Origin of the sequence: Mesorhizobium sp. 113-3-3 (genome assembly GCF_016756495.1) — a bacterium.
GTDB lineage: Bacteria > Pseudomonadota > Alphaproteobacteria > Rhizobiales > Rhizobiaceae > Mesorhizobium.
Genome location: NZ_AP023243.1, coordinates 743568 through 801238 on the forward strand (window position 1 = coordinate 743568; position 57671 = coordinate 801238).

General features: G+C 64.7%; 47 protein-coding genes and 1 pseudogene (2 of these 48 cut by a window edge). 24 read left to right on the top strand and 24 right to left on the bottom strand.

Annotated features, from left to right (window positions below):
* Positions 1 to 341, bottom strand: partial view of a helix-turn-helix domain-containing protein gene (locus JG746_RS03470; RefSeq protein ID WP_202356901.1) — the 5' portion only. Its footprint begins 529 nt before the window's first position; the window shows 341 of its 870 coding nt (coding positions 1–341); its start codon is at positions 339 to 341; its stop codon lies beyond the left edge, outside the window.
* A gap of 93 nt (positions 342 to 434) precedes the next feature.
* On the opposite strand from JG746_RS03470, the gene JG746_RS03475 reads away from it, so the two are divergent.
* Both JG746_RS03475 and JG746_RS03480 read left to right on the top strand, forming a co-directional pair.
* Complete coding sequence (locus JG746_RS03475) at positions 435 to 1979, top strand: 4-hydroxyphenylacetate 3-hydroxylase N-terminal domain-containing protein (protein WP_202356902.1); 1545 nt, start codon at positions 435 to 437, stop codon at positions 1977 to 1979.
* Positions 1980 to 1985: 6 nt separating this feature from the next.
* Positions 1986 to 2495: a flavin reductase gene (locus JG746_RS03480; protein WP_027040919.1), complete on the top strand. Its 510-nt coding sequence runs from the start codon at positions 1986 to 1988 to the stop codon at positions 2493 to 2495.
* Between the two features lie 4 nt (positions 2496 to 2499).
* Here the strand turns inward: JG746_RS03480 and hpaR are convergent, their stop codons facing one another.
* Positions 2500 to 2928 (bottom strand): homoprotocatechuate degradation operon regulator HpaR, encoded by a 429-nt coding sequence (gene hpaR, locus JG746_RS03485; protein WP_446721158.1) that lies wholly within the window; start codon positions 2926 to 2928, stop codon positions 2500 to 2502.
* Between the two features lie 184 nt (positions 2929 to 3112).
* Between hpaR and JG746_RS03490 the strand changes: the two genes are divergently transcribed.
* From JG746_RS03490 to hpaH, 5 genes are read left to right on the top strand one after another with little or no spacing between them, the layout of a single operon-like run.
* Positions 3113 to 3499 (top strand): 5-carboxymethyl-2-hydroxymuconate Delta-isomerase, encoded by a 387-nt coding sequence (locus JG746_RS03490; RefSeq protein ID WP_202356904.1) that lies wholly within the window; start codon positions 3113 to 3115, stop codon positions 3497 to 3499.
* A gap of 12 nt (positions 3500 to 3511) precedes the next feature.
* The gene (gene hpaE / locus JG746_RS03495) at positions 3512 to 5029 is read left to right on the top strand and encodes a 5-carboxymethyl-2-hydroxymuconate semialdehyde dehydrogenase (RefSeq protein WP_202356905.1); all 1518 of its coding nucleotides are present in this window, start codon (positions 3512 to 3514) and stop codon (positions 5027 to 5029) included.
* A gap of 15 nt (positions 5030 to 5044) precedes the next feature.
* Positions 5045 to 6025, top strand: coding sequence for a 3,4-dihydroxyphenylacetate 2,3-dioxygenase (gene hpaD / locus JG746_RS03500; RefSeq protein WP_202356906.1), 981 nt, complete (start codon positions 5045 to 5047; stop codon positions 6023 to 6025).
* An 8-nt stretch (positions 6026 to 6033) separates the two neighbouring features.
* Positions 6034 to 6900, top strand: coding sequence for a fumarylacetoacetate hydrolase family protein (locus tag JG746_RS03505; protein WP_202356907.1), 867 nt, complete (start codon positions 6034 to 6036; stop codon positions 6898 to 6900).
* Positions 6897 to 7703: a 2-oxo-hept-4-ene-1,7-dioate hydratase gene (gene hpaH, locus JG746_RS03510; protein WP_202356908.1), complete on the top strand. Its 807-nt coding sequence runs from the start codon at positions 6897 to 6899 to the stop codon at positions 7701 to 7703. Before JG746_RS03505 ends, hpaH begins: the two co-directional genes overlap by 4 nt.
* A gap of 30 nt (positions 7704 to 7733) precedes the next feature.
* Here hpaH and JG746_RS03515 read toward each other — a convergent pair whose 3' ends face one another.
* The 6 genes from JG746_RS03515 to JG746_RS03540 are packed head-to-tail and all read right to left on the bottom strand — an operon-like array spanning position 7734 to position 14190.
* A complete protein-coding gene (locus tag JG746_RS03515; protein WP_202356909.1) occupies positions 7734 to 8756 on the bottom strand; it encodes a phosphotransferase enzyme family protein in 1023 nt (340 codons plus the stop codon).
* Positions 8753 to 10075: an aminotransferase class III-fold pyridoxal phosphate-dependent enzyme gene (locus tag JG746_RS03520; protein WP_202356910.1), complete on the bottom strand. Its 1323-nt coding sequence runs from the start codon at positions 10073 to 10075 to the stop codon at positions 8753 to 8755. The genes JG746_RS03515 and JG746_RS03520 overlap by 4 nt, the downstream gene beginning before the upstream one ends.
* A gap of 35 nt (positions 10076 to 10110) precedes the next feature.
* On the bottom strand, positions 10111 to 11460 hold the full coding sequence (locus JG746_RS03525; RefSeq protein WP_202356911.1) for an aminotransferase class III-fold pyridoxal phosphate-dependent enzyme: 1350 nt from the start codon (positions 11458 to 11460) through the stop codon (positions 10111 to 10113).
* Positions 11461 to 11480: 20 nt separating this feature from the next.
* Positions 11481 to 12143, bottom strand: a complete 663-nt coding sequence (locus JG746_RS03530) for an HAD family hydrolase (RefSeq protein WP_202356912.1) — start codon at positions 12141 to 12143, stop codon at positions 11481 to 11483.
* A complete protein-coding gene (locus tag JG746_RS03535; RefSeq protein ID WP_202356913.1) occupies positions 12140 to 13420 on the bottom strand; it encodes a Tm-1-like ATP-binding domain-containing protein in 1281 nt (426 codons plus the stop codon). The genes JG746_RS03530 and JG746_RS03535 overlap by 4 nt, the downstream gene beginning before the upstream one ends.
* Complete coding sequence (locus JG746_RS03540; protein WP_202356914.1) at positions 13420 to 14190, bottom strand: IclR family transcriptional regulator; 771 nt, start codon at positions 14188 to 14190, stop codon at positions 13420 to 13422. Before JG746_RS03540 ends, JG746_RS03535 begins: the two co-directional genes overlap by 1 nt.
* 173 nt (positions 14191 to 14363) lie before the next feature.
* Between JG746_RS03540 and JG746_RS03545 the strand changes: the two genes are divergently transcribed.
* The 5 genes from JG746_RS03545 (at position 14364) to JG746_RS03565 (ending at position 20298) form a co-directional block, all read left to right on the top strand.
* Positions 14364 to 15812, top strand: a complete 1449-nt coding sequence (locus JG746_RS03545) for an APC family permease (protein WP_202356915.1) — start codon at positions 14364 to 14366, stop codon at positions 15810 to 15812.
* A gap of 78 nt (positions 15813 to 15890) precedes the next feature.
* The gene (locus JG746_RS03550) at positions 15891 to 17378 is read left to right on the top strand and encodes an aldehyde dehydrogenase (RefSeq protein WP_202356916.1); all 1488 of its coding nucleotides are present in this window, start codon (positions 15891 to 15893) and stop codon (positions 17376 to 17378) included.
* 254 nt (positions 17379 to 17632) lie between these two features.
* On the top strand, positions 17633 to 18487 hold the full coding sequence (locus JG746_RS03555) for a MetQ/NlpA family lipoprotein (protein ID WP_202356917.1): 855 nt from the start codon (positions 17633 to 17635) through the stop codon (positions 18485 to 18487).
* Positions 18488 to 18572: 85 nt separating this feature from the next.
* Positions 18573 to 19661: a methionine ABC transporter ATP-binding protein gene (locus JG746_RS03560; RefSeq protein WP_202356918.1), complete on the top strand. Its 1089-nt coding sequence runs from the start codon at positions 18573 to 18575 to the stop codon at positions 19659 to 19661.
* Positions 19642 to 20298: a methionine ABC transporter permease gene (locus tag JG746_RS03565; RefSeq protein WP_202356919.1), complete on the top strand. Its 657-nt coding sequence runs from the start codon at positions 19642 to 19644 to the stop codon at positions 20296 to 20298. Before JG746_RS03560 ends, JG746_RS03565 begins: the two co-directional genes overlap by 20 nt.
* A 52-nt stretch (positions 20299 to 20350) precedes the next feature.
* Here JG746_RS03565 and JG746_RS03570 read toward each other — a convergent pair whose 3' ends face one another.
* A complete protein-coding gene (locus tag JG746_RS03570) occupies positions 20351 to 20557 on the bottom strand; it encodes a hypothetical protein (protein ID WP_202356920.1) in 207 nt (68 codons plus the stop codon).
* A 119-nt stretch (positions 20558 to 20676) separates the two neighbouring features.
* Here JG746_RS03570 and JG746_RS03575 point away from each other — a divergent pair, with 119 nt between their 5' ends.
* Entirely contained in the window at positions 20677 to 22581 is a 1905-nt protein-coding gene (locus tag JG746_RS03575) for a BTAD domain-containing putative transcriptional regulator (protein ID WP_202356921.1), read from the top strand.
* 17 nt (positions 22582 to 22598) lie between these two features.
* Here JG746_RS03575 and JG746_RS03580 read toward each other — a convergent pair whose 3' ends face one another.
* The 4 genes from JG746_RS03580 to JG746_RS03595 form a co-directional block, all read right to left on the bottom strand.
* Positions 22599 to 23714, bottom strand: coding sequence for an aminomethyltransferase family protein (locus tag JG746_RS03580; protein WP_244730659.1), 1116 nt, complete (start codon positions 23712 to 23714; stop codon positions 22599 to 22601).
* Between the two features lie 67 nt (positions 23715 to 23781).
* Complete coding sequence (locus tag JG746_RS03585) at positions 23782 to 24555, bottom strand: ABC transporter substrate-binding protein (protein ID WP_202356923.1); 774 nt, start codon at positions 24553 to 24555, stop codon at positions 23782 to 23784.
* Positions 24556 to 24666: 111 nt separating this feature from the next.
* Entirely contained in the window at positions 24667 to 26409 is a 1743-nt protein-coding gene (locus JG746_RS03590; protein ID WP_202359251.1) for a hydantoinase B/oxoprolinase family protein, read from the bottom strand.
* A 17-nt stretch (positions 26410 to 26426) separates the two neighbouring features.
* Positions 26427 to 28511: a hydantoinase/oxoprolinase family protein gene (locus JG746_RS03595; protein WP_202356924.1), complete on the bottom strand. Its 2085-nt coding sequence runs from the start codon at positions 28509 to 28511 to the stop codon at positions 26427 to 26429.
* Between the two features lie 220 nt (positions 28512 to 28731).
* On the opposite strand from JG746_RS03595, the gene JG746_RS03600 reads away from it, so the two are divergent.
* The 5 genes from JG746_RS03600 to JG746_RS03620 all read left to right on the top strand — a co-directional run bounded on the left by JG746_RS03600 (position 28732) and on the right by JG746_RS03620 (position 35209).
* Complete coding sequence (locus JG746_RS03600; RefSeq protein ID WP_202356925.1) at positions 28732 to 29559, top strand: ferredoxin--NADP reductase; 828 nt, start codon at positions 28732 to 28734, stop codon at positions 29557 to 29559.
* A gap of 189 nt (positions 29560 to 29748) precedes the next feature.
* The gene (gene deoC, locus JG746_RS03605; RefSeq protein ID WP_202356926.1) at positions 29749 to 30795 is read left to right on the top strand and encodes a deoxyribose-phosphate aldolase; all 1047 of its coding nucleotides are present in this window, start codon (positions 29749 to 29751) and stop codon (positions 30793 to 30795) included.
* A 76-nt stretch (positions 30796 to 30871) separates the two neighbouring features.
* Positions 30872 to 33244 (top strand): aldehyde dehydrogenase family protein, encoded by a 2373-nt coding sequence (locus tag JG746_RS03610; protein WP_202356927.1) that lies wholly within the window; start codon positions 30872 to 30874, stop codon positions 33242 to 33244.
* Between the two features lie 182 nt (positions 33245 to 33426).
* Positions 33427 to 34158 (top strand): SDR family oxidoreductase, encoded by a 732-nt coding sequence (locus JG746_RS03615; protein WP_202356928.1) that lies wholly within the window; start codon positions 33427 to 33429, stop codon positions 34156 to 34158.
* A 205-nt stretch (positions 34159 to 34363) separates the two neighbouring features.
* The gene (locus tag JG746_RS03620; protein ID WP_202356929.1) at positions 34364 to 35209 is read left to right on the top strand and encodes a fumarylacetoacetate hydrolase family protein; all 846 of its coding nucleotides are present in this window, start codon (positions 34364 to 34366) and stop codon (positions 35207 to 35209) included.
* Between the two features lie 172 nt (positions 35210 to 35381).
* Here the strand turns inward: JG746_RS03620 and JG746_RS03625 are convergent, their stop codons facing one another.
* The 6 genes from JG746_RS03625 to JG746_RS03650 form a co-directional block, all read right to left on the bottom strand.
* Positions 35382 to 36380 (bottom strand): ABC transporter ATP-binding protein, encoded by a 999-nt coding sequence (locus tag JG746_RS03625; RefSeq protein WP_140890099.1) that lies wholly within the window; start codon positions 36378 to 36380, stop codon positions 35382 to 35384.
* Positions 36381 to 36396: 16 nt separating this feature from the next.
* Positions 36397 to 37458 (bottom strand): Gfo/Idh/MocA family protein, encoded by a 1062-nt coding sequence (locus JG746_RS03630; RefSeq protein ID WP_202356930.1) that lies wholly within the window; start codon positions 37456 to 37458, stop codon positions 36397 to 36399.
* A gap of 73 nt (positions 37459 to 37531) precedes the next feature.
* On the bottom strand, positions 37532 to 38371 hold the full coding sequence (locus JG746_RS03635; protein WP_096452266.1) for a carbohydrate ABC transporter permease: 840 nt from the start codon (positions 38369 to 38371) through the stop codon (positions 37532 to 37534).
* 10 nt (positions 38372 to 38381) lie between these two features.
* Complete coding sequence (locus JG746_RS03640) at positions 38382 to 39311, bottom strand: carbohydrate ABC transporter permease (protein WP_202356931.1); 930 nt, start codon at positions 39309 to 39311, stop codon at positions 38382 to 38384.
* A gap of 254 nt (positions 39312 to 39565) precedes the next feature.
* A complete protein-coding gene (locus tag JG746_RS03645) occupies positions 39566 to 40825 on the bottom strand; it encodes an ABC transporter substrate-binding protein (protein WP_202356932.1) in 1260 nt (419 codons plus the stop codon).
* Between the two features lie 118 nt (positions 40826 to 40943).
* Positions 40944 to 41873 (bottom strand): N-acetylmuramic acid 6-phosphate etherase, encoded by a 930-nt coding sequence (locus JG746_RS03650; protein WP_202356933.1) that lies wholly within the window; start codon positions 41871 to 41873, stop codon positions 40944 to 40946.
* 198 nt (positions 41874 to 42071) lie between these two features.
* On the opposite strand from JG746_RS03650, the gene JG746_RS03655 reads away from it, so the two are divergent.
* From JG746_RS03655 to JG746_RS03675, 6 genes and pseudogenes are all read left to right on the top strand, one after another.
* A complete protein-coding gene (locus JG746_RS03655) occupies positions 42072 to 42953 on the top strand; it encodes an N-acetylglucosamine kinase (RefSeq protein ID WP_202356934.1) in 882 nt (293 codons plus the stop codon).
* Complete coding sequence (locus JG746_RS03660; RefSeq protein WP_095202943.1) at positions 42950 to 43732, top strand: GntR family transcriptional regulator; 783 nt, start codon at positions 42950 to 42952, stop codon at positions 43730 to 43732. The genes JG746_RS03655 and JG746_RS03660 overlap by 4 nt, the downstream gene beginning before the upstream one ends.
* Positions 43729 to 44757 (top strand): SIS domain-containing protein, encoded by a 1029-nt coding sequence (locus JG746_RS03665; RefSeq protein ID WP_202356935.1) that lies wholly within the window; start codon positions 43729 to 43731, stop codon positions 44755 to 44757. The genes JG746_RS03660 and JG746_RS03665 overlap by 4 nt, the downstream gene beginning before the upstream one ends.
* The gene (gene nagA, locus JG746_RS03670) at positions 44754 to 45926 is read left to right on the top strand and encodes an N-acetylglucosamine-6-phosphate deacetylase (protein ID WP_202356936.1); all 1173 of its coding nucleotides are present in this window, start codon (positions 44754 to 44756) and stop codon (positions 45924 to 45926) included. The genes JG746_RS03665 and nagA overlap by 4 nt, the downstream gene beginning before the upstream one ends.
* A gap of 10 nt (positions 45927 to 45936) precedes the next feature.
* Positions 45937 to 46881 (top strand): annotated as a pseudogene (locus JG746_RS37070) (NAD(P)/FAD-dependent oxidoreductase); the annotation flags it as partial.
* Positions 46858 to 48924, top strand: coding sequence for an ABC transporter ATP-binding protein/permease (locus JG746_RS03675; protein ID WP_244730864.1), 2067 nt, complete (start codon positions 46858 to 46860; stop codon positions 48922 to 48924). The pseudogene JG746_RS37070 and the gene JG746_RS03675, both read left to right, overlap by 24 nt.
* Here the strand turns inward: JG746_RS03675 and JG746_RS03680 are convergent, their stop codons facing one another.
* The 5 genes from JG746_RS03680 to JG746_RS03700 form a co-directional block, all read right to left on the bottom strand.
* Positions 48925 to 50439: a malonate--CoA ligase gene (locus JG746_RS03680; protein WP_202356938.1), complete on the bottom strand. Its 1515-nt coding sequence runs from the start codon at positions 50437 to 50439 to the stop codon at positions 48925 to 48927.
* Positions 50440 to 50873: 434 nt separating this feature from the next.
* Positions 50874 to 51617 (bottom strand): GntR family transcriptional regulator, encoded by a 744-nt coding sequence (locus tag JG746_RS03685; RefSeq protein WP_202356939.1) that lies wholly within the window; start codon positions 51615 to 51617, stop codon positions 50874 to 50876.
* A 395-nt stretch (positions 51618 to 52012) separates the two neighbouring features.
* Positions 52013 to 52690 carry a ribulose-phosphate 3-epimerase gene (gene rpe / locus JG746_RS03690; RefSeq protein ID WP_202356940.1) on the bottom strand — a complete coding sequence of 226 codons (678 nt, stop codon included), beginning with the start codon at positions 52688 to 52690 and terminating at the stop codon, positions 52013 to 52015.
* A gap of 206 nt (positions 52691 to 52896) precedes the next feature.
* Entirely contained in the window at positions 52897 to 56748 is a 3852-nt protein-coding gene (locus tag JG746_RS03695; RefSeq protein WP_202356941.1) for a DUF7929 domain-containing protein, read from the bottom strand.
* A 10-nt stretch (positions 56749 to 56758) separates the two neighbouring features.
* A protein-coding gene (locus JG746_RS03700) for a hypothetical protein (RefSeq protein WP_202356942.1) crosses the window boundary here: on the bottom strand, positions 56759 to 57671 show its final stretch. 1325 nt of this gene lie beyond the right edge of the window; only the last 913 of its 2238 coding nucleotides appear in the window; the start codon falls outside the window, past its right edge; the stop codon is at positions 56759 to 56761.

The window sequence follows — 57671 nt, forward strand, 5'->3', positions numbered from 1 at the left end:
GGCAGCAGGCTGTGGCCGGCAATCGCGGCCAGCGCATCATCGGCGACCGAGACGACGATGGCGTCGGTGCGGGGGCCGATCGAGAAGCCGTGCACGACATTGCTCGGCACGAAGCTGACGGCCGGCGCCGAAAAGTCCCAGGACCGGTCCTCGATGCGGTAGGTGCCGGAGCCGCTGGTCCAGTAGCTGATCTGGCCCATCTGCGGATGCTTGTGCGCCGCGACCTGACCGAGGTGGATATTGCTGCGCGCCAGCACTGTCTCGACATGCAGGAAGCCGACATCAAGCGGCCGCACCGGCTCGCCATAGACGAAGAAATCGGGAATCGCGTTCTGGCTCATGGCGCCGGAAAAAGTCCAATCGGTTTTGCCGTTCCGTCCATAACCGATCCTCAGGCGCGGCGCTAGGATCGTCGCTATCAGTGGAGGAACAACATGCGGTCAGAAGATTTTCGTGCCGACAAAGCGCGCCCGTTCACCGGGGCCGAATATCTGGAGAGCCTGCGCGACGGCCGCGAGGTCTATATCAACGGCGAACGCGTCGCCGACGTCACCACGCACCCGGCAATGCGCAATTCCGTGCGGTCGCTGGCGCGGCTCTACGATGCGCTGCATGATCCGAAGCGGCGCGACGCGCTGACCTCGGCCACCGACACCGGTTCGGGCGGCTACACCCACAAATATTTCCGCGTCGCCAGATCCTCGGGCGAACTCGCCGCGCAGCAGACGGCGATCGCCGAATGGTCGCGCATGTCCTATGGCTGGATGGGGCGCACGCCCGACTACAAGGCGGCGCTGATGAACACGCTCGGCGCCAATGCGCAGTGGTACGGGCCGTTCAAGGACAATGCGCTTGCCTGGCACAGCAGAGCGCAGGAAGCCGTGCTGTTCATGAACCATGCCATCGTCAACCCGCCGATCGACCGCCACAAGCCGGCCGAACAGGTGAAGGACGTGTTCGTCCACATCACCAAGGAAACGGATGCCGGCATCTATGTCTCGGGCGCCAAGGTGGTGGCGACGTCGTCGGCGCTGACGCACTACAATTTCCTGGCGCAGGGCTCGGCGACGGTCACCGAGGATCCGTCGCTGTCGGTGATGTTCATCGTGCCGATGAACGCGCCGGGGATAAAGATGTTCTGCCGCGTCTCCTACGAGCAGACGGCCAATACGGTTGCGGCGCCCTTCGACTATCCCTTGTCGTCGCGCTTCGACGAGAACGACGCGATCCTGGTGCTCGACAATGTCTTCATCCCCTGGGAGGACGTGCTGGTGCTGCGCGACGCGCAAAAGATCCTGTCGTTCCATCCGGCGTCGGGCTTCATGCACGGCTATTGCTTCCAGGGTTGCACGCGGTTTGCCGTCAAGCTCGACTTCCTTGCCGGTCTGCTGGCCAAGGCGCTGCGGGCCACCGGCGGCGACGCCTTCCGGGGCAACCAGGCTGCACTTGGCGAGGTGATCGCGCTCAGGCACATGTTCTGGAGCTTTTCCAATGCCATGGCCTACAATCCGATCCCGTGGGCGAATGGCGCGGTGCTGCCCAATCTCGACGCCGCACTCGCCTACCGCACCTTCATGTCGGAAGCCTATCCGCGCGTCATCGACACAGTGCGCCGGGTGATCGCCTCGGGGCTGATCTACCTGCCGTCCTCGGTGCGCGACTTCAACAATCCCGAGATCGACAAATATCTGGCGCAATATGTGCGCGGCTCCAACGATATGGGCCATGTCGAGCGCATCAAGATCATGAAGCTTTTGTGGGACGCGACCGGCACCGAGTTCGGCGGCCGCCACGCGCTCTATGAACTGAACTATGCCGGCGCGCCGGAAGAAGTGCGGCTGCAAGTATTGAAGGGCGCCGAACGCGGCGGCCGGCTGAAGGCGATGGAGGAGCTGGTCGACACCTGCATGGCCGATTATGACGAGAATGGCTGGACCGGCGATACCTGGCTGCCGCCGCTGACCTCGACGGCGGGGTGACCTCTCATGGCCACGCAGATTTCGAAGACCGATTTCCGCGACGCCATGGCAAGGGTCTGCGCGCCGGTCAACATTGTCACGACCGACGGCCCGGCGGGGCGCGGCGGCTTCACCGCCACCGCCATGTGCAGCGTTTCCGACGAGCCGCCGACGCTCCTGGTGTGCATGAACGGCCGCTCGACGCAGGCCGCCATGTTCCTCGCCAACCGGCGCTTCTGCGTCAATGTGCTGACGCATGACCATATGCATCTGGCGGGAAAGTTTGCCGGCGCGACCAGGGACATGGAGGCCCGCTATTCGGCGGCGCGCTGGCAGACGCTGACCTCGGGCACGCCGGCACTGTCGGACGCGATCGTCAATTTCGACTGCGAGATCGAGGACGTGCATATCGTCGGCACGCACAATGTCATGATCGGCCGCGTCATCGATGTCCGGCACGGCAGCGGCGGCTCGGCGCTGCTCTATGTCGACCGCAACTATACGCAGCCGACACGGCTGGGGAGCTTCGGTGGGTGAAGCCTCAGCTTTCGCCGTCGATCAGCGTCTCCAGCAGATCGAGCAGCTGCTCCAGCCGCTCATGGCCGAAGCGGCGCTCGATGTCGTCGTAGATGACGCGGCGCTCGGGCGACAGGGCGTCGATCAGGGCGGAGCCGGCCGGCGCGATGGTCAGCACGACGCGGCGGCCGTCGCCTTCCGCCTTGTTGCGGGTGATGAATCTTCGGCCCTCGAGCGCCTTGATGATGCGGGTCAGGCTGGGCGGCAGCACCGAGGCGCGATCGGCAAGCTCGGTCGCCTCGACGGGGCCGGCTTCGCTCAGCACGCGCAACACGCGCCATTGCTGTTCGGTCACGTCATGCGCGGCGAGCATCGGGCGAAACCGCGCCATCACCACTTCGCGGGCATGAAGCAGCGCCATTGGCAAGGAGCGGCGGGTGTTCTCGGGCAGCAAGTGAATTTTTCTCCAGCGCAGGCTTGCGGCCGGCGGCGAGGGCTTTGCCAAGCGCTTGCCCTAAAGCCGGTCACCGTCATCCCGTATCGTCGCCTCAGGCCGGATGCAAGGCTTGACTTCGGCGATATCGCATGTAATTAACGCGTTAATTACAACAAAGCAATGTTCCAGGGAACGAGACGCGGTGCCTCACTTCTCCATCGAGTATTCAGCCAATCTCGATGCCAAGGTCGACATGGGCGAATTGTGCGCGCTGGTGGCGCGCACCGTGCTCGACACCGGGCTGTTCGAGATCGGCGCGGTGCGGGTGCGGGCCTTTCGTGCCGAGGCCTACGCCGTTGCCGACAGAATGCCGGAAAATGCCTTTCTCGACATGTCCTTTCGCATTGGGACGGGCCGCAGTGTCGAGGACAAGAAGCGAACCGGCGAGGCCATCTTCGCGGCGGTGAGCAAATATCTGGCCACGCTGTTCGAGACCCCGCATTTCGCCTTGTCGCTGGAGATCAGGGAAATCGATCCGGTGCTGAGCTGGAAGAAGAATGCAATCCACCCGCGGCTGCGTGGCAAGTGACGGAAGACTGACATGTCCGATCTCGAAAGCAATCTAAAAAAGGCCGAGGCGTATCTCACCCGTTTCAAGAAAGACGGCGTGCTGAACCAGATCGGCGGCGAGGCGGTGCCGGCCGCCGACGGCTCGACCTTCGAGACGCTGTCGCCTACCGACTTGAAGCCGCTGGCCAGGGTCGCGCGCGGCAGCGCCGCCGACATCGACCGCGCCGCCAAGGCGGCGAAGGCGGCATTCCCGGCCTGGGCCGCGATGCCTGGCGAAGCACGCAAGAAGCTGCTGCACAAAATCGCCGACGTGATCGAAGCGCGCGCCGAGGAGATCGCCTTCGTCGAATGCATGGACACCGGCCAGGCGCTGAAATTCATGGCCAAGGCGGCATTGCGCGGTGCGGAGAATTTCCGTTTCTTCGCCGACCGCGCGCCGGAAGCGCGTGACGGCGAGACGCTGCGGACGACAGGCCAGATCAATATGACCACGCGGGTGCCGATCGGCCCGATCGGCATCATCACGCCCTGGAACACGCCGTTCATGCTGTCGACCTGGAAGATCGCGCCGGCGCTGGCTGCAGGCTGTACGGTGGTTCATAAGCCGGCTGAATTCTCGCCGCTGACGGCGCGCCTGCTGGTCGAGATCGCCGAGGAGGCCGGCCTGCCGAAAGGCGTGTGGAACCTGGTCAACGGGCTCGGCGAGCACGCCGGCAAGGCGCTGACCGAGCACCCCGACATCAAGGCGATCGGCTTTGTCGGCGAGAGCCGCACCGGTTCGATGATCATGAAGCAGGGCGCCGACACGCTGAAGCGCGTGCATTTCGAGCTTGGCGGCAAGAACCCGGTGATCGTCTTTGCCGATGCCGACCTCGAACGCGCGGCCGATGCGGCGGTGTTCATGATCTACTCGCTCAACGGCGAGCGCTGCACCTCGTCGTCGCGCCTTCTGGTCGAGGCCTCGGTCTACGACCAATTCACCGATCTGGTGGCGGAGAAGGCAAAGCGCATCAAGATAGGCCATCCGCTCGACCCCAAGACGGTGGTCGGGCCGCTGATCCATCCGGTGCACGAGGAAAAGGTGCTGTCCTATATCGAGATCGGCAGATCGGAGGGCGCGGTGGTCGCCGCCGGCGGCGGCAAGTTCGCCGGCCCGGGCGGCGGCTGCTATGTCAGCCCGACGCTGTTCACCGGCGCCACCAACCGGATGCGCATAGCCCAGGAAGAGATTTTCGGGCCTGTGCTGACGGCAATCGCCTTCAAGGACGAGGCGGAAGCGCTGGCGCTGGCCAACGACACGCAATACGGCCTGACCGGCTATCTCTGGACATCCGAGGTGACCCGGGCCTTCCGCTTCACCGATGCGCTCGATGCCGGCATGATCTGGGTCAACTCCGAGAATGTGCGGCATCTGCCGACGCCGTTCGGCGGCGTCAAGAATTCCGGTATCGGCCGGGACGGCGGCGACCATTCCTTCGACTTCTACATGGAGACGAAGAACATCGCCTTCGCCACGTCGACGCACGCGATCCAGAAACTCGGCGGCTGACCGGAGGAGATCAGAATGCCCTTGCCCAAGCCCAACCTCTATCCGGCCTTCAACATCGTGCGCCTCAGCCATGTCGAGCTGGCGGTGACCGACCTTGCCAAGTCGCGCGCCTTCTATGTCGACACGCTCGGCCTGCAGGTCACCGACGAGACGTCGGGCGCCATCTACCTCAGGGCCATGGAGGAACGTGGCCATCATTGCATCGTGCTGCGCAAGGCATCGACACCGGAAGCGCGCGACCTCGGCTTCAAGGTGTTTTCGGACGAGGACCTCGACAAGGCCGCGCACTTCTTCAAGGGCAAGGGCCTGCCAGTGGACTGGGTCGAGCGACCCTATCAGTCGCGCACCTTCCGCACACGCGATCCGCACGGCATTCCGCTCGAATTCTATGCGCAGATGGAAAGGCTGCCGCCGATCCACCAGAAATACGCGCTCTACAGGGGCGTGAAACCGCTGCGCATCGACCACTTCAACTGCTTCTCGCCCAATGTCGACGAATCCGTCGCCTTCTACAACGAGCTCGGTTTTCGCGTGACCGAATACACCGAGGATGCCTCGAGCGGAAACCTGTGGGCGGCCTGGACGCACCGCAAGGGCGGGGTCCACGACATCGCCTTCACCAACGGCATCGGCCCGCGCCTGCACCACGTCGCCTTCTGGGTGCCGACACCGCTCAACATCATCGACCTGCTCGACCTGATGGCAACGACCGGCTATCTGCCGAACATCGAGCGCGGCCCCGGCCGGCACGGCATTTCCAACGCTTTCTTCCTCTATATCAGAGACCCGGACAACCATCGCATCGAGATCTATTGTTCGGACTACCAGACAGTCGATCCGGACCTCGAGCCGATCAAATGGGACCTCAAGGACCCGCAGCGGCAGACGCTGTGGGGCGCGCCGGCGCCGAAAAGCTGGTTCGAGGAGGGCAGCAGCTTTGCGGGCGCGACCGCGCGGCAACCGGACATGACGGCGTCGCCAATTGTGGCGCCGTGAGCGGCACCATGAACCGGATCGCCACCTTCACCATCAAAGGCAAGTCCCGCTATGGCGCGGTCACTGACAAGGGCCTCGTCGACCTGTCGGCCCGCCATAGCCAATGGCCGACATTGCGCGAGGTGATCGAGGCCGGCGCCTTGCGGCGGCTGGCGGAGGAAGCCGAGGCGTTTGCCGCCGATTTCCCGCTCGATGGCATCGTCTACGACATTCCCGTCCCGTCGCCGGAAAAGATCATCTGCGTCGGGGTCAACTACCCGGACCGCAACGAGGAGTACAAGGACGGGCAGGCCGCGCCTTCAAATCTGTCGCTGTTCATCCGCTTCCCCCGCTCCTTCGTTGGCCATAACGTGCCGCTGGTGCGTCCGCCGGAATCACCGCAGCTCGATTATGAGGGCGAGATCGTCATCATCATCGGCAAGGGTGGTCGGCGCATCGCCGAGACCGAAGCGCTCGGCCATATCGCCGCGCTATCGCTGTGCAATGAGGGCACCATCCGCGACTGGGTGCGGCATGCCAAGTTCAACGTCACGCAAGGCAAGAATTTCGACCGTACCGGCTCGATCGGCCCATGGCTGGTGCCGTTCATGGACGAGGCGCAGATCGCCGACATCGCTCTCTCCACCCGCGTCAATGGCGAGCTGCGCCAGCAGGACCGCACCAGCCGGATGATCTTTTCCTTCCGCAAGATCATCAACTATGTCTCGACCTTCACCACGCTGGTGCCAGGCGATATCATCGTCACCGGCACGCCGACCGGCGCCGGCGCCCGCTTCGACCCACCGGTCTGGCTGAAGCCGGGCGATGTGATCGAGGTAGAGGCCGACGGCATCGGCGTGCTCAGGAACGGCGTCGTCGACGAGGCAGCTTCATGACACCGGAGCAAGTGGAGGATGCCGCCAACCGGCTGTTCGAGGCCGAGCGCTCGCGCCGCCAGATCCGACTGCTCAGCCTCGACTACCCGCAAGCGACCATGGAGGATGCCTATCGCGTCCAGGCGGCGCTGGTGAAACGCAAGACCGATGCCGGGCTGAAGCCGAAGGGCTGGAAGATCGGCCTGACCTCCAAGGCGATGCAGTACGCGCTGGCCATCGACACGCCGGATTCCGGCGTGCTGTTCGACGACATGTTCTTCAACGACGGTGCGACGGTTCCGGCCGGCCGCTTCATCCAGCCACGCGTCGAGGCCGAAATCGCCTTCGTCATGAAGGCGCCGCTCAAGGGTCCAGGCGTGACCCTCTTCGACGTGCTCAACGCCACGGACTACATCACGCCGGCGCTGGAAATCCTCGACACGCGCATCGAGCGCGTCAATGCCGAGACCAAGCAGGCGCGCAGCTTCTTCGACACGATCTCCGACAATGCCGCCAATGCCGGCATCGTCATCGGCGGCCGGCCGCAGCGGCCCGACGAAGCCGACATGCGCTGGATCGGTGCCATCGTCTCGCGCAATGCCGAAGTCGAGGAGACCGGGCTCGGCGCCGGCGTGCTCAACCATCCGGCGATGGGCATTGTCTGGCTGGCCGACCGGCTCGCGCGCTACGGCATGTCGATCGCCGCCGGCGAAGTGGTGCTGTCGGGCTCGTTCGTGCGCCCGGTCGAAGCGCGGCCCGGCGACACGATCGTCGCCGATTTCGGCAGTTCGGGAACGGTCAGCATTCATTTCGCCAAGGGCTGACGGCTCCGCCGCCCGCCCCTGTCGGTCGCCCTATGAGCCTTGCGAATAGGCAATCACCACATCGGCCGCGATGTTGGACATGCGCAGGCCGACCTCCCTGGTGATGTCGCCCTCGACGCGGCTCTGCACCCAGCCGAGGAAGGCGAAGGCGCGCAATGCGGCGAACAGCGGCAGTGCGGCGATGTCGTGCGGCGTCAAATCCCGCTCCTGCCGGTAGCCGTCGAGCAAGGCGGCTTCGATCAGCGGATAGATCGCCTCCTCGCGATTCTGGTACAGAGCAACGGCGAGGTCGTACATGTGCCAGCCGAAGCCGCAATCGTCGAAGTCGATGATGCGCACCGCGTCGTCATGGATGAGCACGTTCTCGCGCACCAGATCGGCATGGATGATGCCGAAATTGCGGGTGCTGCGTTCATGCGCCGAGAGCGCCTTCACGGCCTTGTCACGTGCCCGCAGAACGAGCTCGCGGCGCCGGCCATCGAGAAAGGGAGAGGTCTCGAAACGGCCCCAGGTCGGGTTCGCGCCGAAGAAGCCTTCGAAATCCCAGGCATGACGGGCAAAGCCGGCGGGCGGCGTCCAGCTGGCGCTGATATTGTGCATCTGCGCGATGGTTCGGCCGATGGTCGTGAAGACCTGCCTCGCCTGGTCAGCAGTGTAGGCCAGGGATACGCCGCGCGCGCCGACGGCGCGGCCTTCGAGCCAGCTCAGACAATCGGCCTGGCGGGGCTGCCCTGAAGCAGCCGTGCCGACAAGCACGAACAGATCGCCGGCCGGTGTCGGCACCGGCGACGGCGTGGCGATACCGGCGGATTGCAGAAAACCCATCCATTGCAGTTCCGAGCGCAGCGCGGCGTCGGTGTGATAACCGAGCCGATGGATGCGCATGGCCGCTGGCCGGCCATCCGGCAGCCGAACGCGGAAGACGGCGTTCTCGCGGTATTTCAGCAGCTCCGGTTCGCCGTCGCGGACACCCCAATAAGCGAGCGCACGGCGCGCAAGCGCGGTGACATCCGCCGCCGTCTCAGGCTCGGATCGGCCGGAAACCGCGTTCACGCCGACACTCCAGCGACGTCGCCAAGCACTTCGTCGAGGGTGGCGATCAGCAAATCGGCATGGGCGCGGGAGAACGGCATGGGCGGACGGATCTTCAGCACATTGCCATGGATGCCGGTCTTGCCCATCAGCACGCCTCGGTCACGCATCGCGTTGATGACGCGCCCGGCAATCTCGGGCGCGGGCGCGCGCGTCTCGCGGTCATGGACCAGCTCGGCGCCGAAGAACAGGCCGGCGCCCCTGACCTCGCCGATACAGCCATGCCGGTCGGCCAGCGGCCGCAGCAGGCCGAGCGCATAGGCGCCGACATCGCGCGCATTGGCGACGAGATTTTCGTCTTCCAGAACATCGAGGACGGCATTGGCGACCGCACAGGAGACCGGATTGCCGCCGAAGGTGTTGAAGTAGCGGAAGGCATTGCGGAATGTCGCCAGGATTTCCGAGGTGGTGACGACGGCGGCGACCGGGTGGCCATTGCCCATCGGCTTGCCCATGGTGACGATGTCGGGGGTGAAGCCGGCGCGCTGGTGGCCCCAGAAATGGCTGCCGGTGCGGCCGAAACCGGGCTGCACCTCGTCGGCGATAACGAGACCGCCCGCCTCGCGCACGGCCGCCACGGCGTCGTCGAAAAAGCCGCTGGGCAGCGTCGGAAAGCCTTCATTGGCAAGCAGCGGACAGAGGATCATGCCGGACAGGCCGATGCCGTCCTTTGCCAGCGAAGCAATGGCTTGGCGCACGGCGTCGCCAAACGCCTTGCCGTCGGCCATCGCGTCGGGATGGCGAAAACTGTCGGGCGCCGGCACCAGCCGGACATGGGGCGCACGGCCGCCGACGGGCGGCATGCGGGTCGAGAGCTGCGAGACCGCCGTGGTGTTGCCGTGATAGGTGGCGTCGGTGGCGATGATGCCCATCTGGCCTGATGTCGCCTGCGCCATGCGCAGCGCGATGTCGTTGGCCTCGCTGCCGGTGCAGGTGAGGATGGCGGTGGAGAGGCTGGGATCGAAAGTCGCGGTCAGCCGCTCGACATAATCGAGGATGGCGGTGTGGAGGTAGCGCGTGTGGGTGTTGAGCAGGCTCGCCTGCCGGCACAGCGCCTCGACCACATGCGGATGACAATGACCGACATGGGCGACATTGTTGTAGGCGTCGAGATATTGGCGGCCGTCGGCATCGTGGAGCCAGACGCCTTCGCCGCGCACCAGATGCACGGGCTCGTCATAGAACAATTGCGATTTGGCGCCGAGCAGGCGGCCTCGCCGGCTGACCAGCGTCTCCTCGGCCTGCGTTCCATGCGGCGGATTCTTCTGCGGATGTGGCATGTCTGTATCGAAACTCCGTTGCGTCGGTCGACCCGTCAGACCTTCGACAGGCCGGCATCCAGCGCTTCGCCGATCTTCGCCACGTCGGCGGCGCTGATGATGAGGGGCGGCGACAGGATGATGTTGTTGCCGGAGACGCGCAGCATGACGCCGGCCTCATAGGCCGCCTCGGAAACCACGGCCATGGTCTTCTTGTCGGTCGGCTTCTTGGTGGCGCGGTCCGAGACCAGCTCCAGCGCCGCCATCAGGCCCTTGTACCTGACATCGCCGACGATCGAGTGCCTGGCTTTCAGCCCTTCCAGCACCGCCGCTAGCTCGACGCCGCGCGCGGCGGCGTTCTCGTTCAGGCGAAGCCGTTTGGTCTCGGCAAGTGCTGCCAGCCCCGCGGCGCAACCGACCGGGTGGCCGGAATAGGTGTAGCCATGGCCGATGGACCCAAAGCTGGTCTTGTCGGCCTCGAAGACATCGGCGACCTTGGCGCCGATCAAGGTCGCGCCGAGGGGGAAATAACCCGAGGTGATCGCCTTGGCGATGGTCATGAAATCCGGCTTCACGTTCGTTAGTCTGGAGCCGGACCAGGCGCCGGTGCGGCCGAAACCGGTAACCACCTCGTCGGCGATCAGCAGGATTTCGTGGCGGTCGCAGATCTCGCGCACCAGCGGCATGAAGCTTTCATGCGGAACGATGACGCCGCCGGCGCCCAGCACCGGCTCCATGATGAAAGCGGCGATGGTGTCGCCACCCTGGAAGGCGATCTCGTCTTCCAGCGCCTTGGCGCAGAGTTTAGCCAACCGCGCCGGATCCGTCTCGTCGAACGGGTTGCGGAAGGTCCAGGGCGCCGGGATGTGGAAGACGCCAGGCAATAGCGGCTCGTAGTTGCGGCGGAAATTGGCGTTGCCATTGACCGACGCGCCGCCGAAATGCGTGCCGTGGTAGCCTTTCTTCAGCGCCAGGAATTTGGTGCGGTCGCCCTGGCCGCGGATCTTCCAGTATTGCCTCGCCAGCCGCAGGGCGGTCTCGACCGAATCCGAGCCGCCCGAGGTGAAGAAGGTCCGCACCATGCCTTCCGGCGCGAACCATTCGGCGAGTTCGTAGGCGAGCTCGATCGACGGCCCGGTCGAGGTGCCGCGGAAGCCGGAATAGTAGGGCAGCGCGCCGAGCTGGTCGGCGATCGCCTTCTTGATCGGGTCGCAGCTGTAGCCGAGATTGACGTTCCACAGGCCGCCGACGGCGTCGAGCACGCTCTTGCCATCGATGTCGGTGACGCTGACGCCCTCGCCCTTCATGATCACTTTGGGCGGATTGGCCCGCATCTCGGCCGGATGCGCCATCGGATGCCAGATCGGCTTGGCATTGGTCTCGGTGAGGAAATTGATGTCGCGCATCGGAAGGCTCCGCAGATGTCTCAGGGGACGAGGTCGAAATGGGCAAGGGCTTCGGCATAGGAAAGCGCTGGCCGGGCAACGTCGAAATGCACCGTGCGCATGCCGGCGGCACGGCCACCATCGACATTGCGCTGCTGGTCGTCGACGAAGACGCAGGCTTCGGCGGGCAGGCCGAGCGCTTCGGTGACGAATTGATAGGCGCGCGGGTCAGGTTTCAAGATGCCGGTATAGGTGGCGTCGACGATCACGTCGAACAGGCCGAGCAGCGGCAACCGCCGGCGGAAGTCGGCGCCATAGAACAGGTCGAGTTCGTTGGACAGGATCGCCAGACGGAACCCGGCGGCATGGACGGCGCGGATGGCATGGTCGGCTTCGGGCCGCACCACCTTTTCCGGCTCGGCGCCGCGCGCGCGCTGGACGAAGGTTTCCATCGCCTGCCAGTCCTCGCCGACGAGCCGACCGACCTCGCTGGTCCGGGTGCGCCAATAGTCGCGCTCGCTGATCTCGTCGGCCTGCATGGCGCGCCACAGCGGGTCGCTGTCCGGATCGAACGGTCCGCGCCATTGCAGCGTTCCGGGCTTCAGGCCGAGCGCCTGTTCGGTCAGGGCATGGGTCTCGAACAGCGTGCGGGTGACGACGCCGCCGAAATCGAGGACGAGCGCCTGGGCGGCAATAGCGCTCACGCGGCCACCCCATTGGCCGGCATGCCGCGCGGAATGATGCCTTCCTCGACCCAGCGGTCGAAGATTTCGAGAGCCTTGGTGACGAAGCCGTCGCTGTTGATATGCGCGTCGATCTCGTGGAATTCGACGCCGGCGGGAATGGTTTTGCGCATTTCATCGACGAAGGCGGCAAGCGCTTCCGGCTCGTAGAGCGGCTCACCCTGCATGTCCCATTCCTGGATGCCGCCCGCCGGCAGGATGAAGGCGGAGCGGCCTTTCGATACGGCGAGCTTGCCGGCGATGGTCCTGGCGACCTCACGCCGATCGTCGGCATCGACGGTGATCGAGGCGATCAGCCTGTTGTGGGCGTGGAACGGGCGCTCGGAAAATTTAGCCGGCAAATCCTGCCAGGTCGGCAGATCGACCATGTCCACCGCGCCGGGGGCTGCGATCTGCGGAATGCCGCGGGCGCCGGCATTTTCCAGCCGGTCGCTGCCGGAGGAGACGACGGAACCCGCGAGATGGTTGGTGATTTCCTGCAGGCTGAAGTCGAAGACGGCGCAGAAATGGTCCTGGCCGGCGATCGATTCGAAGGCGCGGCCGCCCATGCCGGTGGTGTGGAAGACGGCGACATCATAGCCGCGCCGTTCGAGCGCCGGCTTCAGCGTCTTCATGTAGCGCAGGCAGGAGCTGCCGAGCGAGGTCATGCCGATGGTCGGGCCGATCGCCGGCGCCGAGGCGCGGCTCTCCAGCACGATCCTGGCCGCGCCGACGACCGCGCCGCAGGCCTGCGACAGGACCAGCTTGCAGATCGAGTTGAGGCCGTAGAGCCCGCCGGCCCAGAGGATCATCATCAGGTCCGGCGCGACGCGCTCGGGCGGGATCAGGTGCGAATAGGCGATGGTGGAGACGACGAATTTCGGCACGCCGAGCGGCAGGGAAAGCGCCACATCGAGCGCGAGATCGGTGCCCATCGAGCCGCCTATGGCGATAAAGGCGTCGATCTCGCCATTCCGGTGCAGCCGGCGCACCAGTTGCACGGCGCCGCCCGCCATCAGCGTCATGGCGGTGTTTTCGTCACCGCTGGCGACGATCTCTTCGATGGTGACGTCGACGGCACGGGCCACGGCATGTTTGTCGTGATCGGGGCTGTAGGGCGGATTGCCGAGAACGCTGACATCCATCATCACGGCGCTGCCGCCTGACGCCTCGATGCAGGCTTTCATGAACAGCAGTTCGTCGGCCTTGGTGTCGCCAGTGCCGATGACCAGGATGCGGGGCGCGATCTGTGCGGGCATCAGGCCTGCCTCCTCAAGGTTTGCAGATTGTCGCCGTTGAGGCGCATCGAAATCTCCCGTGCCGCTGCCATGACCGCAAGTCCCCGTTGCGTGATGTCGGCGTTTGTCGTCCTCGCCTTGGGCGCCGCCACCGCGATGGTGCCGAGCGCGAAGCCGTCCGCCGCCAGGATTGCAGACGCAACGGAAACAACGCCCTCTTCCAGGCCCTGATCGCAGATCGAGTAGCCGCGCTCGCGCGCCTCGGCCATGGAACGGGAGATGGCCGCCGGCTCGATCAGCGTATGCGCCGTGAAAGCTTCGAGCGGTGCCGCAAGGCAGGCCTTGATGGCTTCTTCCCTGGCGAAAGCCAGATAGGCGATGCCCGACGCGGTCGAATGCAGGGGCAGGAGCTGGCCGATGTCGATGTTGACGCGATTCGCCCAGCTGGGATGTTCGACATGGACGGTGACCAGCCTGTCGATGCCGAATTCCGACAGATGCACGGTCTCGGACGTGGCACTTGCAAGATCCCGCACCAGCGGCACCGCGGTCTGCAGGAAAGGGAAGCGGGCCTCGCGGATGCGCGCCAGCCGCGACAGGCCGGCGCCGAGCCGATAGTGCCGCGTGGCGGCGTCCTGCTCGACGAAGCCATGGTTGGTCAGCGCCACCAGCAGCCGCCGCGTCGTCGCCTTGTCGAAGCTCGACCGGCGCGCCAGATCGGTCAGCCCGAGTTCGGGCTCAGCCACGGTGAAAAGCTCCAGAAGTGAAATCGCCTTGCCGACCGTACCCACATTTGCCTCCAAGCACGGGCCAATCAATTAACGTGTGAATTAACTTGACAGGAAGCCGCTTTGTTTGCAAGTCTATATTCAAAATAAGGGTTCACATAATGAACCGACATCCAGAGCCTATGGGACAGGCCAAGCGGCCGGCGGACAACGGTGTTCGCGAACAGGAGGGACCAATGACAGCAGTTTCGGAACAGGCGCCGGCCAACAGGCTGCGCAAGAACAGTCTTGGTGTCGGCGCCATCACCTTCATGGTGATCTCGGCGGCCGCACCCCTCACGGCGGTAGCCGGCGGCACGCCGCTCGGCATGCTGATGGGCAATGGCGCGGGCTTTGCCGGTACCTACCTGATCGTGACGGTGCTGCTGCTCCTCTTCGCGGTCGGCTATGTCGCCATGTCGCGCCATGTCGGCAATGCCGGCGCCTTCTATGCCTATGCCGCGCGCGGCCTCGGCGGTCTCGCCGGCGGCGCCACGGCGCTGATCGCCATCCTTTCCTACAATGCCATGCAGATCGGCGTCATGGGCCTGCTCGGTGCCGCCACCGCCGGGCTGTTCGCCGGCTGGGGCATCAACCTGCCCTGGTGGGTGTGGAGCTTCATCGCCATCGCCATCGTTGCCGTGCTCGGCTATCGCCAGGTCGACCTGTCGGCCAAGATCCTGACGGTTCTGGTTCTCTGCGAATACGCCGTGGTTCTGATCCTCGATCTGACCATCCTCAAGACTGGCGGTGACAGCGGCCTGTCGGCCGCGCCGTTCAGCTGGAGCCAGATCACCTCGGGCGCGCCGGCCATCGCCATCCTGTTCTGCTTCGCCGCCTTCATCGGCTTCGAGGCGACGACGATCTATGCCGAGGAGGCCCGCGACCCGAAGATTACCATTCCGCGCGCCACCTATTTCTCGGTGCTTTTGATCGGCGTCTTCTACATGGTCACCGCGTGGCTGATGGCGGTGGGCGCCGGCGTCGACAAATTGCTGCCGGCGCTGCAGGGCCTGCAGGATCCGACGACCTTCCTGTTCGGCCTGTCCGACCGCTACGCCGGAACGTTGCTGACCCACGCCATGAGCATCCTGTTCGTGTCGAGCCTGTTCGCCGGCGTGCTTGCCTTCCACAATGCGGTTGCCCGCTACATCTATGTCTCGGGCCGCGAGAAGCTGTTGCCGCAGTCGATCGGCGTGACGCATTCGGCGCACCAGAGCCCGCATGTCGCCTCGGTCATCCAGAGCGTTCTGGCGGCGGTTGTCGTCGGCCTGTTCGCCGTGCTCGGCCTAGACCCGGTGCTGGCGCTGTTTTCCTGGCTGACCAATGTCGCGACGCTCGGCGTCATCGTCATGATGGCGGTCGCCTCGCTCGCCGTGGTGATGTACTTCCGTGCCAACCCGTCGGCGCAGGAGAACGCGGTGAAGACCACCATCCTGCCCGGGCTGACCTTCATCGCCTTCGTCGTCATCATCTACCTGATCGTCATCAATTTCGGCAGCCTGTCGGGGGCCGGCGGCTTCCTCGGCGTGCTCCTGCCGGGGCTGGTGCTGATCGCCGCGGTGGTCGGCCTGCTGCTGGCCGGCGCCTTGCGCGGCCGCGACCCGGTCGCTTTCGAGAGCCTCGGCCTGCCGCTGAAGGATTGAGCGAAACATCGTATCGAGACCGACGCAGGGCGGCGCAACACGCTGCCCTGCAATCCATTTACCTCAGGCGAGACAATTATGATCAGCCAGAATGCCATCAACACCCTGCGCAACATAGAAATCGGCGCGCGCGGCCTGTTCATCGATGGCGCGCAGTCCCAGGGAATAACCGGCGCGACGCTGCCCGTCATTTCGCCGATCGACGGCCGGACCTTCGCCAGCATCGCCGACGGCAATGCCAGTGATGTCGACCGCGCGGTGACATCGGCACGCAAGGCGTTCGACAAGGGTTCGTGGTCGCGCGCCGCGCCCGCCTACCGCAAGAAGGTGCTGACAAAACTCGCCGAGCTGATCGAGAAGCATGTCGACGAACTGGCCGTGCTTGGCGTGCGCGACAACGGCACCGAGATCGGCATGGCCTACAAGGCCGAGCCGCTGTCGGCCGCCGGCACCATCCGCTACTACGCCGAGGCGATCGACAAGGTCTATGGCGAGATCGCGCCCACCGCCGAGAACGTGCTGGGCCTGATCCACAAGGAGCCGCTCGGCGTCGTCGGCGTCATCGTACCGTGGAATTTCCCGCTGATGATCGGCGCCTGGAAGGTCGCGCCCGCCCTTGCCGCCGGCAATTGCGTGGTGGTCAAGCCGCCGGAGATCGCCTCGCTGACGCTGTTGCGGCTGGCTGAGCTGGCGGCCGAAGCCGGCCTGCCCGCCGGCGTGCTCAACGTCGTCACCGGCCGGGGCGCCCTCACCGGCGAGGCGCTTGGCCTGCATATGGATGTCGACGCCATCGCCTTCACCGGTTCGGGGCCGGTCGGCCGGCGGCTGCTCGACTATTCCGCCCGTTCAAATCTGAAGCGCGTCTTCCTCGAACTCGGCGGCAAGTCGCCCAACATCGTCTTTGCCGACGCGCCGGACCTGAAGAAGGCCGCGGTCGTCTCGGCCAACGGCATTTTCCGCAATTCCGGCCAGGTCTGCGTCGCCGGCTCGCGCCTGCTTGTGCAATCCTCGGTCTATGACCGCTTCATGGAGGAACTGCTCTCGGCAACGACGCGGCTGAAGGTCGGCGATCCGCTCGACCTCACCAGCGATATCGGCGCGGTGTCGAGCGCGGAACAGCTGCACAAGAACCTCGGTTTCGTCGCCAAGGCTGCCGAAGAAGGTGCACGGCTCGTCACCGGCGGCGAGCGGATTCTGGCCGAGACCGGCGGCAGCTACATGGCGCCGACGATCTTCGAGAATGTCACGCAGGATATGCAGCTTGCCCGCGAGGAGGTGTTCGGGCCGGTGCTTGGCGTCATGCGCTTCGACACCGAGGAAGAGGCCGTGCGGCTCGCCAATTCGACCGTCTACGGGCTGGCCTCGGCGGTGTGGACATCAAACCTGTCCACGGCGCACCGCATGGTGCGCGCCATCCATGCCGGCGTCGTCCACGTCAACACCTATGGCGGCGCCGACATCACCGTGCCGCTCGGCGGCGTCAAGCAATCCGGCTTCGGCCGCGACAAGTCGCTGCACGCTCTGGAGAAATATCTGGAGCTCAAGACGGCCTGGATCGCGCTTTGAGGACCGTGGCGGTATCGGGATCGCGCCGAAACTGATCTTGCCGTCCAAGGTGTATGGGATCGCAGCGCGGCGCCGCCGTGGTCGGTCCGGCGCCGTCTTGTGCTCCCGCTCCTGAAATTTTTGAGAGAATATTCCCGGCTTTAACGAGAATGGCGAAACGCGTTCTTTGATAAAATCGATAGAATTTCTGACGATGTGGTCAAGCCTAGGCAATCCGCCTTGCTGCCATGACTTCACAACCGCAGAGATCAATCATGTCCGACGTCAAGAACACTTTGTCCTCTTCCCTTTGGTCAACCATCAACCGGCGCGGCGGCCTTGCTCTGCTGTTCGCATCGGCCGTCGCGGTCGGCAGCCTGATGGCGCCGCATGCGTCCTTCGCCGAGGACAAGAAGGCGATCAAGGTCGGCATCATCAGCGGCGAGGACGAGGATGTCTGGCGCGTCGTTGTCGCCCAGGCCGCCGAAAAAGGCCTGACCATCGAGACCGTGGTGTTCAACGATTACACCCAGCCCAACGAGGCGCTCGAGCGCGGCGAGATCGACGCCAACGCCTTCCAGCACCAGCCCTATCTCGACAACCAGATCAAGACGCAGGGCTATCACATCGTGCGCGTCGGCTATACCGGCGTCTGGCCGATCGGCCTCTACTCCAAGAAGTTCAAGAAGGTCGCCGACCTGCCGGAAGGCGCGGTCATCGGCGTGCCCAACGACCCGTCCAATGAGGGCCGGGCGCTGCGCGTGCTGCAGAATGAGGGCGTGATCAAGCTCAGGGATGGCACCGGCATCCTGGCCACCACCGCCGACATCGCGGAGAACCCCAAGAAGGTCGAGATCAAGGAGCTCGATGCCGGCATCGTCGGCCGCTCGGTCGAGGATCTCGACGCCGCCGTGGTCAACACCGACTGGGCGCTGAAAAGCGGACTGACCCCGGAAAACCGCATCGCACAGGAGCCTATCGCCGACAATCCGTACCGCAACTTCATCGCGGTCAAGGCCGGCAATGAGAGCGAAGCCTGGGTGAAGACGCTGGTGGCGTCCTACCAGAACGACGCGGTGAAGGCCGAGTTCGACAAGGTCTACAAGGGCACCGGCCTCAGCGCCTATTGAGACCATCCGGCATTGATATGCCTGTTTTGATCGGGAAGGCGGTCCGCGCAATGCGCGGGCCGCAATCGTATTTCGGGATCCGCGTATGAACCAGCATTTCACCGTAGCCGCCGAGGCCGCCGACAAGGCCGGCGCACCACCACAGGACGTGGTGCGCCTTGTCGATTTGAAGCGCCGCTTTGGCGCCACGCCGGCGATCGACGGCATCTCGCTGACGGTGCGCAAGGGCGAGATCCTCGGCATTATCGGCCGCAGCGGCGCCGGCAAATCGACGCTGATCCGCTGCCTGAACGGGCTCGAGCGGCCGGATTCCGGCGAGGTGTTCATCGAGGGCCGCGAGATCAGCCGGCTCGGCGAGCGCGACCTGCAGCCGTTGCGGCGGCGCATCGGCATGATCTTCCAGCACTTCAACCTGCTGTCGGCCAAGACCGTCGAGGACAATGTGGCGCTGCCGCTGAAGATCGAGGGCAGGCCGAAGGCCGAACGGCTGGCGCGGGCGGCCGAACTGCTCGAGCTGGTCGGCCTGTCGGAAAAGGCCAAGGCCTATCCGGCATCGCTATCCGGTGGCCAGAAGCAACGCGTCGGCATCGCCCGTGCGCTGGCCGCGCGACCGGCGCTGCTGTTGTCGGACGAAGCGACCTCGGCGCTCGACCCGGAGACGACACGCTCCATTCTGACGCTGCTCAGGGATATCAACCGGCAGCTTGGCCTGACCATCCTTTTGATCACGCATGAGATGGAGGTGATCCGCTCGATCGCCGACCGCGTGGCGGTGATCGATGCCGGGCGCATCGTCGAGCAAGGGCCGGTCTGGTCGGTGTTCGCCGATCCGCAGTCGGACATCACCAAAAGCCTGCTCGGCGCCATCCGGCCGCAGCTGCCGACCGAACTGGCGGCGCGCCTGCTGCCTGCTCCCGGCGCCGAGACGATCCTGCGCGTGGACGTGGCGGGCGAAGCGGCAAGCGGCCCGCTGCTGTCCGATCTGGCGATTTCGGTTCCGGGCGCCTTCCGCCTCGTCCATGGCGGCATCGACCATATCCAGCAGCAGCCCGTCGGCACGCTGTTCCTGTCCGTTCCCGGCAGCGATGCAAGCCACCTCGCTTCCGTCATCACATTCCTGAAGGCCCGGCAGGCGCGGGTGGAGGTGCTTGGCCATGTCGCCAATCCTGTTTGAGCTTCTGCTGCGGTCGATCTGGGAGACGGTGCTGATGACGGCCGCCTCCGGCCTGATCTCGCTGGTCTTCGGCCTGCCGCTCGGGCTGGCCCTGATATCGACCGAACGCGGCGGCATCGCCGAGAGCCTGTGGGTGAACCGCGTGCTCGGCGCCGTCATCAACGGCTTCCGATCGGTGCCGTTCATCATCCTGCTGGTGGCGCTGATCCCGCTGACGCGGCTGATCGTCGGCACCTCGATCGGCACCTGGGCGGCCATCGTGCCGCTGTCGATCGCCGCCACGCCCTATTATGCGCGCATCGCCGAAGTGTCGCTGCGCGAGGTCGACCACGGCCTGATCGAAGCGGCACGCGCCATGGGCGGCAACCGCTGGACGATCATCCGCGAAGTGCTTGTGCCCGAGGCGCTCCCCGGCATTGTCGCCGGTTTCACGGTAACGCTGGTGACACTGATCGGCGCCTCGGCCATGGCTGGCGCCATCGGTGCCGGCGGCCTCGGCGACCTCGCCATCCGTTATGGCTACCAGCGCTTCGAGACGTCGGTGATGATCGCCGTCGTCATCGTGCTGATCATCCTGGTCTGCGGCATCCAGTGGGCGGGGGACCGTCTGGTCGCACGGCTGGATCGACGGGGGTGACGTACAAGCCAACGGACGTGACGCCTGCGTCGCCGCGTTCGGGCGAAGACGTTCAGTACTTGTCGCAGCCCTCATCGGAGCGCCGCCCGGGACTATTCTCATCGAGACCGGTCGCCGCGCTATAGGCCTTCCAAGTCGCCGAGGCGTATGCCTCGGTTATGCTGCACAAGAAGCGACCCAGACGGAATTTCGGCCACTTCAACAGCCTCTTCTTGAGAGTCCCGCCCGCCTTTCCCAGAACCTCTGTGACGACCGACATTGGTGTTTCCTCTCAGATGTTGTTTAGTTGCGAAAGGCAGCATCGAATTCGGGGCGTGAGACGGCTGTGAAAAGCCTCGTGAAAATCGCGGAAAACGCTGAAATTCAGGGTAAATCGCGATGAGCTTGGCGCGGCTCGATCTCCTGGGTGGTTTTCGCCTGACATCGCATGACGGGGAAACCCTGGAGGTGCGCGCCAAGAAGAACCGGGCGCTTCTGGGCGTCCTCGCCGTAGCGCCGAACCAGGAGGCGACGCGTCACAAGCTGGCTGCTCTTCTATGGAGCGATCGAGGTGAGGAGCAGGCAAGGGACAGTCTGCGGCAGGCCCTGGCCGCTATCCGCAAGGACTTTACCGGGTTGGGAGCGGATGCCTTGGCCCTGGTCGGGGATCGTGTCGCGCTCAATCCGAAGCTCTTCACCATCGACGTGACTGAATTCGAGGCTGCATCCGCGAGCCGTGACATCGCTGAGCTGCGGCGGGCCGCCGCCCTATATGCCGGCCCTTTTCTCGATGGGTTGAGCACGTTTGACAACGCTTTCGAGGACTGGCTTCGCGAAGTCCGTGCCGACCTGTCCCTGCGGGCAATCGATGCGTTCCAGCTTCTGGCGGAATCGGAGAGCGGCATCGAGCGCGTTGCTATTTGCGAACGGCTGGTTGCTCTTGATCCGCTGCGGGAGCCGTCGCATGTCGCGTTGATGCGGGCGCATATCGCCCTGGGTCAGGCCGCGCTCGCCATCAAGCAGTATGAGACCTGCAAGTTGTTGCTGAAGCGCGAACTGGACCTGGAGCCAGGCGAGGAGCTTCGGCTGTTGCGCAGGAGCATGGACGAGACCCCCAGACCGCAGACCGGTGGCGCTTCAAGCCGCGGGCCAGCCGTTGCTGTTCTTGCATTCGAGAATATGAGCAGCGACCCCAACCAGGAGTATTTCAGCGATGGCGTCACCGAGGACATCATCACCGAACTGGGGCGATTCGGCGAACTTCATCTCATAGCCCGCAATTCCTCCTTTGTGTTCAAGGGAAAGATTGTCGATGCCGTCACGATCGCGAAGCAACTGTCCGTCGACTACCTGCTTCGGGGTAGCATTCGCCGCGCCGGCGACAGGGTCAGGATCTCATCGCAACTCATAGAGGCCAGATCCGGCAATCAAATCTGGGCCGATCGATTCGATCGGGAGCTGATCGATATTTTTGAGCTCCAGGAAGAGATCGCCAGAAGTGTCGCCATCACCGTCATCGGCACAATCCGAACCTCGGGTGTGGAGAAGATACGGCGCCTTCCGATCACCCAGCTCGATGCCTACGATCTGTATCTTCAGGCTCGCGTCCTGATGGTTCGCTATGACACCACCCTGGAAGCAGAGCCCTACCTTGCCAGGGCGATCGAGCTCGACCCGAATGTCGCCACCATCCATGCAATGATGGCGACTGTGCTCACAAGCAAATGGCTGCTCGAGGGGGACGGGAACACGCTCAAGATCGCTCTTAGCCACGGTCTGCGTGCTCTAAAACTTGAGCCGAAACAGGCATGGAGCCATACAGCGGTCGGTCACACGCTTATCTTCATGGGACAATTGGAGGAGGCGTTGCTGCATCTCGAGCAGGGTGTGAACCTCAATCCGAACGAAACCCGGGCGAGAGCGATACGGGGCTTGTGCTGGAGCTATCTCGGTCGGCATGAGGAAGCTTTGTTCGACCTGGACGTCTGTATCGCGCGTGATCCCCTGAACTACGATTGGTTCTGGGATCTGCGCGGACAGGTTCTCCTGGTTCTCGGACGCTATCCCGAGGCGATAGCCTCCTACCGGAACCTCCATTCCTTCGCATTCTGGGCACATGCGTTTCTGGCGGTCTGCCATTGGAGAATGGGCGACGAGCAACTCGCCGCTCAAGCAGCCGAACAGTGCCTGGCGGCAAGGCCCGACGCGACCGTAAGCGCCATCTTGATCGATCCGTATCGTGACCCAAAGATCCTTGAGGATCTTCGCAGAGACCTGCTTGCCGTCGGCATACCCGATGGATGAGCGACAATCCTCCGGCACTAGCCTCTCAGCCTAACCCCTTCCGGGTCGAAGAACGGCATCGGCGCCACGACCGCGCGGGTCGGCTTGCCGTCGATATCGATGCTGAGTTCGGTGCCGACAGCCGTGAAGGGCAACCGCAGATGCGCAGTCGCCAGCACCTTGCCTAGCGAATAGCCGTGGTCGCTGTAGGTGACGACGCCAGCATCCTCGCCATCGGCAAGCACACGCGCATCCGTCGCGGCCGGTTTGTCGCCGTCGAGGATCAGGCCGGTCCAGCGCTCATCAAGGCCTTTGTCGCGGATCTTGAGCAGCGCTTCTCGGCCGATGAAATCGCCCTTGTCGAACTTGATCCAGCGGTCGAGGCCGACATGGAACGGCGTGCGGCTCTCGTCCATGTCGATGCCATGCGCCGGATAGGCCTTTTCCAGGCCGAGCGTGAACATCGCCAGCACGCCATAGGGTTTCAGGCCGAAGTTCCGACCAGTCCGCATCAGCGCCTCCCAGACCGAGGCCGCCTCGTCGGCCGGCACGAAGAGTTCGAAACCGAGTTCGCCCGTCACGCCGGTGCGCGAGATCAGGACGCGCGTGCCGTTGACATGGCCTGACGTGAATGCCCAGCGCTTCAGGCCGTCGAGATCGGCATCCGAGATCAGCGCCTTCAACAATTCGCGCGAGCGCGGGCCCTGGATGGTCGGGAAGGCGATCGCCGCGGTGATGTCGGTGACATAGGCCTTGCGGCCCTGGGCATGATGCTGCAGCCAGGGCAGCATCTTCAGCCGGTTGACCGAGCCGGTGACCAGCATGAAATGCTCCGGTCCCAGCCGGAACACGGTGAGGTCGTCCATGATGCCGCCATCCTCGCGGCAGACCGTGGAATAACGGACCTGGCCCGGCTTCATCGCCGCGGCGTCGTTGACGATGACATGGTTGACTAGCGCCTCGGCCTCCGGCCCTTTGATGTCCATCTTGCCCATGGTGCTGAGATCCTGGACGCCGACATTCGCGCGGGTGTTCAGGTGCTCGTCGGCGATGCCGGAATAGTATTTGGCCGAGATGAAATCGCCGCCGACCCGACCCATGGTCGCGTCCAATCCGACGATGCTGCTGTAGAAAGGGGAACGCCGCTCAGCCAAGAAGGTCTCCATGATCACGAAAAACGGCGGCGCTGACCGACACCGCCGAAGGCCTTTGTTTTCGGTCTCAGTTGCCGTAGACGTCGAAGGCAAAATATTTGTCGTTGATTTCCTTGTATTTTCCGCTGGCGCGCAGCGCGTCGATGGCGGCATTGAACTTGTCGGCCAGTTCCTTGTTGCCCTTCTGCAGGGCGATGCCGACGCCGGGGCCGTGAATGGCCGGATCGGCCGTCAGCGTGCCGAGCAGCTTGCAGCAGGCGCCGTCGGGTTTCTTCAGCCATTCGGTCAGGATGATCGAGCCGTCCATCATCGCGTCGAGGCGGCCATTGGCCATGTCGGTGCGGGCGTCGTCGCCCGTGGGATAGGCCTTGACGGTCGAACCCGCATATTTCTGCTCGGCGAATTTCTGGTGGATGGTGGCGGTCTGCACGCCGAGTGCCTTGCCCTTCAGATCGTCCGGCGAGGTGCCTGCAATGGTCGAATCCTTCGGCACGGCGATGGCCGGCGGCGTCTGGTAATATTTGTGGGTGAACTCGACCTTCTCGGCCCGCTCCGGCGTGATGGTGATGTTGATGATGGCATCGAACTTGCCGGCCTGCAGCGCGGGAATCGAGCCGTCGAAATCCTGGACGGTGAATTCACACTCGACCTTCATTTCGGCGCACAGCGCCTTGCCGAGGTCGATGTCGAAGCCGCCCAGCGTGCCGTCGGCACTGGCATAGTTGAAGGGCGGATAGGCGCCCTCGGTGCCGATCCTGAGCTTGTCCTGGCCGCTGGCGGCGCCGGTGGCGAGGGTGAGAGCGACGGAAGCGGCAAGCACGAAACGACCGAAAAGACGCATGTTCCAGATCTCCGTTGACTGGCGAAGTCTACGGGCTTTCATGCGCGCGGCGGAGACGGAAGCGACATGTGCTGCGGCGATCACGGCGCTGTGAGCGCCATGGCGAGTGTGTTAGCCGGCGCGGTGCTTGGCCGTCGCCTCCCGGTCAACGGCGAGATCGCCTGCCGACAGGACCACGCCGAATTTTTGGCTGGCTTCCTCCGAGGTGTAGTACCCCAGCGCCACATCGCGCTGCACCTGATCGGCGTCCCGCTCGCGCGGATCGCCGTAACCGCCGCCGCCCGGCGTGCCGACGCGCACCCGGTCGCCGGCCTTGAGCGGGATGTCCTGCTCCTTGGACAGATGCGGCGGCACATGCGCCACGCCGCCACGGAAGACGGTCACGCTGTTGGGCTCGCCGTCGCTGCCGCCAAGCGCGCCTTGCGGGCCGAAACGGCCGTGATCCATGACGAAGGAGGCGCGCGCGTCGCCGCGCAGGATCTCGACCTCATAGGCGAGGCCGAAGCCGCCGCGATGCTTGCCGGCGCCGCCCGAGCCTTCGCGCAAGGCATAGTGGCGGTAGAGCACGGGAAAGGCCTGCTCCATGATCTCGACCGGCGGCGATTTGGAGATGCCGATGGTCGAGCAGCCGTTGGTCAGGCCGTCATGGCTCGAATTGCCGCCATAGCCGCCGCCGGAGATCTGGTACATGACGTAATCGCGGCCGCGCACGGGATCGTTGCCGCCCAGCGCGAAATTGCCGCTGGAACCGGCGGGCGCCGCCGTCACCTTGTCCGGCAGCGCCTGCACCATGGCCGCGAATACCGCCTCGGCGATGCGCTGCGAGACTTCCGCCGCACAGCCGGACACCGGCCGTGGATACTTCGCGTCGAGGAAGGTGCCTTCCGGCCGCTTGACGATCAAGGGTTCGAAGGCCCCGGCGCTGATCGGCACGTCCGGGAAAATGTGGCGCATGGCGAGATAGACCGAGGACAGGGTCGTCGCCAGCACGCTGTTCATCGGCCCGGCACAGGGTTTCGACGAACCGGAAAAATCGAAGGTCAGCGTGTCGCCCTGTTTCCCCACCGCAAGCGCGATGGTCAGCGGTTCGTTGACCACACCGTCGGAATCGACAAAGGCCTTCGAATGATAGGTGCCGTCGGGAATGGCCGCGATGTTGGCGCGCATCTGCTCGGCGGCGCGGCGGCGCAGTTCGGCGATCGCCTCGACAACCGTTTCGTTACCGTAACGATCCAGGATTCCATTGAGCCGGTCCTGGCCGATAAGCAGCGCGGCAGCCTGCGCCCTGATATCGCCGATGCGCTGGTCGGCGACGCGGATGTTCGAGCAGATGATGGCGTAGATCTCGGGATCGAGCACGCCCTTCTTGAACAATTTCACGGGCGGCAGCCGCAGGCCTTCCTGTTCGACCGCGGTCGCGGACGCGGAAAAGCCGCCGGGCACCGAACCGCCAATGTCGGGCCAGTGGCCGGTGTTGGACAGCCAGCAGAAAATCTTGCCGTCGCGGTAGACCGGCATGGCGAAGCGCACATCCATCAGATGCGTGCCGCCGAGATAAGGGTCGTTGACGATGTAGATGTCGCCGGGCTCCGGCGGCAGGCAACGGCCGTCGGCGATCATCTCGATCACCGTTTTCGTAGAATACTGCATGACGCCGACAAACACCGGCAGGCCCTGCGACCCTTGCGCGATCAGCGAGCCGTCGACGGCCGAATAGATGCCGTCGGAGCGGTCATTGGCTTCGGCAATGACCGGCGAGAAAGCGGCACGTGAGAATGTCAGGTCCATCTCGTCGCAGACCTGCTGCAACGCGGCCTGGAGGACCGAAAGCGTGATGGCGTCGAGCTTTGCCATATCAATGTCAGGCATTCTCAGGCCTCGCCAATGTCGATGATGATGTTGCCGTCGGCGTCCGAGCGGGCGCGGTCGCCGGGTTCAAGCACGGTGGTGGCGTCCATCTGTTCGAGGATCGCCGGGCCTACGATGACGGCATCGAGCGGTAGTTTTTCGCGCGCATACACCGGCGTGTCGTGCCACCGGCCCGCATACCAGACCGGCCGGATCTCGCGCCGCGCTTCTTCGATTGTCTTGGCACGTCCCGCCGGATCGATCAGGCGCGACAGGTCGATCGCGGGCCGCACGCCGGTCACCGAAGTGTTGAGGTTGACGAGGTTGGCGCGGATTTCCGGCAGTTCGACCTTGAAGCGGGCGAAATAGGCCTTTTCGAACAGCGCCTGCAGCTCGTTGCGACTGATTGTTGAGGACGGCAGAGGCACGTTGATGATGTGGGTCTGGCCGACGAACTGCATGTCGGCGGAATGGGTGACGCGGATCGTCTCCGGCTTCACCGCCTCCTTGCCAATCAGCTCCTCGCCTTCGTTTCGGTGCCGTTCCAATACCTGATGAAGCTGGGTTTCATCAAGCACGGCGACGGGCTGATTGATGGTGTTGACGAAGTCATGGCGCAGATCGGCGACGACGCAGCCGAGCGCGTTGGTGATGCCCGGACGCGCCGGCACCAGCACGCGGGGCAGGCCGAGTTCGCGTGCCAGTGCGGTGGCATGCAGCGGCCCGGCGCCGCCGAAGGCGAACAGCGCGAAATCGCGCGGGTCATGGCCGCGCGACACCGACACCATGCGGATGGCGCCGGCCATCTTCATGTTGCCGAGCCGCAGAACTGCGCCCGCCGCCTCGACGCCGGACAGGCCTGTCGCCTTGCCGATCCTGTCCTCGAAAATACCGGTGACACGTTCCGATGTGACCGGGTTGTCGACGGCCAGCAGCTTCTTCGGCGCCAGCCGGCCAAGCACCAGATTGGCGTCGGTGATGGTCGGTTCCAGGCCGCCGCGCCCATAGCAGATCGGGCCGGGATTGGCGCCTGCACTTTCCGGGCCGATCTGGATCAGGCCGGCCGCATCGACGCGGGCGATCGAGCCGCCGCCGGCGCCGACCGTGTGCACCGCCACCATCGGCACGTGGATGGGCATGGCATATTCGATCTCGATCTCGTTGGAGACTGCCGGCTCGGCGTTGCGGATCAGCGCGACGTCGGTCGAGGTGCCGCCCATGTCATAGGTGACGAGGTTTTCGAAGCCGGCGCGCTTTCCGGTATAGGCGGCGGCGATGACGCCGGAGGCCGGGCCGGACATAACGGTCTTGGCCGATTCACGTGTGACGAAGCGGGCCGAGATCATGCCGCCATTGCCGTTCATGATCAGGAAGTCGCGGGCATAGCCCTTGGCCGCCAGTTCCTTGCGCAACCGTTCGACATAGCGCTCGAGGATCGGCTGCACGGAGGCGTTGACCGAAGCCGTCACGCCGCGCTCGAATTCGCGCGCTTCCGACAGCAGCGCATGGCCCGTGGTGATGTAGCCGTTCGGCCAGAGCTCGGCGGCGATTTCGGCGGCGCGCCGCTCATGGGAAGGGTTGGCGTAGGAATGCAGGAAATGGATGACGAGGGATTCGCAGCCGGCCGCGATCAGCGCCTTCACCGCCTCGCGCATTTCAGCTTCGTCGAGCGGGATGCGCACCGCGCCGGAAGCCTCGACACGCTCCGACACTTCGAGCCTGAGGTTGCGCGGAATGACGGGAACGAAAGTGCCGGTCATGCCATAGGGTTGCGGCCGCGTGCGCCGGCCAAGCTCGATCACGTCGCGAAAACCGCGCGTGGTGATCATGCCGGTCTTGGCCAGCCGGCGCTCCAGCACCGCGTTGGTGGTGGTGGTCGTGCCATGCACGATCAAGTCGATGCCGTCGATCGAAAATCCGGTAGCGCCAAGCGCTGAAACCACGCCGAAGGCCTGGTTGTCGACCGTCGTCGGGGTCTTGGCGATATGCACCTTGCCGCCGTGCTTGCCGTCGATCAGAAGCAGGTCGGTGAAGGTTCCGCCGACATCGATGCCGGCCACGACGCTGCCCAGGGAATCCGGCGGCTGCACCGAAAAATTCTCTTTCATTGTCGAAACCCGAAATGCTGGGACTACGGATATGGCACAGTTTGGAAAGGTGTTTCGCGACGGTATCTTGACGCAAATATCGTTTGTATACTAATAAATTCCGGACACAAGAGCTTACCGCTTTGGAGTGTGCGAGCAGTACGCCGGGACCTGAACGGTCCGGGCGCGCAGGTGAAAGTTTCGCGCCCGCGTCCTTGGTTGGGCCAGAAAGTTGGATTTGATGAACACCACATCCGCCTTCAACACCGCCAGCGCCCGCCCGCTGCAGTTCCCTATACCGGCCAATGTCTATGCCGAAACCGTCGTCTCGGTGAAGCATTACACCGACCGGCTGTTCTCGTTCCGCATCACCCGTCCGCAGTCGCTGCGCTTCCGCTCCGGCGAGTTCGTCATGATCGGCCTGCCCAATGCAGAGAAGCCGGTGTTCCGCGCCTATTCGGTAGCAAGCCCAGCCTGGGACGAGGAGCTGGAATTCTTCTCGATCAAGGTGCCGGATGGCCCGCTGACCTCGGAACTGCAGAAGATCCAGGTCGGCGACACCGTCATCATGCGCCAGAAGTCGACCGGCACGCTGGTGGTCGATGCGCTGACGCCGGCCAAGCGGCTGTTCATGATCTCGACCGGCACCGGCATCGCGCCCTTCGCCAGCCTGCTGCGCGACCCCGACACCTATGAGAAATTCGACCAGCTGATCCTGACCCATACCTGCCGCGACAATGCCGAGCTGACCTACGGCCAGGAATTGGTGGCGGCGCTGGAGAACGACCCGCTGATCGGCGAACTGACCACCGGGCGCGTCACGCTCTACAATTCGACGACCCGTGAAGAGTCCGCCCGCATGGGCCGCATCACCGCGCTGATCGGCTCCGGCAAGTTCTACGCCGACCTCGGCATCGAGAAGCTCAATCCGGAGACCGACCGCATCATGATCTGCGGTTCGATGCATATGCTCAAGGACGTCAAGGAACTCGCCGAAAGCCTCGGTTTCCAGGAAGGCTCGCTCAGCCATCCCGCGACTTTCGTCGTCGAGCGCGCCTTCGTCGGCTGAGCCGGACGCCGGCACCTCAAACCCGTATTTTGACCATGCGGTCAAAAACTAGCTGCTTTTGCGGCCTTTTTCAGCTATGCCTCGCTTGAGGACTCGTGAAGCACGACTTCACGGGCTATCTTTGTGCGTGCCGGAAAAAACGACGAGCACAAAGACATGAGCGCAAGTCGCTGAATGAAAGGGCAGGAGATGAGCAGCACAATCCGCGAAGCCGATCTTGGCACCAAGGTGACGCCCCTGCCGGCGCGTGCCGCCGCCAACACCCCCGCAGCGCTGGACCATCGCATCGCGCGCAATCCCGGCATGAAGCTCGACCTCGGCTTCATGGAATCGGTGCGCAGCGTCAACCGCTCGGCGCTGGAACGGCGCGTCACCAGCCTGACCAAGCGGCGTTCGATCAAGGCCGACAACCAGGCAGCCTGGCTGCTGCGCGCCGTCGCCTGCATGGACCTGACGACGCTGAACTCCAACGACACCGAAGAACGCGTGCGCCGGCTGTGCGCCAAGGCGATCAATCCGTTCCGTCGCGACATCGTCGAGGGGCTCGGCATTGCGGGTGAGACCATCCGGCCGGCCGCGGTCTGCGTTTACCATCCCTTCGTCGCGACGGCGGTCGATGCCGTGCGCGGCACCGGCATTCATGTCGCCGCCGTTTCCACCGCCTTTCCGCATGGCCTGGCACCGCTGTCGACCCGCCTGCAGGAGATCGAAGCCTCGGTGCGCGACGGCGCCGACGAGATCGACATCGTCATTCCGCGCGGGCTGGTGTTCGGCGCCAAATGGCGGGAGCTCTACAACGAGATCGTGTCGATGCGCGCCGCCTGCGGTGACGCGCATCTGAAGGTCATTCTCGGCACCGGCGACCTCGCCACATTGCGCAACGTCATGCTGGCCTCGATGGTGGCAATGATGGCGGGTGCCGATTTCATCAAGACCTCGACCGGCAAGGAAAGCGTCAATGCGACGCTGCCCGTTGGCCTCGCCATGGTGCGTGCCATCAGGGCCTATTTCGAGGAAACCGGCTATCTCATCGGCTTCAAGCCGGCCGGCGGCATTTCCACCGCAAAGGCCTCGCTCGACTGGCTGGTGCTGATGAAGGAGGAACTCGGCCGGCCATGGCTGGAGCCGGAGCTGTTCCGCTTCGGCGCGTCGAGCCTTTTGACCGACATAGAGCGGCAGCTCGAGCATCATCTGACCGGGCACTATTCGGCCAATCACCGCCACGCGATGGCTTGAGCACCCAATTACCCCCACCCCGATCGGCTTCGCCGATCGACCCTCCCCACAAGGGGGAGGGTGAAGGAGGCACCCCATGAATATTCTCGACCGCTATCACGCCATGGAATACGGCCCGGCGCCGGAAGCCCGCAACGAGGGCGATGCGTGGCTTGCCGCGCGCGATTTCGGCAAGGCGCTGTTCATCGACGGCGGCTGGAAAGCCGCTTCCGGCGGCAAGACCTTCGACACCAGCGAGCCGTCTTCCGGCAAGCTGCTGGCCAAGGTGTCCGACGCCAGCGTCGCCGATATCGACGCGGCGGTTGCGGCCGCCACCAAGGCGCTGCCGAAATGGAGCGCCAGTTCAGGCTACATCAGAGCAAAAGTGCTCTACGCCATCGGCCGCGCCATGCAGCGGCATCAGCGCCTGTTCGCGGTGCTTGAATCGATCGACAACGGCAAGCCGATCCGCGAAAGCCGCGACATCGACGTGCCCCTGGCGATCCGCCATTTCATCCATCATGCCGGCTGGGCGCAGGCGCTGGATAAGGATTTTCCCGGGCACAAGGGTGTCGGCGTCGTCGGCCAGATCATCCCATGGAATTTCCCGCTGCTGATGCTGGCCTGGAAGATAGCGCCCGCACTGGCCGCCGGCTGCACGGTGGTGCTGAAGCCGGCCGAGTTCACGCCGCTGACCGCTATCCTGTTTGCCGAGATCTGCGAGCGTGCCGGCGTGCCGAAGGGTGTCGTCAACATCGTACAGGGCGGACCGGAAGCGGGTGCTGCCATCGTCAACCATCCCGGCATCCAGAAGATTGCTTTTACCGGCTCTTCCGAGGTCGGCAAGATCATCCGGAAAGCCACTGCGGGCTCGGGCAAGAAATTGTCGCTGGAGCTCGGCGGCAAGTCGGCCTTCATCGTCTTCGAGGACGCCGATCTCGACAGCGCCGTCGAGGGCCTGGTCGACGGCATCTGGTTCAACCAGGGCCAGGTCTGCTGCGCCGGGTCGCGGCTTTTGGTGCAGGAAGGCATCGCCGAAGCCCTGATCGCCAAGGTCAAGACGCGGATGAGCCGGCTGCGCGTCGGCAGCCCGCTCGACAAGAACACCGATATCGGTCCGCTGGTCGACATCACACAGCTCGACCGCGTCAAGGGCCTCGTGGCCGAGGGCGCCAAACAGGGCGCCGTCTGCTGGCAGCCGGATGCCGCACTGCCGGCTTCGGGCTACTATCATCTGCCGACGCTCGCCACCGGTGTTTCGCCGGCTAATATTCTGGCGCAAGAGGAGGTCTTTGGCCCCGTTCTGGCGACCATGACCTTCCGCAACACCGAGGAAGCGATCGAGCTTGCCAACAACACGCGCTACGGCCTCGCGGCGAGCGTGTGGAGCGAGAACGTCAACCTTGCGCTCCATGTCGCGCCGCAGCTGAAGGCCGGCGTGGTCTGGGTCAACGGCACCAACATGTTCGACGCCGCCTGCGGCTTTGGCGGCTACCGCGAAAGCGGCTTCGGCCGCGAGGGCGGGCGCGAAGGCATGTTCGAATATCTCACCGCAAAGCTGCCGCTCGGCCCGGTCATCAAGCCGGCGGTTGTTTCGGCGCAGCCCGTCGAGCAGGCTGACGGCGCGGCCATCGACCGCACCGCAAAACTGTTCATCGGCGGCAAGCAAATTCGGCCGGACGGCAATTATTCGCTGGCTGTCGCCACCGCCAAGGGCAAGCTCGCCGGCGAAGTCGGGCTTGGCAGCCGCAAGGATATTCGCGACGCCGTTTCGGCTGCCCGCGCCTGCAAGGGCTGGCCGGAGGCGACTGCCTACAACCGTTCCCAGGTGCTTTATTATCTGGCCGAGAACCTTTCGGGCCGCGCCGGCGAATTCGCTGCCCGTCTGACCGAACTGACCGGCGCCAATGCAAAAGCGGCGCGCGAAGAAGTCGACCAGTCGATCGAACGGCTGTTCCTCTACGCCGGCCTTGCCGACAAGTTCGAGGGGCGCGTGCACCAGCCGCCGGCCCGCGCGGTGACGCTGGCACTGCATGAGCCGGTCGGCGTCGTCGGCATCGTGGCGCCTGATACTTCGCCGCTGCTCGGCCTGATCTCGCTGGTCGCGCCGGCGCTCGCCATGGGCAATACGGTGGTCGCTGTGCCGTCCGAGCGCTATCCGCTGCTCGCCACCGATCTCTACCAGGTCATCGAATATTCCGATGTTCCCGCCGGTGCCATCAACATCGTCACCGGGCGCACGGCGGAGCTTGCCGGCGTGCTGGCCAAGCATGACGATGTCGACGGGCTCTGGGTGTTCGCCGATGCCGAGACCTGCGCCAAGGCGGAGGCCGAGTCCATCGGCAACCTCAAACGCGTCTGGAGCGGCAATGGCCGCAACCTCGACTGGGCGTCGGACGAAGCGGCCGGCGACGCTTTCCTGCGCCGCGCCGTCGAGGTGAAGAACGTCTGGGTGCCTTACGGCGACTGACATTTCCAAGCTGTCGCATTGGTGATCGTGTTCGGGCTTGACGCCCGGACATATGTTCTTTAACGAGAAAAAACATCTTTATCAGTGAACTGGGACAGGCTGCACGATAGCGCCTGGCTGGCACATGACGCCGTCGCCGGCCGCCGATAAAGGCAGTTGACCCAAGCAGGCGAGGAAAAGATATGGCGGATCTGGCAGGCAAGGTCGTTGTCATCACGGCGGCGGCGCAAGGCATCGGCAAGGCGAGCGCGCTGGCTTTTGCCAAGACCGGGGCCACCGTCTATGCCACCGACATCAACGAGACGCTTCTCGCCGAGCTCGCCAAGACGCCGGGGATCAAGACCCGCAAGCTGGATGTGCTGAACGACGAGGCCGTCAACGCCGCATTCGCCGAGATCGGCCGCGTCGACGTGCTGTTCAACTGCGCCGGTTTCGTCCATTCCGGCTCGATCCTGGAGATGAAGGATGGCGATCTCGATTTCGCCTTCAACCTCAACGTCCGCGCCATGATCCGCACCATCAGGGCCGTGCTGCCCGGCATGCTGGAGCGCGGCGACGGGTCCATCGTCAACATGTCTTCCGTCGCCGGCGCCGGCAAAGGCGTGCCGAACCGCTTCGCCTATGGCGTCACCAAGGCCGCTGTCATCGGCCTGACCAAGGCAATTGCCGCCGACTATGTCGGCAAGGGCATACGCTGCAACGCCATCTGCCCGGGCACGGTCGAAAGCCCGTCGCTGCAGGACCGCATGCACGCGCAAGGCGACTATGAGGCCGCCCGCGCCGCCTTCATCGCCCGCCAGCCGATGGGCAGGCTCGGCACGCCGGAAGAGATCGCCGATCTCGCCGTCTACCTGGCCGGCGCTACCTATACGTCGGGGCAGGCCTACAATATCGACGGCGGCTGGTCGATCTGACCATCGGACGCTGGCAGATCGGGGACGATCGCGGCGCATCGCGGGGATCAGGTAGTCTGAAAATCCCACGCGCCGGCCCGCTCGACAGGTGTCCGCGCTTGCCGGGGTCGAGTTCGATGGGTACGGTCCGCCCGGCCCCGAGGAGCCATCGCCCAGGCGGAGAATTGCAAAGGGCCGCAAGGCCGCAACGAGGAGAAGAATTTAGATGAAACTGCTGCGCTATGGCGAGGTGGGGAACGAACGTCCCGGCCTGCTCGATGCGGATGGAACGATCCGCGATCTCTCCGCCCATGTCGCCGACATTGCCGGCACGGTGCTTCATCCCGCGTCGCTGGAGATGCTGGGCAAGCTCGATGCGAAGTCGCTGCCGGTGGTTTCCGGCAAGCCGCGCCTCGGCCCCTGTGTCGCCGGCACCGGCAAGTTCATCTGCATCGGCCTCAACTATTCCGACCACGCCGCCGAAACCGGCGCCACCGTGCCGCCGGAGCCGATCATCTTCATGAAGGCAAGCTCGGCCATTGTCGGCCCGGACGACGACGTGCTGATCCCGCGCGGCTCTGAAAAGACCGACTGGGAAGTCGAGCTCGCCGTGGTCATCGGCAAGACGGCAAAATATGTCAGCGAAGCCGATGCACTCGATTATGTCGCCGGCTATGCCGTTGCGCATGATGTCTCCGAGCGCGCCTTTCAGGCCGAGCGCCAGGGCCAGTGGACCAAGGGCAAGAGCTGCGACACGTTCGGTCCGACCGGCCCATGGCTGGTGACCAAGGACGAAGTCGCCGACCCGCAGAACCTCAAGATGTGGCTGACCGTCAACGGCAAGACCATGCAGAACGGCTCGACCAAGACCATGGTCTACGGCGTCAAATATCTGGTTTCCTATCTCAGCCAGTTCATGTCGCTGCACCCCGGCGACATTATTTCGACGGGCACGCCGCCCGGCGTTGGCCTCGGCATGAAGCCGCCAGTGTTCCTGAAGGCCGGCGATGTGGTGGAACTGGGCATCGAGGGCCTGGGCCAGCAGAAGCAGACGTTCAAGGCGGATTTGTAAACTACGGAATTCCGGCGCTGCAGCCCTATGAGTCCCCCTCATCCGGCCGCTTCGCGGCCACCTTCTCCCCGCTGGGGAGAAGAGAAGGGCAGCGGCGCCGCAAGTCTCCTCTCCCCTCGGGGAGAGGTCAGCCGAGCGAAGCGGAGGCTGGGTGAGGGAGAGCTGCGCTGCCCTACTTCAGCACCTTCCCGTCCGCGCCAAATCGATACGTCTTCGCCGGATCGGGCGTCGCATAGAGCGTCGCGCCCGGCTCGGCATCGTATACCCCGAAAATCCGCACGGTGATCAGCCCGGCCTTCTCGCAGTCGAGATAGAGGTTGGTGTCGGCGCCGAGATGCTCGGCATGCACCACCGTGCCCTTCCAGGCACCCGACTTCGTATCCACCGTCAGATGCTCCGGCCTCACGCCGATGGTCTTGGCTGTCTCGCCGAGCCTGGCGCCATCGATGAAGTTCATCTTCGGCGAGCCGATAAAGCCGGCGACGAACTCGTTTGCCGGTGAATTGTAGAGCTCCATCGGACCGCCGATCTGTTCGATGCGGCCGGCATTGAGCACGACGATCTTGTCGGCCAGCGTCATCGCCTCGACCTGATCGTGGGTGACGTAGATCATCGTCGCCTTGAGCCGGCGGTGCAGCTGCGCGATTTCCAGACGCGTGTTGACGCGCAGTGCCGCGTCGAGGTTGGACAAAGGCTCGTCGAAGAGGAAGAGCTTGGGCTCGCGCACCACGGCGCGGCCGATGGCGACGCGCTGGCGCTGGCCGCCGGAGAGTTCGGCCGGCCGCCTTTCGAGATAGGGCTCCAGCGACAGCATGGACGAGGCGATGCCGATGCGGCGGTCGATCTCGGCAGCCGGCGTGCCGGCCTGTTTGAGGCCCAGCCCCATATTGTTCTTCACCGTCAGATGCGGATAGAGCGCATAGGTCTGGAACACCATGGCGATGCCGCGCTTGGCCGGCGGCGTGGCCGACACATCCGCGCCGTCGATGACCACCCGGCCCGAGGTGGAATCCTCCAGCCCGGCAATGACCCTCAGCAAGGTCGACTTGCCGCAGCCCGACGGGCCGACGAAGACGACGAATTCGCCATCGGTCACTTCGAGGTTGATGCCTTTCAGCACCTCGACCGGCCCGAAGGCCTTCTTCACATTTTCGATCTTCAGCGAGCCCACGGCTTCGTTCCTGTCGTTAGAGTTTGACGGCTGCGCCGCTGCGCACGCTCTCGTCTGCGGCAAGGCAGACGGCGAGCGACTTCACCGCGTCGTCCATGTGGCGGGTGAGGTCCAGGTCCTCGCGGATCGCCTTCAGCACGAAGGCCTGTTCGAGGTCGCAGAGGTCCTGGTGGCCGGGTTCGCCCGCCATCGACAGCATCTCGTCCGACCTGACGAATTTGCCGTCCGGCCCGGTTTCAGCGCTGTGCAGGCGGATGGTCGAGGTCTTGGTGTGGGTGTCGATGTCATCCGACTTCACACCTTCCTTCATGACGATCGACACGCAGCCATTCGGCGACATGACGTCCTTTACGAAGAAAGCCGTCTCCGAAATCATCGGGCCCCAGCCGGCTTCGTACCAGCCGACCGAACCGTCATCGAACAGCACCTGCAGGTGGCCGTAATTGTACATCGAGGACGCGACCTCGTTGCTCAGCCGTACGCCCATGCCGCGCACCTCGACCGGTTTGGCGTCGGTGATCTGCAGCATGACGTCGAGATAGTGGACGCCGCAGTCGACGATCGGCGAGGTCGTCTGCATCAGCTGCTTGTGCGTCTCCCAGGTGGGACCTGAGGATTGCTGGTTGAGGTTCATGCGGAAGACATAGGGGCCGCCGAGCTTGCGCGCCTCGGCGATCAGCCTGATCCAGGACGGGTGATGGCGCAGGATGTAGCCGATCACCAGCTTTTTGCCATTGGCCTTGGCCGCTGCAACGACGCGCTTGGCATCGGCCACCGTCGTTGCCAGCGGCTTTTCGACAAAGACATGGCAGCCGGCCTCGAAGGCCCTCACCGCGTAGTCGGCGTGGCTGTCGGAATAGGTGGCGATGCAGGCCACGTCAGGCTTTTCCTCACGCAGCGCCTCGTCGAAGGACCGCCTGATGCCATAGCCCGACAGCCCTTCCGGCAGCGGCACGTCGGAACGGTTGATGAGGGCTGCGATCTCGAAGCCCGGATTGGTGTGATAGGCCAGCGCATGGCTGCGGCCCATATTGCCGAGCCCGGCAACGACGACGCGAAGGGGTGGTTTTGAGCTCACCTAACGACTCCAGATATTACAGTTGTTCCTTCCGAGAGGGTGAAGGCTCCAGCAGAGATTTGTTGGTCTCCGCTCACTTGACGGCTCCGGAAGTAATGCCGCGGATCAGCTGCCGCGAGAAGATGACGTAGAGGATCAGCACCGGCATGATCGCCAGCGAGAGCGCGGCCAGGATGGCGTTCCAGTTGGTGACGAACTGGCCGAGGAAGAGCTGGGCGCCGAGCGTCACCGTCTTGGTCTCTTCCGAAGGCGCCAGGATCAGCGGGAACCACAGATCGTTCCAGATCGGGATCATGGTGAAGACGGCGACAGTGGCCATCGAGGGCCGCACCAGCGGCAGCACCAGGCGGAAGAAGATGGTGTATTCCGACAGGCCGTCGATGCGGCCGGCATTCTTCAGGTCGTCGGACACCTGCTTCATGAATTCCGACAGGATGAAGACGGCGAGCGGCAGGCCTTGCGCTGTGTAGACCAGGATCAGCGAGGTCAGCGTGTTGACCAGCCCGCTCGCCACCATCAATTGCAGGATGGCGACAGTGCCGAGCCGGATCGGGATCATGATGCCGAGCGCCAGGTAAAGCCCCATCAGCGTATTGCCGCGAAAGCGGTATTCCGACAGCGCGAAGGCCGCCATGGCGCCGAACAACAGCACGAAGAACAGCGAGGCGACGGTGACGACGAGGCTGTTCTGGAAATAGTGGATGAAATCGCCCTGGCCGATGACGGTGGTGTAGCCGATCAGGTCGAATGTCTTCGGCGTCGGCGGCGTCAATGGCGCGCCAAAAATGCCGGCGCGGGATTTGAACGAATTCATGATCACCAGGATCACCGGAAACAGCGCGATCGCCGTGTAGGTCAAAAGGATCGCGTGGGCGCCGATGGTGCGGGGCAGCGAACGGGTGGCGGTGCTCATCTCTTGCCCCTCAGAACTGGTAGCGACGCAGGCGCGTCTGGACGAGGAAGAGGTAGACGCAGACGCCGCCGAGGATGATCAGGAACATCATCGTGGCGATCGCAGCGCCCATATTGGGGTCGCCGACCTGCAGCTGGAAGCCGAAGAAGGCGCGGTAGAGGAAGGTGCCGAGAATGTCGGTCGAATAGTTCGGCCCGGCGAGCGCGCCTTGCGCGGTGTAGATCAGGTCGAAGGCGTTGAAATTGCCGACGAAGGTGAGGATGGAGATGATGCCGATCGAGGGCAGGATCAGCGGCAGCTTGATCTTCCAGAACTGCGACAGGCCGGTGATGCCATCGCATTCGGCGGCCTCGATCACCTCTTCGGGGATCGACAGCAGGGCGGCGTAGATCAGCATCATCGGAATGCCGACGAACTGCCACACCGAGATGAGGCTGAGCGCGGTCAGCGCGTATTCTTCCTTGCCGAGCCAGGGTGTGAAGAAGCTTTTCAGGCCGACCAGGTCCATCATATGCGGTGCGACGCCCCAGAGCGGCGACAGGATCAGCTTCCAGGCGAAGCCGACGATGACGAAAGACAGGATGGTCGGCACGAAGATCGCCGTGCGGTAGAAGGCCGCGAACCTGAGCCTCGGGCTGGACAGGAGGGCAGCCAGCATGACCCCGATCGGGTTCTGCACCAGCATGTGGATGATGAAGAACCAGACATTGTTGCGCAGCGCGTTCCAGAAATTCACCGACCAGTTCGGGTCGCCGAACAGGGTGCGGAAATTGTCCAGCCCGACGAAGATCTGGTGCTGCTCGATGTTGCGGAACAGCGACAGCTGCAGCGTGCCGGCGAGCGGCAGGATCATGATCGCCGTGTAGACGAGCACGGCCGGCGCCAGGAAAATGCCGATGTGCCAGCGAAACGGTCTTTTCGGTCTGATATCTGCGGCCATGAGTTCGGTCCCCGACGTCTCTCGGTTCCAGACGAATAGTGATGCTAGATGATGCCTCGATGCACGGCCCAGAAATCCTTGCCCGGTGCGGCAAGAACCAAGGCCTGCGACTGATCAGCTAGCCTTCCCCAAGACGAGCAAGGGTAAGGCCGCGAGGCGGTGCCGACAATCGCTATCTGAACGGACTTGTTCTGAGGGCCAGGGTATCCGGAACCGGCCAGGCATGCGCCCGGCCGGCTCCGTCGCCTGAGCTCTTACTTCGCCGGCTTGTACCAGCTGTCGAGACCGGTCTGCAGCTTCTTGGCCGCGGCTTCCGGCGTGTCGGTGCCGTTGATCACGTTGGCCGATTCAACCCAGGTCTCGTTTTCGAGGTTCGGCGTGCCGCGCGACAGGATCTGGTAGGTCGAGCGGATCGTCGACTTGCACTTGCCGCGCCAGGAGACGAATTCCTGCGCCAGCGGGTCCGCCATCTTCACCGGCGACGAGTTCAGGCTGAAGAAGCCCGGCAGCGCGTTGGCGTAGATGGTGGCGAAATCAGGCGAAGCCACCCAGGACAGGAAGGTCTTGGCCGCGTCGGCGTGCTTGGAGGCTGCATTCAGGCCCATGCCGATGTCGGTATGGTCGGAGATGTAGCAGGTGTCGCCGGCCTTCTCGACCGGCGGCGGGAAGGCGCCCATCTTGAACTGCGCCTGGGTGTTGAACAGGCCGATTTCCCACGAGCCGGCCGGGTAGATGGCGGCGCGGCCGAGCGTGAACAGGTTCTGGCTGTCCGGATAGGTCTGCGCCTCGAAGCCGTCGCCGAGATACGGCTTCCACTTGGCCAGTTCCTCATAGGGCGCGACCCAGTCCTTGTCGGTCAGCTTCTGCTCGCCCTTGATCAGCGCGGCGCGGCCGTCCTCGCCCTTCCAGTAGTTGGGGCCGATGTTCTGGTAGCCCATGGTCGCGGCTTCCCAGAGGTCCTTGGTGCCCATCGCCATCGGTATGTAGGTGCCGTCGGCCTTGATCTTGTCGAGCGCGGCGAAGAACTCGTCGCGGGTCGTCGGCACCTTGATGCCGAGCTTGTCGAAGGCGTCCTTGTTGTAGATGAAGCCGTGGATGACGGACGCCATCGGCACGCAGAAGCTCGCCTTGCCGTCATCGGTCTGCCAGGCGGACTTGGCCACCGGCGAGAAGTTTTCCATGCCGGGCAGCGCCGAGAGATCGGCGAGGTTGCCCTTCTTGTAGAGTTCAAGCGACTTGTCGAAGGGGCGGCAGGTGATGAGGTCGCCCGCCGAGCCGGCGGCGAGCTTGGCGCCCAGCGCCGCGTCATATTCGGTCGGCGCCGATGGCGCGAACACCACCTTGATGCCGGGATTCTTGGCTTCGAAGGCCGGGATCAGCTTGTCCTTCCAGATGGCAAGGTCGTCGCCGCGCCAGCTTTCGATGTTGAGCGTTACGTCCTCGGCATAAGCAACCCCGGCCGAGCCGAGAATGCTGGTGCCCAGAAGCAGTGCCGTCAGTAGTTTCGTTGTCATGCTCAGTCTCCCTGTTGACCTTTTTCAGGTTCGGTTTTGATGAGAACAGAGGCTTTTGGCCCCTCGCTCCCCTCGCAAGCCGGTTTCACCCCCCGATGAAAATCGGATGAAACAGGCCCTACTTCTTTGTTCGAGCATGATCTTTTCCGGGATCATGCTCCAACGCGGAAAGGGCTGGCCGCAGCTTCTGGCCGGCCTCTTCCAGTATCTTCTGCGCCGCATCGGCGCTGTCGGCGCCGGCGGCGAGCAGAATGGCGGTCTTGACCGCGCCGCCGCTCTTTTCGAGCAGCAGGGCCGCTTCATCCCTGTCGCGCCCGCTGATGGCGGCGACGATGCGCGCGGCGCGGTCGCGCAGCTTGATGTTGTCGGCCATGAGATTGACCATATAGCCGTCATGGACATGGCCGAGATGGACGGCGGTCAGGGTCGACAGCATGTTGAGCGCGATCTTCTGCGCGGTGCCGGCGCCCATGCGCGTCGAGCCGGCGATCACTTCCGGCGGTGTTTCCAAGAGGATGGCGGTTTCGGCCTGGCGCAGCAGGGCCGAGTCCCGGTTGTTGGCGATGCCGATGGTGGCCGCACCAAGGCGGGCCGCCTCTTCGATGGCGCGCACGGCATAGGGCGTGGTGCCGCTGGCGGAAAGGGCGATCAGGCAATCGCCGGCACCGATGCCGGCCTTGGCGACCGCCGCCGCGGCTTCCTCCGTATCATCCTCGGGCCCGCCGGCCAGCGTCCGGAAAGCGTCGTCGCCGCCGGCGATCAGGATGGCGATGCGGTCACGCCGGATGCCGAAAGTGCCGGGAAGTTCCAGGGCGTCGGCCAGCGCCATCAGGCCGGAACTGCCGGCAGCGGCATAGGCAAGCTTGCCGCCGCTATTCAGTCGCCCGGCGATGATCCCGGCTGCCTTGGCGATGGCGGGAATGGCGTTGCGGACGGCCTTGGCAGCCTCGATCTGCGCATCGGCCAGCGAAACAAGGATGGTTTCCGGAGCCTGGATATCCAGCCCCTCGGCATTCCTGTGAAGCGCTTCGGTGCGCGTTTCAGCCATCCGTGTTCCTCCAATACCAGAACAATACCAAAAAAATACCACTTGTCCACATGCATTAACGAAATCGCGGACAGGAAATCGATGAGCCGGCGAAATGTGTAGGATTTTCAATAAAATACGGCTTAATCTTTTTGAAACGGAAATTAACCCTTGGCTATTGGTATTTTATTGGTATTATCCATCCGGAGGAGAAATCGCGTGAAATTCGTGCTCGGTATCGATGGCGGCGGCACCAGCTGCAGGGCCGCCCTGGCAACAGTGGACGGCGCCGTCATTGGCCGCGCCAAAAGCGGCGCCGCCAACATCCGCACCGACCTCACCGGGGCGCGCTCGAACATTGTCGACGCCGCGCGGCAGGCTTTCATCGCCGCCGGGCAGGATCCGGAACTGATCCCGCAGACACCCGCCATTCTCGGCCTTGCCGGCGCCAATGTCGGCACCTACCGGCAGCAGCTCGAAGCCATCCTGCCGTTCAGCATCAGCCGCGTCGAGACCGACGCGGAGATCGCGCTTGAAGGCGCCGTCGGCTCCGGTGACGGCGCCATGGCCATCCTCGGCACCGGCACCGCCTATATGGCGCGCAGGCAGGCCAAGTCGCGGGCCATCGGCGGCTGGGGTTTCCAGGTCGGCGACCAGGGCAGCGGCGCCCGCATCGGCCGCGACCTGCTCGAACAGACATTGCTTGCCCATGACGGCGTGCGCGCGCGCTCACCGCTCACCGACGCCATGATGGCGATCTTCCGCAACAATCCCGAGGACGTGGTCGAATTCACCACCAATGCCAAGCCCGGCGATTTCGGCGGCTTCGCGCCCAAAGTGTTCGAGCATGCCGAAAGGGGCGATGCCGTCGCCAACTGGATCGTCGACAAGGCGGTGAGCGATGTCGAGGCCTCGCTCGATGCGCTCGGCCTGTCGGACGGCGCGCCGCTTTGCCTGCTCGGCGGGCTGGCGCCGCTTTACGCGCCGCGCCTGTCGGCGCGCTACCGCTCGCTGCTCAAGCCGCCGCTCGACGACGCGCTGGGCGGTGCCGTGCAGATGGCGGCGCGGCTTTTCGCCAAACCCGTGGAGGCGGCGCGATGAGCGACGCCGCCGACCAGATCTTCGCCACGCTGAAGCAATCCGCGCAGAGCGGCGCACCGCTCTATTTGCAACTGCGCAAGAGCATCGAGGACGCCGTCAACCGAGGCTTGATCGGCCCCGGCGACGCGCTGCCCTCCGAGCGCGACATCGCCACCAAGGCCGACATTTCGCGCGTCACCGTGCGCAAGGCGGTGCAGGATCTGGTCAAGGGCGGCATCCTCGTCCAGCGCCATGGCTCCGGTACGTTCGTGGCGCCACGCATGGAGCGCGTCGAGCAATCGCTGTCGCGGCTGACCTCGTTCACCGAGGACATGGCGCGGCGCGGCATGGCGGTGCGTTCGGCCTGGCTTGATCGTGGGCTCTACGCCCCCTCGCCCGACGAGATGATGGTGCTTGGCCTGTCGTCGAGCGAACTGGTGGCGCGCGTGGCGCGCCTGCGCATCGCCAACGACACGCCGCTGGCTATCGAACGCGCCTCGCTGTCGGCCAGCGTGCTGCCCGACCCGGCGGGCATCGGCTCCTCGCTCTATGCCGCGCTGGAATTGACCGGCAACCGGCCGGTGCGGGCGGTGCAGCGCATCTCGGCCGCCAATCTTGGCGACAGCGATGCGCGCCTGCTCGAAGTGCCGCCGGGTATCGCCGGCCTGCACATCGAACGCATTTCCTATCTGGCGAGCGGCAAAGTGATCGAATTCACCCGCTCCATCTACCGGGGCGACGCCTATGATTTCGTCGCCGAACTGCGGCTGACAGGGCCGAGCGAAGAGGGCCGACCATGATCTCCACCCATATGCAACGCGAGATCGAGGAGATCCCGCAAGCCGTCGCCCGCCTGCTCGATGGCTCCGGCGCCGTGCTCGCCGAAGCCGGGCGCGGCATCAAGGAGCGCAATCCTCATTTCGTCGTCACCGTGGCGCGCGGCTCGTCCGACCATGCCGCCACCTTCATGAAATATGCCGTCGAACTGACTGCGGGCCTTGCCGTCGCTTCGGTCGGCCCGTCCATTGCCTCGATCTATGGCCGCAAGCTGAGGCTCGACGGCTCGGCGTGCCTGGCGATCTCGCAGTCGGGCAAGAGCCCCGACATCGTCGCCATGGCCGAGACCGCACGCGCCGGCGGCGCGCTGACCATCGCCGTCACCAACACCGCCGACTCGCCGCTGGCGCGCGCCTCGGACTATGCGATCGACATCCTCGCCGGGCCTGAGCGCAGCGTCGCGGCCACCAAGACCTTCGTCAATTCCGCCGTCGCCGGCCTCGCGCTGATGGCGCACTCCACCGGCGACGATGCGCTTCTGGCGGCACTTGGCCGCTTGCCCGAGCATTTCGGCAAGGCGATAGCCTGCGACTGGATGAGCGTGCTCTCCGAAACCATCGAGAAGCAGAAATCACTGTTCATCCTCGGTCGCGGACCGTCGGCGGCGATGGCCAACGAGGCGGCGCTGAAATTCAAGGAAACCTGCGGCATGCACGCCGAGGCCTATAGCGCGGCCGAAGTCATGCACGGCCCGCTGGCGCTGATCGGCCCCGACTTCCCGGTGCTGGCATTGGCCGCGCGCGACGCGTCCGAGCCGTCGGTCGCAGAGGCCGCCGACGGTCTGGCGGCCAAGGGGGCGCCGGTGTTCGTCACCTCAGCGCTTGCCAACCGCGCCACGCGCCTGCCGCATGTCGCCACCGGTCATCCGCTGACCGATCCGCTGACGCTGATCGTCTCGTTCTACGTGTTCGTCGAGGCCTTCGCGCGCCATCGCGGCCTCGATCCGGACACACCGCGCAATCTTCGCAAGGTGACGGAGACCGTATGAGCGACCGTTTTGCCCTGACTGGCGCCCGCATTTTCGACGGCGACGACTGGCATGATGGCCACGCTTTGGTCGTGCGCGACGGCCTCGTCGAGGCTATTTCGCCCACAGGCGCCATCGGCTCTGATATCCGCACCGTCGAGACCGGCGGCGGCATGCTGGCGCCGGGCTTCGTCGACATCCAGGTCAATGGCGGCGGCGGCGTCATGCTCAACGACCACCCCGATGTCGCCTCGATCGAAACCATATGCCGGGCGCATGCGCCGTTCGGCACGACGGCGCTGCTGCCGACGCTGATCACCGACACGCCGGAGATCACCGCGTCCGCCATCGCCGCCGGCGAGGCCGCCGCCTTGCAACAGGTGCCAGGCTTCCTCGGCCTGCATCTCGAAGGCCCGCATCTGTCGATCGCGCGCAAGGGCGCGCATGATCCGGCGCTGATCCGGCCGATGACGGATGCCGACCAGGCGATGCTGATCGCGGCGCGGCAAAAGCTGCCGGTGCTGCTCGCCACGATCGCGCCTGAATCCGTCGATCCGGCGCGTGTCGCGGCCTTGGCCAAGGCCGGCATCATCGTCAGCCTCGGCCATTCCGACACGGGTTACGCCACGGCAAAGGCCTTCGCCGAGGCCGGCGCGGGCGTGGTCACCCATCTGTTCAACGCCATGAGCCAGATCGGCAACCGCGAGCCTGGCCTCGTCGGCGCGGCCATCGACATCGGCACCTTGTCCGCCGGGCTGATAGCCGACGGCATCCATGTCCATCCGGCCAGCATCAGAACGGCGCTCGACGCCAAGAAAGGGCCGGGCAAGATCGTGCTGGTCTCCGACGCCATGGCGACGATCGGCACCGACATGACCTCGTTCACGCTGAACGGCCGCACCATCTACCGCCGGGACGGAAGTCTGCGGCTCGCCGACGGGACACTGGCGGGCGCCGACCTCGACATGATCTCGGCCGTGCGCTTCATGCACGATGTCGTCGGCATCGATCTGTCCGAGGCCTTGCGGATGGCCTCGCTCTATCCGGCGCAGGCGATCGGCCAGTCGCACCGGCTTGGCCGCCTGGCCAACGGCACGGCGGCCGACATCGTTGCGCTGTCGGACGATCTTGGCATAGGAAGCGTCTGGATCGGCGGCGCCAAAGTGTTCGAAGCCGGCGCTCCACGCTGAGAGCGAGGCCATGCAGACAATCGATTGTGTCGTCGCCGGAGCCGGCGTCGTCGGGCTTGCCGTCGCCAGGGCGCTTGCTCTGGCGGGCCGCGAGGTGGTGGTGATCGAGCAGGCCGATGCGATCGGCACCGTCACCAGTTCGCGCAATTCCGAAGTTATCCATGCCGGCCTCCATTATGCGCCGGGAAGCCTGAAGGCCCGGCTCTGCGTCGAAGGGCGCCGGCGTCTCTATGGCTACTGCGCCGAACACGACATCGCCCATGCCCGCACCGGCAAGCTCATCGTCGCCAGCGAGCACGGCCAGACGGACGGGTTGCGGAAGATCGAGGCCAATGCGCGACGCTGCGGCGTCGACGATCTCCAATTCCTGACGCAAAGCGAGGCCGAAAGCCTGGAGCCGGCGCTGACATGCGCCGGCGCACTGCTGTCGCCATCGACGGGCATTGTCGACAGCCATGCGCTGATGCAGTCGCTGCGTGGCGACGCCGAAGCCGCCGGCGCGTCCTTTGCCTTCCTGACCACCGTTGCCGGGGCGACGATCGGGGCCGACCGGATCCGGATCGACACGCGTGACGCGAATGGCGAGGCCTTCGCCCTGGCGGCCGGCGCCTTCATCAATGCAGCAGGCCTCGATGCGCAGGCCGTGGCCGGCCGGATCGAGGGTTTCCCACAGCGGCTCATCCCCAGGCAGTGGCTGGCGCGTGGAAATTATTTCGCGCTTCCGGGCCGGTCGCCCTTTTCGAGGCTGATCTATCCGGTTCCGGTCGACGGCGGCCTCGGCGTCCATCTGACGCTCGACCTCGGCGGCAGCGCGCGCTTCGGGCCCGATGTCGAATGGATCGATCATGTCGATTACACCGTCGATCCTGGCCGAAGCGCCGTCTTCTACGAGGCGATCCGGCGCTATTGGCCCGGTCTCGCCGACGGCACCCTGCAGCCGGCCTATGCCGGGGTCCGGCCGAAACTATCCGGCCCGGGCCAGGCGGCGAAGCCGCAACGGCAAAAGCCGCGTGGCCAGAAACCACGCGAGTACGAGCCGCGCGACAAGAAGCCACGCAACAAGAAGGCATCGGCCGTCGAAGCGGCGGCCTCCGAGATCGTTGGTGAAGCGCCCCCGCCGGAGGCTGTCGAACCTGATCCCAAGCTGACGCCCGAGGAAGCCGAACAGGCGCGCAAGAAATACCTGCTCAGGCGGTTCTGGATCAGCGGGCGCGGCTATTGGGGACGGCACGGCGACAAGCTCGCCTGGCCGCTGACGATCGGACTGTTGATCCTGATCTGCGTCAATGTCGGCTTCCAGTACGGGATCAATGTCTGGAACCGTGCCATCTTCGACGCCATCGAGAAGCGCGACGCCCACACCGTCTATTTCCTGAGCGCGGTGTTCATCCCGCTTGTGCTCGGCAGCATCAGCCTTGTCGTCACACAGGTCTATCTGCGCATGACCATGCAGCGCCGCTGGCGGTCCTGGCTGACCACCTTGGTGATAGCGCGCTGGCTCGCCAACGGCCGCTACTATCAGCTGAATCTCGTGCAGGGCGACCACCAGAACCCCGAGGCCCGCCTTTCGGAGGATCTGCGGGTGGCCACCGAGGCGCCCGTCGACTTCGTTGCCGGCGTCATTGTCGCCACCCTGTCGGCCTCGACCTTCATCGTCGTGCTGTGGACGATCGGCGGGGCGTTGAGCGTCAGCCTGGGAGGCTCGACCTTCACCGTGCCCGGCTTCCTCGTCATCACCGCGGTGATCTATGCCGCGATCACCTCCACCTCGATGTTCGTCATCGGCCGCGATTTCGTGCGGCTGTCCGAAGAGAAGAACCAGACGGAAGCCGAATTCCGCTACGTGTTGACGCGCGTGCGCGAAAACGGCGAGAGCATCGCCTTGCTGGGCGGCGAGGAAGAGGAACGCAGCGGCATCGACAAGACCTTTGCCGGCGTGTTGAAACGCTGGGCGCAACTGACCGGCCAGCACATGCGCACGGCGCTGGTTTCGCAGGGCTCGAGCCTGTTCGCGCCGGTCGTGCCGGTCCTGCTGTGCGCGCCGAAGTTCCTCGATGGCTCGATGTCGCTCGGCCAGGTCATGCAGGCGGCCTCCGCCTTCGCCATCGTGCAGGGCGCCTTCGGATGGCTGGTGGACAACTACCCGCGCCTTGCCGACTGGAACGCCTCGGCACGCCGCATCGCCTCGCTGATGATGTCGCTCGACGGGCTGGAACGTGCCGAGCAGAGCGACGAGCTCGGGCGCATCCAGCACGGCGAGACCAAGGGCGATACGATGCTCTCCCTCGACAATCTCTCCGTGACGCTCGATGACGGCACGTCCGTGGTCAAGGAAACCGAAGTCGGGGTCGAAGCAGGCGAGCGCGTGCTGGTGTCGGGCGAATCCGGCTCGGGCAAATCAACGCTGGTGCGGGCGATCGCCGGCCTGTGGCCCTGGGGCAGCGGCGGCGTCAATTTCCATCCCGACAAGCGATTGTTCATGCTGCCGCAGCGGCCCTACATCCCTTCCGGCACGCTTCGCCGCGTGGTCGCCTACCCCGCGGCCGCCGACAATTGGAAGCTTGAACAGATCAAGGCCGCCCTCGACAAGGTCGGCCTCGGCCACCTCACGGGGCGGATCAAGGAGGAAGCGCCCTGGGACCAGACCTTGTCGGGCGGCGAAAAACAGCGGGTTGCCTTCGCGCGGCTCCTGCTGCATCGCCCCGACATCGTCGTGCTGGACGAGGCGACCTCGGCGCTGGACGAAAAGAGCCAGGACCAGATGATGCAAACGGTGATCCGCGAATTGCCCGAGGTCACCATCGTCAGCGTGGCGCACCGCGCCGAACTGGAAGCCTTCCACACCCGCAAGATCACGCTGGAGCGGCACAAGGGCGGCGCGAAACTGGTCGGGGATATCGATCTCGTGCCGCGCAAGCGCAAACGCGGCCTGCTCCAGCGCGCCTTGTGGGGCTCCGGCACGAGGGCCGAAAAGCCGCGCAAGACGGCGAAGCGGTAGTCAGGACACGTAAAGATCCTTGTAGGCGTCGCGCAGAAGATTCTTTTGCACCTTGCCCATCGTGTTGCGCGGCAATTCGTCGACGAAGATCACCTGCTTCGGGTGCTTGTACCTAGCCACGCGTTCGGCAATGGCGGCGAGGATTTCGGCCCCGGTGATCTGTGTCCCCGGCGCCCGCACGACGACCGCGGTGACGCCTTCGCCGAAATCCGGATGGGCGACGCCGATGACGGCGCTTTCCATGACCCCGTCAAGCGCGTCGATCTCGCTTTCGAGCTCCTTCGGATAGATATTGTAGCCACCCGAAATGATCAGGTCCTTGCCGCGGCCGACAATATGGACATAGCCATCGGTGTCGACCATGCCGAGATCGCCCGTGATGAAGAAACCGTCGGTGCGGAATTCCGCCTTGGTCTTTTCCGGCATGCGCCAGTAACCGCCAAATACGTTCGGACCCTTGACCTCGATCATGCCGACCTCGCCTTGGGCCAGCGGCTTGCCGCTGTCGGGGTCGGCGATGCGCAAAGCGACACCTGGCAAGGGGAAGCCGACCGTGCCGGCGCGCCGCTCGCCCTCATAGGGGTTCGACGTGTTCATGTTGGTTTCGGTCATGCCGTAGCGTTCGAGGATGGCGTGGCCGGTGCGCTCGCGCCAGGCCTTGTGCGTTTCGGCCAGCAGCGGCGCCGAGCCGGACACGAACAGGCGGATGTTTTTCGCCGCCTCGCGATCCAGGGCGTCCTGCTGCAGCAGCCTGGTGTAGAAGGTCGGCACGCCCATCAGCGCGGTGGCGCGCGGCAACAGCGCGACGATGCGGGCCGGATCGAATTTCTGCTCGAACAGCATCGCGGCGCCGGCCATCAGGACGACGCTGGTGGCGACGAACAGGCCATGGGTGTGGAAGATCGGCAAAGCGTGGATCAGCACGTCGCCCGGCGTGAAGCGCCATTGCTCGACCAGCACCCGCGCATTCGAGGCCAGGTTCTCGTGGCTGAGCATGGCGCCTTTCGAGCGGCCTGTCGTTCCCGACGTGTAGAGGATTGCCGCGAGATCGTCCGGCCCGCGCGCCACGTCGTGAAAATCCGACGGCAGACGCGAGGCCTGGTCCGTCAGGGATCCCCGGCCGTTGCGATCGAGCGTGACCACGACGGCACCCGATGGCTCGACCATGCGCCCGATATCGGCCGCCTTTGCTGGATCGCAGACGACGAGCCGGGGCTCCGCATCCCCGAAGAAATAGCCGAGCTCGGTCAGCGTGTAGGCGGTGTTGAGCGGCAGGAAGACGGCACCGGCGCGCACGCAGGCGAGATAGAGCAGCAGCGCCTCCGGGCTCTTCTCGACCTGCACGGCAACCCGGTCACCCGGCTCTACATCCAACTGCAAAAGCGCATGCGCGAACTGTGCCGACCGCGCCAGCATGTCGCCATAGCTGAGCGAGCGCTCATCATCGGTTTCCATCAACAGATGTCCGGGCGCCGGCATGCGGGACCGGAACGCGTCGAACAGATGATTGCTCATGAAGTCTTTTCCTGGGGTGGTGGAACGGCAGGCCTTGCATGCGTCGCAAGCTGCATGGGTTGGCAGCGAAGCGTTCGCGTTTCTCCGCGATGCCGTCAAGACTGGAGATGGCGGTTCACAAAGGCAATCGCTTTCCGACTTGTGGCGGAACCTGCCAATCGCCGAGGTCGGCGCTGCCCCTCATCGCCCTGCCGGGCATTTCTCCCCGTATAGTGACGGGGAGAAAGAGGCTGGCCGCAACGCAGGCGCCCTTTCTGCAATGCTGACAATTGGCGAAAGCGGCGATGACAGCGCCCCTCTCCCCGTCACTATACGGGGAAAGGGTGCCGGCAGGCAGGTGAGGGGCGGCGCTGGCCTGGAAAATAGTGCGTCGCGGCGGTTCGCCCAACCGCGTCAAATAAAAGGCTACTCGCGAAGGCTCGCCAGCTGAGTAATCACCGCCGGGCGCGTTCGGCCGAGGCGGCGACCTTTGAGGCTTCGCCTTGCTTGAAGCGTTCCATGCATATGGAAGCGGTCAGCTGGTAGTGATTGATCAGCGCCTGGACGGCGCCGTCGGCATTGCCGTCCAGCGCGCATTCGGCGATCAGCCGGTGTTCGGCGAAATCGTCGCGCTGGGCGCTTTCGCCGTCATTGGCCATCTGCCGGTAGCGATAGGCGTGATCGGAAAGCTGATCGCAGAAGCCCACCAGCCAGTGCGACCGGCAGGCTGAAATCAGCACCCGATGGAAGGTGCGGTGCAGCTTCTCCCAGTCCGGATCGAGCGACGTGGCATTTTGCGGCGTCATACGTGAGGCGCGGCCCAGGCGATGCAGCGCCAGCACCACCTGTTCTTCCCATTCAGCGGTGCGGTGGGCGATGGATTCGCGAAGCGCCCGCTCCTCGAGCCAGCAGCGGGTGCGCGTCAGCTCCTCGAGCTCCGTCGCACTGACCGGCATGATGAAAAAGCCACGCTGGTCGTGGCGACCAAGAAGCCCTTCGGACGCAAGGCGATTGAGGGCTTCACGAACCGGGGAAGCGCCGGCGCCATATTTGGAAACAACCCACTCGACACGCAGTTTGCTTTCGGTTTCGAGAGCGCCGCCGAGAAGATCATCCCGCAATTGTTGGTAGACCGTGCTGGCAAGTGTGCTCTTGGATCCTGTGCCGTCGTCGTTCAGGTTGGCAGCTCCATATGTCAAGGCTCACTCCTTGTCCCCAGTTTTCCGGGCAATGCGAGTCCGAGAAGGATCTTCCGTACATGTACCCTACAGTGTCTGCGTCAAGGGGCTCAAGCAGAAGATGGCGCTATTGTACTTAAGCACAAAGGAATATATCCCAATCTGCATCCGATCGTGGAAATTCGCATATCTCTACAACCAGCAGAAACTTAACATGTTTTGTATGCACGCAGGATTATCTGTTTCTTGTGTGCTTGTGCGAGCATCTTTTCTGTCGCGCGCAAAGACAGGCCGGTTCACCCGAATCAAGGCCTCCGGTGCGCGGTGATTCGGGTGCGGCGGACCCTGAAGGGTCATGTTCGCATGGGGACTCTTAGCCGACCGTTGGATTTTGAGCCGGAAGGGAACGCGATGCGCTAGCCGGCGGCCTTGTCGGCCGCTGTCCTGATCGCCTCGATGTTGGCGCGGTAGGCTTCGACGCTGTCGCCCTTGAAGATGGCCGCACCCGCCACCAGCACATCGGCGCCGGCCGCTGTGACCAGGGGGGCTGTTTCGGGCGAGACACCGCCATCGATCTCGATGCGGATCGGCCGGTCACCGATCAGCGCCTTGACCCTTCTCACCTTGTCGACGATCCCGGGAATGAAGGCCTGGCCGCCAAAGCCCGGATTGACGGTCATGATCAGGATCAGGTCCAGCCGGTCGAGCACATATTCGATCATCGTTTCCGGCGTCGCCGGATTGAGCGACACGCCCGCCTTCTTGCCGAGATTCCTGATGGTCTGCAGCGAGCGGTCGAGATGCGGCCCGGCCTCGGCATGCACCGTCATGCCGTCACAGCCGGCTTCGGCGAAGGCGGCGAGATAGGGATCGGCCGGGGCAATCATCAGATGGCAGTCGAAGAAGGCCCTGGTGCGGTTGCGGATCGCCTTGATGACAGGCGGGCCGAAGGTGATGTTGGGGACGAAATGGCCATCCATGACATCGAGATGGATCCAGTCGGCGCCCGCGGCGGCGACGGCTTCGACCTCGTCGCCGAGCTTCGAAAAGTCCGAAGCCAGCACCGACGGTGCGATCAAGGTCTTTCTGCTCATCTCGAGGCCTTTCCGGGCGCCCTTTTCATACCGGTCACTCTGGACCGACTGCCTAATGCGCGGCGGGTGACTTGTCGAGGGTGCAGACACGGCGGCTCCACAGGCTTGGGTGGCGTTGCCGCGTCTTTGCTCCCCGATTGCGCCGCGTCACGAAGAAACCCGCCGGATCGCTCCGGCGGGTTTCTGGTCTGGCGTCGAGCAGATCCTTACTGCTGCTGGAGCTTCAGGATTCTGTTTGGTACCGGATCCTGCTGATCGACCTGCGGCTGACGCCGTGGCAGCACCTGCTGCAGCAGCAGTCCCGGGTTGATCTCCAGCGATGGTTGTCCTCGGATCGGGCGGCAGTTTGGATACCGTCCGATCGTGCCTTCCGGGCAGCGCCGCTTGAAGATCGGCTGGCACTGGCCATCGATCATCTGCGTGCCCGGCGCGCATTCCATCTGTGGCCTGGGCCTGCGGCATGCGCCGTCGATCACTTCGGTCCCACGCGGACAGACACACTCGCCGCGCTTGTTGTGGACCTGGCCGCGTATGTCGCACTGCTCCAGTTGCGGCTGCTTGCGCCGGCATGCGCCGTCGATCACCTCGGTCCCACGCGGGCAGACGCAATCGCCATTGGCATCGTGCACCTGGCCACGGATGGCGCACTGCTCAGGCTTCGGCCTCGCCGGACGGCAGGCCCCGTTGCGCAGCTCGGTGCCCCGCGGACAGACGCAATCGCCATCGCCATTGCGGATCTGGCCGGGGATGCGGCACTCCTGAGGCTTCGGCCGCACCGGACGGCAGGCGCCGTTGCGCACCTCGGTCCCTTGCGGGCAGACGCAATCGCCATCGCCATTGCGGATCTGGCCGGGGATGCGGCACTCCTGAGGCTTCGGCCGCACCGGACGGCAGGCGCCGTTGCGCACCTCGGTCCCTTGCGGGCAGACACAATCGCCATTGGCATCATGGATCTGGCCGCGGATGGTGCACTGCTCGGGCCTGTCGGTCCTGACGCACTTCCCGTTCTCCAGCGCCGTGCCGCGCGGGCAGATGCAGCGCCCGTCCTCGGTGCGGATCTGGCCTTCGAGCAGCACGCAGCGCTTCGGCGGCGGCGGTGGCGTCGGCAGAATGTTGGTGCCGCCGCCAGTGCACTGGCCGTTGCGGAAGGTGGTGCCTTCCGGGCAGACGCAGCGGCCGGCATCGTTCATGACGAAGCCTGGCGAGCACTCCTTCTTCACCTCATGGGTGATGATGAAGGGGTGGCACGCATAGGCCTTGCCGCGATCGCCCTGCGCATTGGCAGCATCCTTGGGCAGCACGTCGCCGCCGCCCTGCACCCGCGAGTCGGGAGACAGGACGCCAACGCAGTTCTGGCCATTGACGTTGCCCTGCAGATTGGCGAGACGCCCGTCGTCGGGAATGACCACGGTGACGTGATGCGACTGGCTTTCGCCGGCGCCGAGCGTCAGGTTGGCGATGCAGGACAGAGGCAGGGTCGACGGTTCGGGCGAACAGCCAAAGGGCGGGTCGATCGAGGTGATCGCAACGCCGTCCAGCCGGCCGAGACCCTCCACACCGATCGCATCGCCGATGCGGACAGGGCCGGAGAAGGGGCTCGTCCCGTCATTGGTGATGGTGATGTCGAACGAGCATGGCTGGCCCAGCCGGCACTCGCGGTCGCCGGTCTTTTCGACACGGATGGTCGAAGAGCCGCCGCCCTTGGCGCAGGCCTGGCCGATCGGATAGACGACGTCGTCGCCTGGCGCCGGTCCGTAGGAGCCGCGCGCGCAGTTCTCGAACTCGCCATTGGCCGAGACCGTCACGTCGAAGTGCCGGCTGGTTCCGGGCGTCATGACGGCGCCGGGAATCTGGCACGACAGCGTGTTGGCCGGGACCGGTCCGCACGCCCATTCCGCGCCGTCGGGGGTGACGGTCTGGATCTGGACGGGCGCGCCGCCCGACACCAGCGTGGCGGCATCGTTGACCCGCACCGGACCGGTGGGGGCTGCCGTGCCGGCGTTGGAGACGGTGATGCGGCAAGAGACAACCGCGGCACCGGCGAGCGAGCCGTTGCACACCTTGGTGATGCGCAGGCCTGGCTTGCCGCCATTGGGACGGCGGATGCGTTCCTTGGCGCAGGCCTTGTTGTTGGTGAGGTCGACCTCACCGGGAATGGCCTTCACCGCGGCGCAGTTCTCGACCGTGTCCGACTGATAGCCTGCCGGCATGACCGCCTTGACGAAGATCGGCGTCGAGGCGCCCGCGGGCAGCGAGATGCCGGCATTGTCGCAGCGGAACTGGCCGGGGCCGTTCGGACGGCATGTCCAGGGCGGGCTCGGCCCAAAGGTCGAGGAGCTCGGCGCGCCGCCAGGATAGTTGTCGATCACCGTCAACGGCCCGTTATAGGTCGACGTGCCGTTGTTGATGATGTCGATCACGAAGTAGCAGACGCCGTCCGGCGTGCAGACCGGGATGCGCGCGCGCTTCTTCAGGATCAGGTCGACCTTCTTCTCGACCGGCGGCTGGCAGTCGCGGTCACGATCACCACGGCGGCAGATCGGGATCGAGGCGCAGCCACGGTCGTTTTGCTGGCTGCCGAACAACGGCTTGCCGCTGGCCGGATAATTGTAGGTGGCGCAGTTGCGCAGCACCTTGCCTTGCCAGCCCCCGGCCGGCTTGAAGCCGAGCTTGAGGTCGACAAAGGCCCCCGGATTGAGCGTCGTCACCGGATGGGTGCATGTCATCGGGGTGGTGCCGGGGACGCAGACCCAGGGCGGATTGGGCCCTGAACTCAGCGTCGAGCCGGCCGGCAGCGTCACCTCGTCGAGCACGATCTTGCCGTTGTAGGGCGCGGTGCCGACATTGGTGACCCGGATGGTGAAGTCGCAGCCGCCGGCCATGGTGCAGCGCGCGACATCGGCGCGTTTCTCGACCTTGAGGTCCGGCTCCTTGTCCTTGGGCGGGCAGCGCTGGTCACGCGGGATGACGATGTCGATGGTCTGCGTGCAGCACAGGCCCCAGCCCTCCTTCGGGCCGGCATAGGTCTCGATGCCGGTGACGATGAGGTGGATGACGTCGCCGGGCGATGCGCCGACGATCTTCCAGTTGAGCACGCCGCCGCCCGGAGGCACCAGCTGGGTGTCGGGGATGATGGTGATGCCGGGCGTGGTGGTCGACACCTGCACCCATTTGCCGCCCATCTCGGGGCCGACAGGCATGTGGTAGATGAAGGCGCCGCCGCCGGGCACGCAATCGACCGTGCCGCGTTCCACCTTGAAGCATTCCTTGCCGGGAGGTGGTGGTGGCGGGTTGCACTTGGTGACATCGATCTTGATCGAGGTCTTGACGCCGGTCTTGAAGTCGCCGTCGTCGGGCTTGCTCGGATCCTGCGACGGGAGGATGGCCCCGGTGCCGACGCCCGGCGTCGCCTTGATCACACCCTGGTTGTCGACGATCGTCGGCGCGGGAAACGCCGCGTGGTCGATCTTGGCGGTGATCCGGAAATTGATGACGCGTTCGTTCGCAGCACCGGCGCCGTCGAGATCGGCGGCGGAGAGCCGGAAATCGGAAACCGTCGCCGTGTCGTTGGGATTTGCCGAGGTGATGATCGAAGCGCCCGGCAGTGGCCCGCCGGAGGCATCCGTGCCGTCGCCGGACACATTGACGTTGACGATGGCAAGGCCGTGCGGAAGCTGGTCCTTGAAGTCGAGCTTGAGCTTGTTCAGCCTGGCCGCGAGGCTTGGGTCGGCAAAGCCTTGCGGATCGCCGCGCAAGCCGAAGCTCAGCGAGTAGACGACGTAGTCGCAGCCTCTCTGGGTGCCTGTCTTGGTGAAGAAAGGCACGAGCCGGTCCGGCCTCGGATTGACGACGCGCGAATTGTCGAGGTCGAGCTTCAGTTCCGGGGTGATCGGAGCGGCGTCTTCCGCGTGGCTTGCGAGAGGGGTGAACATGGCGACCGCGATACCGGCCGCCATCAGCCAGCGCGCGCCGCGCCTGGCGTATGACAGGGGTTTCATGATCGTCTCCATGACGGTTGAGTTGTTTTGCGCGAGCGGGGAGAGTGCGAGATTGTTCATCTTCCCCTCCTCAACGTTCGCAGCTGACGGCTGGGGTGCGGAGCGGCAAGGTCATCTTGCAGCAAGGGTAGTAGCCACCCTTGTCCTTGTCGGACTTCCTGTAGAAGCAAAGTCCAACATCCACTCTGTCGCCCGGATAGTGGCCGGTGATGCCGATCGTGTAAGGCGCGCCGGGCGCATGCGACATGGGTGAGGTCACCCCGACGCCTGGCGTCCTGGACTGGGCCTTGATCGAATCGCCGCCGAAGCCGGCATGGTCATGGAGATAGAGATCGGCCTCGAGGCCCGAAGGCGTGCAGTAATACCTGATATCCTCGACATCGAGACAGGGAGGCAGATTGCCGGGCGGTGGGAAGTCCGGCGGGTAGAAAGGTGGCAGATAGCCGCCCGGGACTTCTTCATAATAGCCGGCGCGGCCCTCGCAGGGGTGCCAGACGGCGACGTCGCCGACATGGCCTTCCACCTCGGGATCCTCGAAATAGCCGTCGAAATCGACGAACCAGGAGCCGAAGGGCGGCACGTTGGCCGGCTTGACCAGGTCCTTGGGCGTGATCTGCACGCCATGCACGGCGAGCGGCCCGCCGGCGGCGAGCTGGTCGGCAAGCGTCGGGTTGTCGCGCAATTTGTCGCCGGTGTTGACCAGCGTCTGCGTGCAGACCGAGGTGTCGAGATTGCCGTCGGCGTCATAGCCATATTGCAAGTCGAGGCCGCCGGCCGACTGCCTGTTGCCCTGCGGGAACCCGACCGCATATTCCTGCGGCGCTTCCACCCAGACCGATTCCGTTGCCGGATCGTCTGGATTCTCTCTGAAGTAGCGGATGACCTCGCCTTTGCCGGAATCGGCGAACTGGCTGTAATCGTAGCGGTTTTCGACCGGGCCGCGCTGGGCGAGATACATGAAGCCGCTGTTGTCGAAGGCGATG

What these genes read in the sequence shown, in the direction of transcription:
- JG746_RS03645 (WP_202356932.1), bottom strand. Translation starts at nt 40,825, where the DNA reads ATGACAACGAAACTACTGACGGCACTGCTTCTGGGCACCAGCATTCTC.
- hpaD (WP_202356906.1), top strand. Translation starts at nt 5,045, where the DNA reads ATGCCCTTGCCCAAGCCCAACCTCTATCCGGCCTTCAACATCGTGCGC.
- JG746_RS03595 (WP_202356924.1), bottom strand. Translation starts at nt 28,511, where the DNA reads ATGAAAGAGAATTTTTCGGTGCAGCCGCCGGATTCCCTGGGCAGCGTC.
- JG746_RS03475 (WP_202356902.1), top strand. Translation starts at nt 435, where the DNA reads ATGCGGTCAGAAGATTTTCGTGCCGACAAAGCGCGCCCGTTCACCGGG.
- JG746_RS03480 (WP_027040919.1), top strand. Translation starts at nt 1,986, where the DNA reads ATGGCCACGCAGATTTCGAAGACCGATTTCCGCGACGCCATGGCAAGG.
- JG746_RS03660 (WP_095202943.1), top strand. Translation starts at nt 42,950, where the DNA reads ATGAGCGACGCCGCCGACCAGATCTTCGCCACGCTGAAGCAATCCGCG.
- JG746_RS03695 (WP_202356941.1), bottom strand. Translation starts at nt 56,748, where the DNA reads ATGAACAATCTCGCACTCTCCCCGCTCGCGCAAAACAACTCAACCGTC.
- JG746_RS03525 (WP_202356911.1), bottom strand. Translation starts at nt 11,460, where the DNA reads ATGCGCGACATCAATTTCCTCACCGAGACCAATGCCAAGCCGATCTGG.
- JG746_RS03520 (WP_202356910.1), bottom strand. Translation starts at nt 10,075, where the DNA reads ATGCCACATCCGCAGAAGAATCCGCCGCATGGAACGCAGGCCGAGGAG.
- JG746_RS03680 (WP_202356938.1), bottom strand. Translation starts at nt 50,439, where the DNA reads ATGAGCAATCATCTGTTCGACGCGTTCCGGTCCCGCATGCCGGCGCCC.
- JG746_RS03565 (WP_202356919.1), top strand. Translation starts at nt 19,642, where the DNA reads ATGTCGCCAATCCTGTTTGAGCTTCTGCTGCGGTCGATCTGGGAGACG.
- JG746_RS03590 (WP_202359251.1), bottom strand. Translation starts at nt 26,409, where the DNA reads ATGGCAAAGCTCGACGCCATCACGCTTTCGGTCCTCCAGGCCGCGTTG.
- JG746_RS03585 (WP_202356923.1), bottom strand. Translation starts at nt 24,555, where the DNA reads ATGCGTCTTTTCGGTCGTTTCGTGCTTGCCGCTTCCGTCGCTCTCACC.
- JG746_RS03610 (WP_202356927.1), top strand. Translation starts at nt 30,872, where the DNA reads ATGAATATTCTCGACCGCTATCACGCCATGGAATACGGCCCGGCGCCG.
- JG746_RS03640 (WP_202356931.1), bottom strand. Translation starts at nt 39,311, where the DNA reads ATGGCCGCAGATATCAGACCGAAAAGACCGTTTCGCTGGCACATCGGC.
- nagA (WP_202356936.1), top strand. Translation starts at nt 44,754, where the DNA reads ATGAGCGACCGTTTTGCCCTGACTGGCGCCCGCATTTTCGACGGCGAC.
- deoC (WP_202356926.1), top strand. Translation starts at nt 29,749, where the DNA reads ATGAGCAGCACAATCCGCGAAGCCGATCTTGGCACCAAGGTGACGCCC.
- hpaH (WP_202356908.1), top strand. Translation starts at nt 6,897, where the DNA reads ATGACACCGGAGCAAGTGGAGGATGCCGCCAACCGGCTGTTCGAGGCC.
- JG746_RS03665 (WP_202356935.1), top strand. Translation starts at nt 43,729, where the DNA reads ATGATCTCCACCCATATGCAACGCGAGATCGAGGAGATCCCGCAAGCC.
- JG746_RS03615 (WP_202356928.1), top strand. Translation starts at nt 33,427, where the DNA reads ATGGCGGATCTGGCAGGCAAGGTCGTTGTCATCACGGCGGCGGCGCAA.
- JG746_RS03545 (WP_202356915.1), top strand. Translation starts at nt 14,364, where the DNA reads ATGACAGCAGTTTCGGAACAGGCGCCGGCCAACAGGCTGCGCAAGAAC.
- JG746_RS03620 (WP_202356929.1), top strand. Translation starts at nt 34,364, where the DNA reads ATGAAACTGCTGCGCTATGGCGAGGTGGGGAACGAACGTCCCGGCCTG.
- JG746_RS03635 (WP_096452266.1), bottom strand. Translation starts at nt 38,371, where the DNA reads ATGAGCACCGCCACCCGTTCGCTGCCCCGCACCATCGGCGCCCACGCG.
- JG746_RS03600 (WP_202356925.1), top strand. Translation starts at nt 28,732, where the DNA reads ATGAACACCACATCCGCCTTCAACACCGCCAGCGCCCGCCCGCTGCAG.
- JG746_RS03550 (WP_202356916.1), top strand. Translation starts at nt 15,891, where the DNA reads ATGATCAGCCAGAATGCCATCAACACCCTGCGCAACATAGAAATCGGC.
- JG746_RS03650 (WP_202356933.1), bottom strand. Translation starts at nt 41,873, where the DNA reads ATGGCTGAAACGCGCACCGAAGCGCTTCACAGGAATGCCGAGGGGCTG.
- JG746_RS03560 (WP_202356918.1), top strand. Translation starts at nt 18,573, where the DNA reads ATGAACCAGCATTTCACCGTAGCCGCCGAGGCCGCCGACAAGGCCGGC.
- JG746_RS03575 (WP_202356921.1), top strand. Translation starts at nt 20,677, where the DNA reads ATGAGCTTGGCGCGGCTCGATCTCCTGGGTGGTTTTCGCCTGACATCG.
- JG746_RS03570 (WP_202356920.1), bottom strand. Translation starts at nt 20,557, where the DNA reads ATGTCGGTCGTCACAGAGGTTCTGGGAAAGGCGGGCGGGACTCTCAAG.
- hpaE (WP_202356905.1), top strand. Translation starts at nt 3,512, where the DNA reads ATGTCCGATCTCGAAAGCAATCTAAAAAAGGCCGAGGCGTATCTCACC.
- JG746_RS03555 (WP_202356917.1), top strand. Translation starts at nt 17,633, where the DNA reads ATGTCCGACGTCAAGAACACTTTGTCCTCTTCCCTTTGGTCAACCATC.
- JG746_RS03535 (WP_202356913.1), bottom strand. Translation starts at nt 13,420, where the DNA reads ATGCCCGCACAGATCGCGCCCCGCATCCTGGTCATCGGCACTGGCGAC.
- JG746_RS03505 (WP_202356907.1), top strand. Translation starts at nt 6,034, where the DNA reads ATGAACCGGATCGCCACCTTCACCATCAAAGGCAAGTCCCGCTATGGC.
- rpe (WP_202356940.1), bottom strand. Translation starts at nt 52,690, where the DNA reads ATGAGCAGAAAGACCTTGATCGCACCGTCGGTGCTGGCTTCGGACTTT.